The following is a 57,072-nucleotide window of genomic DNA, read 5'->3' as shown; positions in this document are numbered from 1 at the left end:
TCCGCGCTCGGCAGCTTTTGCTCGAACGCGAGCCGCCCGCCCTCGATGATCCGGACGAACTGACGGCACCCCTCGAGCGCCCCCGGCGGCAGATCCCGCACGGCGTGCGCGCGCTGCACCACGGCCCAGAGGCTCATGTCGTGCGCGGTCGCGTGCGCGGTGATCTTGTGGAACGCGACCTCGCCGATGCCACGCGCCGGATAATTCACGACGCGCCGCAGGGACATCTCGTCGTCCGGCGAGAGCACGACCTTGAGGTACGCGATGAGGTCCTTGACCTCCTTGCGCTCGAAGAACTGCTGGCCGCCGATCATGCGGAGCGGAATGCCCCGCTCCTTCAAGGCCTGCTCGATCGGCTGCGCCTGGAGGTTCGAGCGGTAGAGCACGGCGATGTCCTTCGGACGCACGCCCTGCTTCTCGATGAGCTGTTGCGCTTCGGAGGCGACGAAGCTCGCCTCGACCTCGGGATCGGCGCAGACGACGACCTGCGCGATCGGCCCGTCGCCCTGCGTGGCAACGAGGACCTTCTTGTGCCGCTTGCCCGAGTTCTGGCGCGCGAGGACCGCGTTCGCCACGTCGAGGATCGGCTTCTTCGAGCGATAGTTGTGCTCGAGCTTGACGACCTTCGCGCCCGGGAAATGGTCCTCGAACGAGAGGATGTTCTTCACGTCGGCGCCGCGCCACGCGTAGATCGACTGATCGTCGTCGCCGACGACGACCACGTTGCGGTGGCGCGCCGCGAGCTGCCGCACGAGCTCGAGCTGCGCGTGGTTCGTGTCCTGGTACTCGTCGACGATGAGGTACCGGTACCGCATCTGGTACTTTTCGAGGACGTCGGCGCGTTTTCTCCAGAGGCGGACGAGCTCGCAGATGAGGTCGTCGAAGTCGAACGCCTGGAAGGTGCGCAGCGCCGCGAGGTACTTCGGGTAGACGAGCATGCTGATCTCGTCGTACTCGTCCACGCCGCGGCCCTTGCGTTGCTTCTCGAGCCACTCCTCGGGCGTGATGAAGTCGTTCTTCGCGGCGGAGATGCGCGCCAGGATCGCGCCGATGTCGTAGTTCTTCGTGGTGCGCAGCTCGCGCAGGATCTCGCGGATGGCGCTCGTCTGGTCCGCCTGATCGAGGATCGCGAACTTCGAGCCGCGGAAGCCGAGCGCCCGCGTCTCCTGGCCGAGCGTGTCGAGGCCGAAGCGGTGGAACGTGCAGACCTTGAGGTCCTTCGCGACCTTCGGGCCGACGAGCTTCGCGACGCGCTCGTGCATCTCGCCGGCGGCCTTGTTGGTGAAGGTCATCGCGAGGATGCTGGTCGCGGGGACGCCCTTGCCGAGCAGCCGCCCGATGCGCTCGGTGACGACGCGCGTCTTGCCCGAGCCTGCCCCGGCGAGCACGAGCATCGGCCCGAGATCGTGCTCGACCGCCTGCTTCTGAGAGGGGTTGAGATCGATCGCCACGGCCGGGGGGTAGCGCGGCCGCGGCGGGTTGGGTAGTCGGAAAATATCGCGGTGCGTCGGGGCCCAGGATCGGGGCGGATTCCGGGTTCGGATCAGGAGCGCCGTTCGGCGCTCCGCGAGATCGCGGAGCGAGCTCGCCTCGGGGGGTGAATCGGCCGGGCTTCGCCTGGCCGAGAGGGGGACGCGAGGCGTCCCCCTCGGGATCAGGGCGGCGTCGCGAACTGGCCGGGGAACGGATTCGCGTCGTGGCGCTTGTTCACTTCGTCGTTCGTCCAGGGGAACGGGTTCGTCCCGCGCTCGTGGAAGAAGGCGAAGCCGATGACGCCGACGTTGCGCGAATCGCCGCCGGACTTCTTGGCCGCGTACGAGCCGCGCACCGAGCCGAAGCGGAAGGCGGCGACGGCGTCGACGCTCTGGCGGAAGCCGTCGATCTCGAGCTCGCCGTGCGGCTGCACGAGGTAGCCGCGCTTCGAGAAGCTCGCGGCGCGGCCGTCGATGACGTCGAGACCGTCGACGGAGACGACGCACTCGATGCGGTTCGGCGTGCGGTTGCGGATGACGATCGTGTAGCGACGGCCGGCCTCGCCGACGACGTAGTTCTTGTCGCTCGCGACGAACCCGTTCAGGAACGCGCCGTTGTCGTCACGCAGGCCGACGAGCAGCGCGCCGCCCGCGACGGGGGTGACGCCGCCCGCGGTGCGACGGAAGCCCGCGGCGTTCGCCATGGCGCGCGCGCCCTCCTCGTCGTTGTAGAAAAGGCTCGCCATCGAGAACGGGCTCGTGGGTTCGGCGCGCTGGAACGCCACGGTGGTGATCGACGACGAGCGCGTCTCGCCCCACTCGGTGCCGAGGCCGGGGCGGTTCTGGGGCTCGGGCTGCATCACCTCGGCGCGCTTGGTCTCGGCCTCGAATGCGCCGGGGCGCGGAGAGGCGGTCCCTTGCACGGTGGCCGGAGGCGGAGGCGCGGGCGCTGCCTCGTCCGCGGCGGACGCGGGGAAGCCGGCCGAATCGCCGCCGAACTGGCCTGGCGGGACGCTCGCGCCCGTCGCCGTGACTTCGACGCCCCTCGACTCGCTCGGCGTCGACGAGCCACCACCCGTGTAGGTGCTCCCTCCGCAGCCGATGGCGGAGGAAACCAGCGTCGCCAACGAAACAGCCCAAAACCCGCGTCGAATGAGGTCCATCGTCGTTACTCCCCACGGCCCGCGCCGTTCGCCGATGAAAACGGAGGCGTGCACGAAGACCTTACACCGATCGCGACGCGATCGGATCGTTCACGACGCCGCCGAACAAAGAGCGGGGCCCGAGGAGCCGGCCGCCCGCGAGCCCCGCGGCGAGCGCGGCGATGGCAAGAGCAGAGACCACCCTGCGGCGCGTGACGTCCGGCGGCCGGCGAGCAACGTCCGGGGAGAAAGCGGAGGGCGTGGTGATGTCGGCAGCAGACGCGGTGGGGGCATAAAGGGGGGCGACGAGCGCGGGGATCTCGGCGGCCATGGCCTCGGCCGAGGCGAAGCGGTCGTCCGGGTCTTTTTCGAGGGCGCGGAGGATCCAGGCGTCGAGCGCCGCGGGAATGGGCTGGGGCGAAAACCACGACGGAGGCGCGGGAATCCGATCGAGGTGGGCGAAGCGCAGGGCGTCGAGGTCCTTGATGTCGTCGAAAGGGCCACGACCGGCGACGAGCTCGTACAGGACGAGGCCGAGGGCATACAGATCGGTGCGCCCGTCGACGGGTTTTCCCTCGAATTGCTCGGGCGCCATGGTGCGCGGCGTCCCGAGCGAGGCGCCTCGCGCGCCCGGGCCTTCCGAGCCGGCGGCGGGCTCGGCGGCGCCGAGGTCGAGGATCTTGGCGCGACCGTCGTCGCACAGGAAAAGGTTTTCGAGCTTGAGGTCGCGATGCACGAAGCCCGCGCGATGAAGCGCGCCGAGGCCGCGGAGGATCTGCGACGCAATGGCGAGGGTCGTCGGCACGGAAAGAACGCCGATACGGCCGAGCTCGGCCCGGAGGTCACGCCCTTCGAGGAGCTCGAGGACGAGATAGGGGCGGCCGTCGTCCGTGAGCAATCCGAGGTCGAGGACCTCGACGAGGTTGTCATGACGCACCCGAGCGAGGATCCGTCCCTCGTCGGCGATACGCTCGGCGAGCCCGCGGCGCTCGGCATTTGCGGGCAGGAGCGCCTTCAGCGCGGCGCGGCGCCCGAGCAGGGCGTGCTCGACCTCGAAGACCTCGCCGACGCCGCCCTTGCCGAGAGGACGAACGATGATCCACGGGGTGCCCGGCGCGCGCTCGCCGCGACGGAGAGGCGTGGAGCAGACGGGGGAGCCGGTGGAAATGGGGCGAAGGCTCTCGTCGGGGACCGTGGACCGGTCGAGGAGGTCGGTGCGAATAGCAGGGTTTGTCACGACGCCCTCCGCTCGGCACCGGAGAAGGCCTCGGGCGCGACGGCGCCGCGAATCGCAGCGGCAAAGGCGGCGGCCGTGGGATAACGTCGCGCGGGCTTCTTTTCGAGGGCGCGCGCGACGACACGGGCGAGGGCGGGCGGCGCGTCGGCGACGTCGTCGAGGCGGCGCGGGGCGAGGCCGAGGTGAGCGCGCATGAGGGTGAGGAAATCGGATCCGGCGAGGAGATCGAAGGGGCCACGGGCGGCGATGCATTCGAAGAGGACGAGGCCCATGGCATACACGTCGGTGCGGGCATCGACACGCCCGCCGAGGATCTGCTCGGGGGCGAGGTAGCGGGGCGTGCCGAGGACGACCTCTTGCTCCGTGGTGCGAAACGCCGCGGCGCCGGAGACCTTGGCAATGCCGAAGTCGATCATCGCCGGGCGCGGAGGCCCGGCATTCGCGGCGACGAGGAAGATGTTGCCGGGTTTGACGTCGCGATGCACGACGCCCTGCCGGTGCGCGGCGTGCAATCCATCGAGCGCGCCGGCGACGAGGGACGCGGCGAACGACGGCGCGAGGGCGCCTTTTCGGAGGCGGGTTTCACGAAGGGTCTCGCCGGCGAGGCGGGGCATGGCGAGGAAAGGACGACCGTCCCGGGTCATTCCCATTTCGCGCAGGGGGACGAGGTTCGGGTGGCGGAGCGAGGCGAGCAGGCGCCCTTCCTGGAGGAGGCGCGCGGCGGCCTCCTGCGAATCGCGCAATTCGTGGCGGAGCACCTTGATGGCGAAGAGCTCGCCGGAAGGGCCGGCGGCCTCGTACACGTCGGCGGACGAGCCGCCGCCGATCAAACGAACGACACGATAACGGGTCCCCACGAGCGGATCGGTCGGAAGCGCTGCGACGTCGATGAGCATGAGTTCGTCCTCCCAGGGGGTTCGTCCGAGATGACCCCCACGCCCTCATGTCGACCGGAAGGGGGCGGCAGTTGCGTGCCGGGACGAAAAAATCGTAATGGGAGGACGGGCGTTCAGGGTTGCGGCGGGCGCGCTCGGCGGGCGCGCTGGACGGAGATCCAGTGGGGGGTGTCCTTGGGCAAACTCAGTGCCCGTTCGTCGTGGCGAGCCAGGTGGCGAGGTCTTGGGTGGAGAGATCGAGCACCAGGTCCCCGACACGCTCGGCGCCCTGCGTACGGACGCGCTCGGTGAGCCGAGCCCGCTCGGCGTCGGTCAAGGCCCGCGCGAGCCGGCGTTCGAACTGGCGTACGAGCGGCCGCAACTCACCGTCCAGACGCCCCTTCGCGATGCCCTGCTCGATGCCCTGCTCGATGCCCTGCTCGATGCCCTGCTCGAGCCCCTGCTGGAAGTACGTACGCGCGAACTCGCTCTGGTACTCGTAATCCTTGATGCTCATGACAGCCTCCAGGGCGCTTCGTGTTGCCGCGTTCACCGAGATTAGCACGAGATCCATGTAGAGCGCACGGGTCGCCGTGTCCTCGATGCCCACACTCGCCGTCAATGCAGCCACGGCCACCTCGAACGCCGTTTCCGTCCGCCCGTGTGCCATCGCCGACAGAACCGCGAGCTCCGGCCTTCTCTGCGCCTCCGCGATGTCCGCCACGACCGGGACGCCCGCGGGTCCCAGGACAAACGGCGTGATCACGGCCTGGCCAGGGCCGAGCACGATTGGTTCGGCCAGGCGCGCCGCGAGCGCGGCGTCGGGCGTGACGAGGAGCAGGCACGCCGGGCACCTGTAGCGCGCGCGTGCGCCGACCAGGTAGGCAGGCCACGCGAATGACTTTTCCTGCTTGGGATGGTGGAGCTGCGCCTCGACGATGATGGCGAGGACAGGCCTGCCATCGAGCAGGAGCACGAGCAGGTCGGCGCGGAGTTCCCGAGGGATGACGTCGCCGAGATCTGCGGATTCGATGCGCGCTTCGGTAAAACTCGGCAGCGTCACGTCGAACGCTTCGCGCAGGATCTCCGCCGCCAGCACCGGGCGGTTGCGGAACAGCTCGACGAGCGCTTCGTGCGACAGGGAGGGCACCGGCGCGTTCTACGTCGGCGTTTCGAGGTTCGTCAAGGGAAAGGTTTGCCCAAGGACGCACGGTAAAACCTTCCCTCGCGGAGCCGGATTCGATTGACGCGGCCCGGGCGCCCCACCACGCTCCCCCGTTCATGCGTCGCTGGATCTCCTCGCTCGCCGTCGCCCTCGTGTTGCTCGTGTACACGAACCCGAGCTTCGCCGATGGATGGAACGTTTTTGCGGTCGGGCCGATGGGCGGCGTCGTGTTCGGCCCCGAGCAGCCCACGCTCGGGCTCCTCGGTGGCGAAGTCACGTTCGTACATTACCCGAATGCGTCCGGCCGAGGCCTCGGATACGGGGGCTTCGTGCAGGCGAGCGCCGTGGGCTTCGAGCGCGCGCGGGTCTCGTTCGGCCCGCAGATCAATACATCGATCTTCGGCGCCGAAATCGGGGCCACGTTCGAGAGCGCTACCTCCGAGCAGGCCGCGTTCGTCGGCGCGCACATCGCGCCTTTCGTGTCGATTGGCTTCGCCTCGCTCACGTTCCAGCTCGATATCCCGTTCGCGGCCCTCACGGACGGCCCGCTCCCCCGCGTCGAGATGGTCCTCGCCGGCACGCTCAAGCTGCCCATCGACCTCGAATACGGGGTCCTGTCGCCGCTCAAAGCGCTGCCATAAGCGCCGCTCAGTGCACGAGGAACCACCGCACGCCGGGCTTGATCTCCATGTGGAAATGGTCGGCGTGGTCGGTGTTGTAATTCGGCGAGAGCACGTACGTGAAGATGCCCGCGTCCTGCGATTCGCACACGATGGCGCGGAGCTCCTGCGCGACGGGTTGCTCGGGCTTCCGGGCGCCGTCGCCGCAGGTCTTTTCGCCGATCTTGCCGTGGAAATGGTCGAGGACGCTGATCCAGGTGCCGTCCTTCTTGCGCAATCGGCCGACGTCGATCGCGAGCCCCGCAGGATGACGCGTGCCCGGCGGGGCCCAGCGCGGGTGGTGCACGGTCTTCGCCGGCGCCGTGTGCGCCTGCGTCTCGGTCTTCGCGGGAGCCGCTTGCGCCTCCGCCTTCGCCGGCGCCGCTTTGGCCTCGGCCTTCGCCGGCGCATGCTGCGACGCGGCCTTCGGCGCGGGCCGCTGCGCGGTCTTCGGCTTTTCGCTCGCCGGCACCATCTCGCGCGGCTTGGCCTGAACCGCGGCCGGCGCCTTGTGTTTCGTGCCCTTCGCCGCGCCGTCGTGGGAATGCTTGGCCCCGAGCGCGCCCTTGCCGAGGCCCGACGCCTTCGCCGTATTCGCCTGCGGGAGCTTCGAGCCCGCTTTCGGCGCGTCCGTTTTCGGCGCGTCCGCTTTTGGCGCGTCCGCTTTTGGCGCGTCCGCTTTTGGCGCGTCCGCTTTTGGCGCGTCCGTTTTCGGCGCGTCCGCTTTCGGCGCCTCTTTCTTCGCCGTCTCCTTCTTCGGCGCTTCCTTCTTCGCCGACTCCTTTTTCACCGCCACCGGCGCGGGCATCTCGCGGGGCACGTTCGGCCGGTACATCGTGTAGTGGACGAGCTCGTCGATCTCGTGACGTTCGAGGACCGCGGTAAAATCGTCGAGCGCGAGGGCCAGCCGCGCGTCGAGGATCTCGAACATCGACGTCGGCCGTTGCTCCTCCGGCAGCGCCGAATGGATCAACACGCCGTGCAGCCGCCCCGTGAGCCGGATCGGCGCGCGTACGCCGGGCACGGGGTCGATGCGCACGTACGGCAGGCTCCGGCGGTCGAGCTCGGCGAACGCCTCGTCGTCCGTCATGTTCGCGTATCGATACGCCGGGCTCGCCTCGACCACGGAGGCCTCGGGCGTCACGAGGAACGGCGAGACCGCGCTCGCCGGGCGGGCGCAGAGCATGCCCGCGCCGAACGTGAGCGCCGCGAGGCAGGACGGGGCCAGGGAGCGGAGAAGCGAACCGAGCACCACGAGCCGACTGTACCCGCCGTCCCCAGGAAGGCCAGAAAATCGAAGATCTTCCCGGACCACCCCACGACCACGGGCTCGCGCCGCCGACCAGACGAGGCTATCCTCGCCCGCGCGTGCTCCCGGATCGTCCTTCCAATGCTCAGGGTCTACGCTCGGACGAGCCGAGTTACGCCCCCGAACCCCCGGCTCCCCTCGACACCCCCGAGCCGCCCGCCCCGGGCCTCGGCGCCGAGAGCCCCGCGCCCGCCGCGTCCGCCGCGTCCGCCGAGGTCGTTCCCGAGGCGCCGAACGCGCGCCGCCCACTCCTCGTCGCGCTCGCCACGACGATCCTCGTGACCGCGCTCTCCTACTTCGCGCCCAAGGATCACGCGGGCACGGCCGTGGGGCTCGCGTTCCTCGCGGTCACGTGGGCGCTCGTGCTGCGCGGAGACGAGCACGTGATCCGCGCGCACGGGCTCTCGCTCGGGGGCCTGCTCGAGCCGCTGCCGCTCGATCGGCGCAGGCTGCTCCGCGACGCGGCAAAGGCCTCGCTCTGGGTGCTCCTCTTCGCGGCGATCATTTTTCCGCCGTTCTGGTTCGGCTTCAAGCTGTTCTGGCGCGTGAAGATGCCCTTCGTGCTCCGGGGCTTCGAGTCGCCGTGGAACGAGATTTCCGGGCATTTTCTGGCCGTGGCGCTCCCCGAGGAGGCGTTTTTCCGGGGATACCTCCAGACCCGGCTCGACGCGGCGTGGGCGCCCCGGTGGCGCGTGTTCGGCGCGGATCTCGGCCCGGGCGTCATCGTCTCGTCGGCGATCTTCGCGATTGGGCATTTCTTGACCGTGCCGAGCGTGGATCGGCTCGCCGTGTTTTTCCCGTCGCTCGTCTTCGGCTGGCTGCGCGCGCGGACGGGCGGCGTCGGCGCGGGCGTCGTCTTTCACGCGCTCTGCAACATCTTCTCGGCGACGCTCCAGCGCGGCTACGGGTTCTCGCGATGAGCGCGCCGAAGCGCCGCGCGGCGCTCTTCGACATGGATCGCACGCTCGTGCGCAAGGAGACCGCGAGCCTCTACGTGCGGTATCTGCGCGACATCGGGGAAGCGTCGACGTTCGATCTCCTGAAGACGTTTTACTGGGTCGGGCAATACACGCTCGGCTTGCTGAACGCCGAGAGCATGGCCGAGAGGGCGCTCGCGCCGCTCTCGGGTACGCCCGAGAGTCAACTCGTCACGCGCTGCGAAGACTGGTTCGGCAAATACGTGGAGCGGCACATCGCCGATGCGGGGCGGCGCGCGGTGAAGCGGCACAAGGAGGCGGGCGACGTCTGCGCAATCGTCACGGGCGCGACGAAATACGCCGCGTGGCCGCTGGCGCAGCGACTCGAGATCGAGCACGTCGTGGGGACGGAGCTCGAGATCGACGCGCGTGGCCATTTCACGGGTCGCGCGGAGCGGCCGATTTGCCTCGGGACGGGGAAGGTGCGGCGCGCGGAGAAGTTCGCGGAGCGGCTCGGGTTCGTCCTCGAAGACGCGACGTTTTATTCGGACAGCGTGACCGACGTGCCCCTGCTCGAACGGGTCGCGGAGCCTGTCGCCGTGAACCCCGATCCGCGGCTCGAACGCCTCGCCCGGCAGCGCGGATGGCGCATCGAGAGGTGGTGAGGTGGTCGACGTGGACTGCCCGGACAAACCCACGACCGTCGAGGTCCACGAGGAGGGCGATCTGCTCGTCGTGTCGCTGCGCGGCGAATACGACTTGCAGGTCGAGCGGTACATGCAGTTCCTCCGCGGGGACCTGGAAAAACGCCACGGCTACCGGCTCATCCTGATCCACGTGGGGCAGGCCGGCACGATCACCACCGAGGCGCGACGGGAAATGGTCACGTGGAACCGGGGACGAAAAGCGCCGGGCGCGGTCGCCATTCTGGGAGCGAGCTTCACCGCGAGGACGCTCGCGAACATGGTCTTGACGGCCGGCCGTCTGCTCACGAAGCGGCACGTCGATTTTGGTTTTTTCGAATCGGAGGGGGAGGCGCGGGCGTGGCTCGCCGAGCGGCGCAAGGACCTGCGCGCGCTCGTCCCGTGAGGCGCGGAGGGGAATGACGATGGCGGGACCGACGCCGGGAGAGCGGCGGCAATTCGGAAAACAAGTCGCGTGGATCGAGGCGCCGAACATCTTCGCCATGCGCCTCTCGGGGGAGATCGACGGTCCGTCGCTCGAAGCGCTGCTCGCATTCCAGGCGGAATGGTGCGCGGAGAAAGACCACGTGTTCGTGCTCTGTGACCTCTCCACGGTCACCGGGGCGACGATCGAGGCGCGACGGGCGCTGCAGGGGACGCACATCAAGAACGCGATGACCCACCTCTGCGTCGGCGCGAGCTTCACGATCCGGGTCGTGACCGAGATGGTCGTGCGGGCGGCGCGGTTCATGGGGACGGCGTCGCCCGACATGGAGATCCAGTTTTTCGAGACCGAGGCCGAGGCGCGCGCCTACATGAACCGTCCGCGGCTGCCCCGGCGAAGGAAACGAACATGAACACGATTCCGCGGCGGAAGACGGCATTCGTGACGGGCGGGACGGGGTTTCTCGGCTGGGAAATCATCCGGCAGCTCCTCGAAACGGGTCACCACGTGGTCGCGCTGTCGCGGAGCGGGTCGCTCCCGGGAGACCTGCCGCGGGCGGACCTCGAAATCGTGCGCGGGGATCTCGACGACGTGGAGACGCTCACCGAGGCCATGCGCGGCGCGGCGGTCGTGTATCACGTCGCCGCCGACGTGCGGATGTGGCGCGCGAAATGGGCGGAGATCGAGCGGACGAACGTCGCGGGTACGCGGAACATGCTCGCGGCGGCGCGTGGCGCGGGGATCGAACGGTTCGTGTTCACGTCGACGGGCTCGACGATTGGAAAGCCGTATCCACCAACCGAGGCAATCGTCACGGTGGACGAGACGAGCCCGTACAATTTCGCGCCGCTCCAGATGGTCTATCCGCACACGAAATGGCAGGCGGAGCAGGAGGTGGAGCGGGCGGGGCGCGAGGGGCTCTTCGTGGTGATCACGCATCCGGTGGCGGTGTTCGGCCCGGGGGACTGGAAACGAAACGTGCTGCCGCTTTTCTCGGCGACACGGAAGGGCACGACGATCGCCGCGCCAAACGGGATCCGGACGACGTGCGACGTGCGCGACGTGGCCACGGCCCATCTCGCGGCCGCCGAGCGGGGAAGCTCCGGGCGGCATTACATCCTCGGAGGCGAGGCGCTCTCGGTGCGCGCGCTGCTCACGCGGATCGCGGCGGCGGCCGGCGGAAAGGCTCCACGCTTCACGCTGCCGGATCGGGCGGTGATGGGTTTGTCGTTCTTGATGGAACGTGCGTCGCACCTGACGGGCCGGCCGCCGATGCTGAGCCACGAAATGGCGCTGCAAAGCACGCTTCGGGTGCGTTTGTCGTCGGCGCGGGCGGAGCGGGAGCTCGGGTATACGTCGCGGCCGCTCGACGTGTCGCTCGCGGATGCGGTGAGGTTTTACCGGGATCAGGGCTGGCTCTGAGGGCCTGTCCGGTCAGCAGCCTCTCGCCTTGACGGACCGAGGGACGCTCCGCGCAGGCGCGTGGCGTGTCTCCTCCAGAACCAGCCGGGGCGCTTGCGGCAAGGTCGTGGCGTGCGAGAGGAGCTCGGAACGGCTGCGCACGTTGAATCGCTTGTGCAGCGATTTGCAGTAATCGTGGACCGTGGACGGGCTCAAATCGAGGCGCGCCGCGACCTCCTTTTCGCTGCAACCGGCCTGGAGGAGGAGAAGCGTTTGTTCGAGCCGACGGGGCAAGGCTTCCCGGCTTGCTTCGCGCCACATCCGCCCGAGCTCCTGGTGAAAGTGGTGGACGAGCTTGCGCTCGCGCTCCGTGAACGGACGCTCGGAGCGCGCCCGGAAGAGGAAAAAATAATGCGCGACCTCGTACCCGGGGATCTCTCGATGTGAAAGGAGATAATGATCCAATCCGGCTGGCTTGTAATGGTCGTTGAAAATGCCGGACCGGTACCAATCGCGATCCGTGGCGAGCGCCTGGCGGGTGCGCGTGAACGAGCGCGGGCCGAGCGCGGCCACGGCCTTGTCGGAAGGATCGAGGTCCGGCTCGATGCGGCTGCACACGCTCATCCAGGCGATGCGGTCCGATTCCGAGGCCCAGCCGGTGTCGATGGTGCCCACGTGGCTCGACGGGTCGAGGAAACGCCCCGCCGGGGCTTCCCCGGCGACACCCACGTGCGCGCCGACGAGCGCCCCGAGCTCGCGCACCATGTGCCTGCGCCAGGACAAGGTGTCGTGGCGGAGCTGCTTGAGCTCGTCGAGCACGCGGAACACGGCACGAGCATCTCGCCACGTCAAAAACTCCGACATGGAGGTGGAGGGTACCCCCTGTTCAGGGGAATGGTGAAGTTCGAAGCGCCGCCTAGACTCGCCGAAACGACCCAGGAGGTGGACGATGAAGCCTACGGTTTTGGTGATTCTTTGTGCTGCGTTTGCCCTCTCCGGCTGCACGTCGGCCGAGCCCGAGCCCGCCGACGAAGCGGTGGTGATGGCGCCGGACGAACCCATTGCAGGAAAAAGCATCGGCGCCTGGACCGAAGAATGGTGGCGCTGGACGTTCGGCGTGCCGGCTGCGCAAAATCCGGAGCTCGTCCTCGATCAGGATTGCGGCATCGGCCAGGACGGCTCGGTGTTCTTCGTGCCCGCCTACGACGGCGCCAAGACCTACCGGAGGACGTGCGTGATCCCGAAGGGAAAACCCGTGCTCGTCCCGCTATGGGTCATCATCAACGATCATCCCTGTCCCGATCCGACGTTCGAGCCTGCCGCCGGTCAATCCCTCGAAGATTTCCTCCGGCAAGGCGCCATTGATTACAACGACATGGTCACGGGCCTCGAGGTGACGCTGGACGGCGCGAGCGTCGACGTCCACGCGCATCGCCACACGACGGGTCTCTTCGAGTTTCAGGCGGAGCAGAGCCTGGTGGGCGCGCTGCCTGATCCATGCCTGAACGGCATGTCGCAATCGGGCGTGGGCGATGGCTACTGGCTTGCGCTGACGTTGTCCGAAGGCCCGCACGAGGTTCGGGTCACGGGTGTCGATCCCAGCAAGGAGGCATTCGACCACACGTACGTGCTGTCGACGGCGCCGTGATGCGGGAAGGCGCCACGCTTTCCGCTCAGTGCTTGTTTTCGACGTGCACGCGCCGAACATCCTTGAGCCGCTCGAGCCGCTCGATCAGATCGCCCACGCGGAGCTCCGGCGGAAAACCCACTTCGAAGGCGACGGCGATACGCCGCTTCTCGTCGAGGCGGCGCTCGTATTCGATGTTGAATACGACGCCGCGCAGCTCCTTGAGGAGCGCCTCCACGTCGTCGAGCTGCTTCGAATCCTCGGCGAGGACCACCGAGACGCGCCGCCGGACGAGCTGGTTGCCTTTGCCCTCGAGCCGCCGCACGACCGTCTGCACGACGAGCCCGATGGCCGTCACGATCGCGGCTTCGAGCATCATGCCCGCGCCCGCGCAAAGACCAATCGCGGTCACGAGCCACAGGCCCGCTGCGGTCGTGAGCCCCTGAATCGTCAGCCCGGTCCGCAAAATGGCGCCGCCCGCCAGAAAGCCGATGCCCGATACGACGGACGCCGCGATGCGTGAGCCGTCCACCTCGACGAACTCCCCCTCCGTGTACCCTTGAAAGTACACGAAGTGAGCGGACACGACCATGAACGTGGCCGAGGCCGTCGCGACGAGGAGGTGCGTTCGCAGGCCAGCGCGCTTGCCGTGCCGGTCGCGTTCGTACCCGATGATGCCGCCGAGCGCCGTACCCACGGCGATGCGTGTGATCATCTGAACGTGGGAGATCATGGCCTCGACTCCCCGGCGATGGGTCCCGCGCGCCAGACGCTGCGAGCGCAGCCGTGACCGGTGTTGGTGGCGTAAAGCCACACGCATTGTGCACGCGTCAGGCGGCGACGCAAGCCTCGGGTGCCAGGTGTGCCAGCGAGTTGCACCCCCCGTTCGGTGCTGGTAAAACCTCGCGCTCTTCCGATGGAGCCGCTCGATCCAGACTCCTCACGGCGCACGTTTGTCGCGCTCGACGTCGCGCTCGCGTGTATTGCAGTCCTCGGCGTGGCCTGGATCCCCTTCTTCTGCTGGTCCGTCTCGCTGGACAAGGACCGGGCACGCGCGGAGCGGGAGCGCACGGCGGCCGCCCCGTCGGCGATCACGACGACCACGCCGCGCAGCGAGGCGGTCACCCCCGAGCACGAGCCGGAGGGCGCGCTCGCATGGGTGTCGCCGGGGCCATCCGCAGCGCGAGAACCTCTCGACGACGTCTTTCTCGACGAAATCGACGACGCGCTCGGCAGTTGCCTGCCCGACGACGACCATCGCGAAGGCGCCACGATCCGGCTCGTGGCCGACGAAAAAGGGGCCGCCGACGGCGGGCGCGACGCGCACATCCTCGCGCTCGAATACCGGCCGCCCGCCGGCGAGCCGGCTCGGTTCTACGAGTTCGTAGGGCACGAGTCGCAAGGGTATTTCGACGCGTCCGGGACACGCGCCTGCACGACCGGCTGGCGTTCGCCGCTCGCCAAGCTGCGCAGGACGTCCCCATTCAATCCGCGCCGCATGCACCCGATCCTGCGCCGGCCGATGCCGCACCAGGGGACCGATTTCGGCGCCCCCAAAGGGACGCCGGTGTATGCATCGTATCGCGGCACCGTGAGCTTCGTCGGCCCCCACGGGGCGCATGGCAACTGGGTCGCCATTGTGCATCCGGACGGAACCGAGACCGGTTATGCCCACCTCTCCAAGTTCGCACAAGGACTGAAGGTCGGGGATCAGGTGCGCGCCCACCAGCTCATCGGTTATGTCGGAAGCACGGGGCGCTCCACGGGGCCCCACCTGCATTTCAGCGCGCGCACGAATGGTACCTTTTTCGACGCGGAGACCCTCCTCACCCCGCCCGCCGCAGTCGTACCCAAGGCCGAGCGACACGCCTTCCTGAAGGTGAAGGCCGAGCTCGATCAGCGGCTCGATGCCGCGCCGCCCTCGGCCTATTGAATCACGGCAGCGGCGGGTTCTTCGGCGGGGGCGCGGTCTTCGGCGGCGGGGGCACGCTCGCGTCCTTGTCCGCGGGCGGCGCGGTCGCCTCGCGGCGCGGCGGGTGGATCTTCGCGTAGGTGTCGACGGTCCAGACGGCCATGGCCGCGATGACGGGGCCGAGGAAGACGCCGACCGGGCCGAAGAGCTCGAGGCCGCCGAAGATGCCGAGCAGCGCGATGAGCGGGTGCATGCGCGTCGACGAGCTCTGCACCCACGGGCGGACGACGTTGTCCGAGAGGCCAACGACCACGGCCGAGATCCCCATTCCAATCGCGCCGCCGACGTGACCCGTGACGAAGAGGTAAATCGTCGCGCCCACCGTGACCGGCGTCGTGCCGACGAGCGGGATGAACGAGAGGAGCGCGGCGAGGACGCCGAGCAAAAAGGCGTTTGGCACGCCGAACACGTTCAGGGCGAGCAGCGTGAGGCTGCCCTGGACCACGGCCGTCGCGAGGATGCCGAGGATCGCGCCGTTGACGGTCTCGCGGACGGACGCGAAAAGCTCGCGCGTCTGGTTCGGCGGGAACGGCGAGAGTCGGAACATCCAGTGGACGAGCTTGCCGCCGTCGCGCAGGAAGTAATAAAGCGAGACGCCGAAGAGGAAGAGGCTCAGGATGAGCGCCGGCAACGCCGTGGCCATGCCGCCGACGAGCGCAGCCGCGAAGCTCGCCGCGCGCTGACCGATGTTCTGGATGGCCGCCTGGAGCTGCGGGCCGCCGATGTGGATGCTGCGGCCGCGAATGTCGATGCCCTCGATCAAGAACGACTGGAAGCGCTGGATCGTCGGCGTCCAATCGCGGGCCAAAAACTCGTTGATCGACTGGATGGCCTCGAGCGTGACGAAGACGAACGGGATGACGACGAGGATCATCGTCGCGGACGTGAAGAGGAGCGGCGCGAACCGCTCGGCGCGGCCCAGCCGGGGCTTCAGCTTCTCGGCGAGGGGGCTCAGGAGGAGCGCGAAGAGCGCGCCCAGGGCAATCGGGACGAGGATGGTCCGTACCATCCAGAAAAACAGGACGAGCAGCGCCGTCCTCAGCACAACGGAGAGCCAGCGATCTCGTTCCATGGAGCGCACGCCTCGCTGAACCGGAGACGTGGGATGAAAGAGGCGCGGCGTCAACCGGAAGCGGTGAGCCGCCGCGCGACGTCGCGCGTCGCCCGGTCAGAGGCCGTCGCAGACAGGGGTGCCGGTGCCCGGGCTGCAAGCGCCGGCGTCACACAGGCCGCTCGCGCATTCGGCGGAGACCATGCAGGCCGCGCCGTCCGGCTTCGTGGGCGCGCAGGCGCCCGCGCCCGCGGCGTCGTCGCAGAAGCCGCTCGCACATTCGACGCCCGTGACACACGCCGCGCCGTCGCCCTTCTTCGCAGCACAGGTCCCGGCCGCGACGTCACAATAACCGCTCGCGCAGCCTGCGTTGACGGAGCACGCGCCGCCCGCCGCCGCGGGCACGGCGCAGACGCCGGTCTGGAAATCGCAATAACCGCTCTCGCAATCGATGTCGAGGTCGCAGGCGCCGCCGTCGGCCGTGGGGGCGACGCATTTCAGCATGCCCTCGTCGAGGCGGCACGTGAGGCCCGGGCCGCAGAGGCCGTCCTGGCAAGGCTCGCCTTCGCCGGGCGGGGCCTTGCAGGCGCCGAGGTCCGCGCCCGAGGCGCCCGCGCAGGAGGCGCCGGGGTCCTTGCATTCGTCGTCGGCGAGGCAGCCGCCGCCGAGCTCGACCGTGCCCTGGAACGCGGCCTCGCAATCGGGGTCCTCTTCGAAGAAATCGGAGCCGTAGAAATCGGCGCAGCTCGCGGATTCGGCCTTCGTGAAGCAGGCGTCCGAGCGCGCGGCGTCGTATACGATGCGGCCGGCGTCGATGCCCTTGCGGAGGTCGACGACGACGGCGCCGAAGATGCTCTCGTACCGGGCCTCGCATTCGGCCTGGGTCGCGGGGACCGGGTCGAAGAGGAGGACGTCGTCCCGCTCGGCGGCGTCGCAGCAGGCGAAGGCGCGGCCGCACTGGACGCGGGCATAGGTCCTGGGGAGGCCGGCGAGCGGCTCGTCCGTGGTTTGCTCAGGTTCGTCGCTACAGCCGGCCCAGACGAGGCCGCTCACGAGCAGGCCTCCGAGAATCTTCGCAATCGTTCGCACGGCCCCTTTTAGGAGAGCTCCGGCGGAGAAGCAATAGCGCCGTTCGTCAGGGCTTTCAGAACGCGGGGTGCTTGGCGATGAGAGACGCGATCTCGTCGAGCTCCGGGTCGGGCGCGCCGGCCTTCGCTTCTTCGATGAGCGTGAGCGCGTTCTGGAAGGCCTCCTGGCTCGGGTTCTTGAGGGCCTCGGCATACGCGACGATCGCCTTGCCCTTGGCGAGCTGGGGTTTCGGGGCGGCGAGCAGCTCGGCGAGGGTCATGGTGACCTTCACTTCGCGGTCGAGATACGTGAGCGGCGTCTTCCAGCGCGCGACGACGGTGATGCTGTCGTTCGGATCGACGACCGACGGGTCACACGCCTTGACGACCTGGTTGAAGATCATCGCGTCGCTCGGGGCGAGGTGCTGCGGCTCGATCTCCTCGGGGTTCGTCGAGTACTCCTCGCCATAGAACTTGTACATGCGCATGTACCAGGGGAGCGTGATCTCGACCTGCACGCCGCGCGCGGCGACCTCCATGGTCTCGTCGAATCGATCGACGAACATCCGCGTCGCCTCGGCCGGGCTGTCGAGATACACGTACGCGCCGCGGCCTTTGTCCGTGACGGTATCCATGAGCAGGTCGTTGTAATTCTCGCCGGGGCCGGCGCCGACGCCGACGAGGTAGATGCCCTCCTTGTCGGCGTCCTTCGATTGCAAGCCGATGAGGTCCTCGTCGGTGACGCCGACGTTGGCGCCGCCGTCGCTGATCAGGATGACGCGGTTGAGCCGACCCGTGCCGTAATGCTGGCCCGCGAGCTGATAACCGACCGCGAGGCCATTCGAGAGATCGGTGCCCCCGCTCGCCTCGATGGATTGGGCCATCGCGAGCACCTCGGGGTCGTTCGGCCCCGTGACCTTGTGGCCCGAGAGGACGATGTTGTTGCTCGTGTTCCACGTGACGGCATTGACGATGTCGCCCTCGGCGAGGCTCTGCGCGATGGCGGCGACGGTGGCGCGCTCGCGCTCGATGGGCTCGCCGCCCATGGAGCCGGAGGTGTCGAGGACGAACGTGATCGTCATGGGGCGACGGGGCTTGACCGCGTCGTAGGAGCGGACGCCGAGCTGGAGGTCGAGCTCGCCCGCGATCTTGGTCTCGCCGAGGTGCGGGAGGATCGAGAGGTCGCCGGTGGGCGGCGCGGGGTACTGAATGCGGTAGTAGTTGAGGAACTCGTACGTGCGCACGAGGTTCGTGGGCGGGGTGATGCCCTTGTTCAAGAGCTCGCGGATCTGGACCGGAGAGCCCATCGAGTTCGAGTCGTCCGCCGAGAGGTAGAGGATGACAGGGCTGTCCTTGTCGAGGCCGTCGCACGCAAAAGGTGCAGCGGCGTCGGCGCCCGCGTCGGTGCCCTCCGCGGGCGGAGGGGCCGGCGGCGCCGCGACGTCACCACCCGAGGATCCGCCCGGCGGCTGCGGCTGCGCATACCCCGGGTAGTCCGAGCCAGCCTCGTCCGCGCCGCACGCGGCGAGGCCAACGGCGACGATCAACGAGAGGGCGGCCGAGCCTACGATAACGACGTTCTTCATCGAGCACCTCCGAAGCAATGACGCCCGTGCGCCTAGCAACGGACATGCCCCCTCGTGATCAACGCAACGCCAGCATACGCACCGTGCGCGGCTTCATGCGCACCTCGAGCGTGCCCGCGCGGGCCTCGAAGGTGGAATCGTCGATGAGGTCGGTCGCCTTGGTACGCGCCACGCCGGCGCTGACGCGCGCGACGACGTCCCGCTCGGAAGGATTGACGATGAAGAGCACACGCGGCGCGCCCGACGCGTCCTCGTGCACGGTGACGTAGACGCCGCCGGGGTCGCAGGCGTACGCGGGGAGGCCGAGCGTCTCGATCGCATGCGAGACGGCCGCGTCGGCCGCGGCGGGGACGTCGCCCGTGAGGGGGCCATCCTCGCCGAGGCGGCGCAGGTCGAAGGGGATGTCGAGGGGCCGGAAGGCGCCGTCGAAGCGAGGTTCGCGCGGGCCGATCGTGACACGCGCGCCGCGCTCGTGGGCCTCGGCGAGGCGCTCGAAGAGCTCGGGCTTCAAGGCGCCCGAGGTGGCGCAGATGAGCCAGCGCGCGTCGCCGAGCGCGATGTCGCGGTCCTCGCCGCCGACGACGGCGAACGGCACGCCGCGCGCTTCGAGGGCTTGCTCGAAGGCGCGGGCGAAGTTGTCGGCCTCGATGGCGACCGGATACCCGAGGCCGAGGTCGTCCTCGACACAACGCTCGCGCGCGCCGGCCCCGACGATCGAGAAAAACGCGCCGGAGAGCGGGCCGAACGCGTGCATGACCCGCGCGAGCCTACGTTCGGTGCGAGGGATGAGGATGCGGACCGGGGTCTTTCGGCGCAGGTCGTGGAAGCTCGTCTGTTCGAGGGCGGCCGAGAGCTTGCGCCAGAAGACGGCGTAGGGCCGCGCGCGGCCGTGGCGATCGATGGGCGCGCCGATCCATCGGTCACGCTCGACGGCCATGTAGACGTTGTAGCCACGCAGGCCGTACGCGAGGGCGCAGAGGACGGTGAAGGCGCCGTCGCGCTCGTCGAGGGGCGGGAAGAAGGGCGGGAAGCCCGCGCCCATCTCGCAGGCGAACGCAGGGACGGCGAGGGCCTCCGAGCGCGTGGCGAGCTCGGTCGTGCGGCGCGCGATGACGGCGCGGCTCGTGGGATCGGCCGCGTGGTAGTAGTCGAGCCCGACGAGGTCGACGACCTTGGTGACGCGCGCGGCGTTGAGCGGCGTCGCGTCCTGGCCCGGCGGGAGGTTGTGCGTCGTGGGCAGGCCGTCCATGCCCGCCGCGGCGAGCGCGCGGCCGAGGCGCTGGAACGCGGTGGCGAGCAGGTGCTCGTGGAACTCGGACCAGTCGAGGTGGCGCGCGAGGTCACGCGGGCGCTCGGCGTCGAGCTTGCGCGGAGGGTCGACCGAGGAGAAGCGCTTGAGCTCGCCGCGGCGGCTCGACGGGACCTCGCCTTCCGTCGGCTCGATGCCGTAGGACGCGCGCAGGGCGTCGATGGTGCCGTATTTCTCCCGGAGGAACTCGCGGTAGAGGCGGATCGCGTCGGGGTGGTAGTCCTGGTCGTAGGCGCCGTCGCGGAAGTAGAGGGCGCCTTCGTTGTCGATCTGGAAGAGGACGATCGGCCCGTTCGGGTAGAGCAGCGGCGCGAGGACGGGACCGAGGGCCTGGAAATACCGCGCGGCCTCGTCGTGGAAGGCGTCGCTCGCGTAACTCGGGACGGGGAACGCGAACGGGAGCATGGGGAGCATGACCGGGTTCTGGTCGGGCGAACGCGCCTGGCAGGCCGGGTCCCAGACGATGCGCTCGGGGAGGCCGAAGTAGGTGAGCTCGGCGTTGATGTGCGGCCCGGGGCGGGCGATGACGTACAGGCCGAGCTCCTCGGCGATGCGACAGAAGCGGGTGATGTCGCGCTGGGGGTCGGTCGCGCCGAGCTCGAGTTTGCCGGGGGCGACCTCGTGCACGCCCCACGGGATGTAGGTGTCGACGAGGCGGAGGCCCATGGCCTTGACGGCCTCGAGGCAAGCGCGCCACTCGTTCGGGTCGAGTCGCCAGTAGTGAACGGCGCCCGCGCGAAGCGGAACGACCTCGCCGGCGATCTCGAGTCCTCCGGGGACGAGACGCACCTTACGCCCGAGGCCCTCGCCCCCTGCCTTGTCTTCACGTGCGGTCATGACGGCGGAGGCGAGGGTAGCAAAGAAGGGACGAACCCGGTGAGCTTCAAAGGCAGACGAGGCGCCGAGCTCTGGTAATGTACGCCCATGGCGAGCAAGACCCACGTCGACGGCAACAAGGTGACGATCGACGACAGCCTGTACCACGTGACCGCCGCGGGCGGTCAGTACGCCGTGACCGACGAGTTCGGCCTGCGCACGGGCTACTTCTCGGTGCGCGGCCGCGTGGTGACGCCGGAGGACTACGGCGTGGAGGGCGCGCACCCCGTGCTGCAGATCGGCAAGCTGTGGGCCGCGGCGAACCTGTGGAAAGCGAACGAGAAGTCGGCGTCGTCGGTGCCCACGAAAGGCTTCTGCCGGGTGGTGACGCACGAGAAGGCGAGCGAGGCGGACCTGGAGAAGGCGCGCGCCTATCGCGCCTGGATGCGAAAGCAGCCCGGATGCAAAGCAAGTTATTTCGTGACCGATCCGGCGACCGGGAAGGGAATGACGATCAGCATCTGGGAGACGCGCGATCAGATGAATGCGGCCAAGGAGGCGAGGCCGCCGGAAGGGGCCACCCAGCTCAAGTCGCTGGGCGTGGAAGTGTTCCCAATGGTCGAGGAGCCGTGAACGTGAGAATGTGACGGGGCATGCTCTCGACCCACGAAGCTCGGCTCGGCGCGGCGCCGGCCATCTTCGACATGGATATCGGCACGGATCCGGACGATACGTGCGTCGCGGCGCTCCTCGCCGCTCGGCCCTCACGATTCCAGCCGGCCTTGCTCGTCACGAGCGACGAGACCCGCGAAAAGGGCCGCGCGCGTTTCCTTTCGGGCCTGCTTCGCGCCTCGGGTGTCGATCTCCCCGTCGCCGCGGGGCTGCCGAGCCTACGCCGTCGCACCTCGTGCCTCGTGGAGGAGGCCGGGCTGGCGCGCGAAGACGCTCCTTTTTCCCTCGATGCGGTCGGGGAGATCCTCCGTGTCCTCGATGCGCATCCGCGTGTGGATTACGTGGGGCTCGGACCGCTGACGAACCTCGATGCGGTGCTCGGTGTGCGTCCGGAGCTCGCGGCGCGGGTGCGGCTGTTTCAAATGGGGCCGGCGCTTTCGGGGGCTTACCGTCGGGAAGCGGCGCAGTACAATGCCCGGCTCGACCCGGGTGCGTTTGCGCGGGTCCTTTGCCGGGTGGAGAAGCCGCGGCTCCTGTTCAGCCATTCGAGCTGGGGGACCTTCGGCGAGGGGCTACGGCAGAGGCTCGGGGTGTATCCGGACGATCCGCTCGCGTGTGCGCTGAGAAAAGCGCATCCGGCGGCGGGGATCTTGGTGCGGCATCTCGAAGCTTGGGTCGGGACGGGGAAGGATTGTTCGATCATGCACGACCCGCTCACGGTGCTGTCCGCGGCCTTGCCGGGCCTGGTCGATTTCGAGGACGTCTCGCTCCTTTTGCGTGAGGACGGCTGGGTGGGGCTCACGGAGGCGTCGCATGCGGCGCTCGGGGGGGCGTTGCCTTCACGAGGGAGAGCGATTGTGGGGGTTCTGTCCGCTCGGTACGCGGCGAGCGAGGGCCGGACGATCGAGGCGCGCATGTCTCTCGACACGGACGACGAGGCGGCCAGGCGAGCGATCGCCGAAGCGTTGCTCGGCGAGGAGGGCGCGCGGGTGGCGGAGGCTTGGGGGGCGTGGAATCGGGAGAGGGAGGCGGCGTGAGCTGCCCGTATCGTGGCGGAGCAAAACGGCCTGCCGGTCCACGAGGGTAGCGGCGCGATGGGAAGGTCGTCCTCGCTGGCCGCGGATTCTCGCCAAAGACCGGCACGGAATTCGGTCTCGTGCGGATTGCGCCGTAATGCCTGAAGTGGCCGCCCGCTCGTATCGAGGCGCGGAACGGTGCTCTCGTTGGTGAAAACGCCCTGAACATGACAAGCTGACCTCCGCGTGGAGGTCAACGTGCGTCGACATTTCTTCCTTCTTTCATTGGTCCTCGGCGGTCTCTGCTTGCATTGCGGAGGTGACCCGCCGGGTACGGACTCCGCGACCGCGAGCGGCTCCGGCGGCGTGGGCGGCACGGGAGGCGTGGGCGGCGCCGGTGCATCCGGCGGCGGCGACGTGGGCGGCACGGGAGGCGTGGGCGGCGCCGGTGCATCCGGCGGCGGCGACGTGGGCGGCATGGGAGGCGTGGGCGGCGCCGGCGCATCCGGCGGCGGCGCGGGCGGCGGTACGGAATTCGTCTCGCTCGACCCGGGCTTCGGCGCGGAGGGCCTCGCCACGACGGCCAGCGTGCCCAACCGGGACCTCGTTCATGCCTCGGTGCGCCAGCCGGACGGCAAGCTCCTCGTCGTCGGCGGCACGTCCCCCGGTTTGTACGGCGAGGGCTTGCTCTTCCGCGCCAATGCCGACGGCACGCTCGACACCTCCTTCGGCGAAGGCGGCAAGGTGCTCTTGAGCAAGTTCGGCCGGGTCGCCTTCCACGACGTGGTCGTCGCGCCGAATGGGGACATTTTCGCCGCGGGCGCGATCACGAGAGGCCGGCGGCTCCACCGCGTGCTCGTCGCGCGCTTCGACGCGAACGGTAAGCTCGTCTCTTCCTTCGCCGAAGGCGGCCTCGCGCTCGGCGCGAGCGGCAGGGCGTTCGCGATCGCGCTCCAAACCGACGGTACGATCCTCGTCGCCGGCCAGCGCGAGGAGCCTCTGCCGGCCGATCCGCCGCCCCCCTTCCTCGTACAGCGCCTCCTCGCCGACGGAAGCGTGGACGGGAGCTTCGGGCAGCAGGGATTGGCCGAGGTCCCGCTCGAGTTGTTCCCCTCCAGCGTCGCCCTCGCGGACGACGGCAAGATCGTCCTCTGCGCCGGCATCGAATACTCGATGGCCGTCGTGCGGCTTTTGCCGAGCGGGGCGCTCGATCCCAGCTTCGACGACGACGGCATCTTCACGAAGTCGGGCTTCCCGATGTTCTACGAGTCGTCATGGGCGCCGTCCCGCGCGCCCTCGACCTGTCGCATCGCCATGGATGGCAAGATCCTCGTGACCGGCAGGTCCGGCGGCGGCCCGCTCCTCCGGCTCGACACGAGCGGCAAGCCCGACCCGACCTTCGGCGGCGGGGACGGGGTCGCGGCGCTCCCCGCGGGGACCATCGCGGAGTCCGTGCAGCCCTTGCCGAATGGATCGGTGCTGGTGGGAGTCCACACCCCGAGCGGCAAGGCGGTGGCTCGCTTCGGCGCCGACGGGAGCCTCGACACGACGTACGGCTCGGCGGGGGTCGCGCCGCTCCCCGTGGCGTGCTTGCTCCGTGACATCACGGTGGATCCGGGGGGGAGCGTCCTTGCAGCCTGCAGGGGGGAGTTCGCGCCCGAGATCGGCGTCACGCTCGCGCAGCTCACGCCCGACGGCGCGCCGGATGCCGCGTACGGGCAGGGGGGAGGTCTGGCCGTGCTGCAATCGGGCGCGTCGACGGATGCCGCCTTCTCGGTCCGAGCGACGCCGGACGGCAAGATCATCTCGGTGGGCACGACGAGCTACGGCAGCGACTTTGCGAACGCGATGGTGACGAGGCACCTCCCGGATGGCACGCTCGACGCGGGATTCGGCGCGGGGGGCGTCGTCGTGCTCGACACGTTCGCGAATGCCATGGGCGTCGGGGTGCAACCCGACGGCAAGCTGATCGTCGCGGGCGAGACCCCAGACCCGTCCCTCCGCCTCGTGGTGCGGCTCGACACCACGGGCGCGCTCGACGCGAGCTTCGGGCTCGGCGGGATCGTGGGCCTCGACGACCCGCCGCATGGCCGTCCTCGTGCGCTCGCCGTCGACGGCCTCGGGCGCATCGTGATCGGAGGGACGCGCACGGACGTGCTGCCGCTCCATACCCCCTACCTCGCGAGGCTGCTCGGGACGGGCGAGATCGATCCGGCTTTCGGCAACCTCGGGGTGGTGGATTTCGGATCGTACGCCGGCTCGATCGAAGACGTGTTGACGCTCCCCGACGGCAGGATCGTCGGCGCAGGCGCACCGGCGCCGGAGAACAAGAGCACGGTCGTGGTCCGGGTGCTCCCGAGCGGCGCGCTCGACCCCTCCTTCGGCAATGGGGGCCGGGTGGTGCTGAACAACATGTTCTCGGCAGGCCGCATGGTGCAGGAGGTGGACGGAGGGTTATTGCTCGCGGGCCTGATCCCGAGGACGGGCGACTTCCAGGCATTCGACGTCGGCGTCGCGCGGCTCGACACGAACGGCGCGCGGGACATGACGTTCGGCACGGACGGGCTTCTCGAGGTGCAGGTCGAGGGCGTCGTGGTGCACGACGGGATCCCGACGCTCGATGATGGCCCGGCGCTCGTGTCGCTCCCGGACCGCTCGTTCTACGTGGCGACCACGGCACACCTCGACCGCGACACGATCGTCGTCTTCAAGTTCTTGCCGGACGGCAAACCCGACGCGAGCTTCGGTATTGGAGGGCGCGCGGTGGTCCCGGCGGCCGGGGCATGGGGCGCGTACGACGGGTTCTTGCAGCCGGATGGGAAGGTCGTCCTCGCCGGGCGTGGGTTCTCGCCGCAGACCGGGACGGATTTCGGGCTCGTGAGGTTTGCGCCGTAGATCGCGAGAACGCGGCGCCGGGCGTTCGGGGGGGTGACGCCCGGCGCCGCGTCATGCGGGGATTCAAGACTTCGATCGGATCGCGTCGGTATCGGCGCGAGGATGGGTCTACACCATCGTAAACTCGCCCCATGGAGCGTCAAGGCTCTGACGGGGATGTTCTGGGCAAGATAGCAAAATTCCAGCGAGCGTTTACGCGGGAGCGGTGGACGACGGCGTGGGGGTCGGGTCGACGAGGTCTCGGGGTTCGATCTCGTGGTCCTCGGACTCCGTCGACACGCTCCTGGACTCCGTCGACACGCTCCCGGACTCCGTCGACACGCTCCTGGACTCCGTCGACACGCTCCCGGACTTCGTCGACACGCTCCCGGACTTCGTCGACACGCTTCCGGACTTCATCGACGCGCTTTCGGACTTCGTCGACACGCTTCCGGACTTCGTCGACACGCTTCCGGACTTCGTCGACACGCTCCCGGACTCCATCGACACGCTTCCGGACTTCGTCGACACGCTTGCGGACTGCGTCGACACGCTCCCGGACTTCGTCGACACGCTCCCGGACTTCGTCGACACGCTTCCGGACTTCGTCGACACGCTCCCGGACTTCGTCGACACGCTCCCGGACTTCGTCGACAGGGCGCCGAGCGGACGGCGACACGTGGGCTGGGCGCTCTCGCCATGGAAGCACACCGCACGGCTGCTACCAGTAGAAGGCCATGCGCCGTGGCACCCTTCGAAAAGCCGCACGCTTGAACACGGGCGGACTCTTGCGCCTCGCGCGCTTCCTGCACCTACGCGTCGAGGGGATGAGCCCGCGGCAGGTGGCGAACCTGGTGTACTGGCGGATCACGCGGGATCGTTATCGAAGGTAGGCGTGACGCTGTGGAGCTTCACCACCCCGGCCCCTGCCCTCCAATCACGACATGCAACCCCGCATCGTGCCGGAGATCGGACCTGCCCCCCAAAGCTCGCTCCTGGCCATACGCATGCAGCACCACGTGCGGCACGAGCCCGAACGTGACCACGCCCGGCGCTTCGTCCCCCTTTTTCACCGAAAACGCGACCCCCAGGGCCGCGCTCAATCGTGTCTCGTACGAGAAGACGCCGACGAGCTCGCCGCAGGGCTGCCAGGGCGCTTCCCATGGGCAATCGTCGTCGCCCGGTAAATCGTAATAGGCGCTGTTGTACGTCGCTCCGTGGCTCACGTAGAGGTTGAAGAGCGGCGCCACGCTGCCCAGGCGCATGCTCACATCGAAGCCGGCTCGACCCCAGGGGCCGTTGCCGATCGCCGAGTAATACCCGCCGACGCCAAACGCGAGGGAGACGGGATCGCGGTTGTCTTCGTCGAGCAATGCAAAACGCGCCTCGCCGCCCATGCGCTGGAACCCGAGGGAGGCGCCGAGCTCGAACCAGCGCGTCACGCCGTACGAGAAGCCGAAATCGTAGACGCCGAGACCGGCGCTCATGACCCAGGGGAAGGTCCGATCCTCGGGGTAGATGTCCATGCCGCCGGTCGAGACGGACTCGTCCCTGGGGCTGCGCTCGAAGCGGCCCCAGCCGAAGTTCCAGAGCGCGCCATGCACGGACCAGCCGAACTTGCCGGCCGGCGTGGTGTCGCCCGTGCGCGGCGCGATCGCGGGGCTACAGGCGGAGACGGTGAGGAGGACGGGAAGGAAGAAAAGAAGGTGCTGCCTCATGCCTTCAGGATAAGGCGATAGGGCGCGCGATCGTCACGATTTCTTGGATACGTCGAGCGCACCCGAGAGGAGCAAAGGCAGGAGCGCGTCGCGGATGCTCGAAAGCCTTCGGTTTTGCTCCTGGAGCGCGACCATCGCCTCGGGCCGCGTGACGGATTGTTCGAGCGGCAGGCCAAGGAGAGCCGCGAATTGCAGAGCGCTCAGGACCTCGATGATGCGATCCTGGACGGAGAGCGGAGGCACGGCGAGCTCGAATTCGAAAAGGTCGCTCTGGTAAAGCTCCGGGTACGTCGAGCCGTTCGCCACCTTGTCGAGGTACGGCCGGTTCGCGCGTAGCCAATAGGCCAGGTAGAGCGGTCGTAATGCGGGGCCGCAACGGAAATTCAAAAAACCTTGGTTCGTGGCCATCGGGACGGCGTTCACCGCGACGGCCCCGACGGGCGCGCGTTTCGTCAGCATCACGGTCCCCGGCGGTAACAACTTCGCCGAGGAGCTTTCCAGGCCGAGCTGCGTGATCGAGCGCTCCGTGCGCGAGACGAAGAGGCCATCTTGCAGGCTCGTGATTTCTTTCGGGGTGAGCCAGGGCAGGTCGCCGTCCCAGTATTCGTCGACCGACGTGCTCGGCGTGCCGCCGCTGTCGACACGCAGGATCGATTCGCCGTCCGGCTCGAGCGTGCTCCTGCGCCAGCTCTTCGGGCAAAGGAGATACGGCTCAGCCACGGAGCAGCTCCTCGAGGACACGCAAGGCCGCATGCGAGGCCCGATCGATCTCCTGGAATCGCGCGAGGATCTCGGCGAGCTCCGCCTGCAAGGCGCCGTGATCCCAGGTCGCCTGCGGGCGGCTCTCGAATCCCACGTAACGACCCGGGACGAGGACGTACTTGTGGGCGCGCACGTCGGCGAGCGTCGCAGAACGGGCAAACCCGGGCACGTCGGCATACGCCGTGGGTCCACGCTCGCCGCGCCAGGCGTGGTAGGTGTCGGCGATTTTCGTGATGTCTTCCGTGGTGAGCACGCGCTTCACGCGGTCGACCATCGTCCCCATCGTCCGCGCGTCGATGAACAGGACGTTTCCGCGGCGGTCCTTCAGGCGTTTTCCTTGCTCGCCGATCCCGTTTTCCTTGTCGCGCGCGAGGATCCACAAGCAAACCGGAATCTGTGTCGAGTCGAAGAGCTGCCCCGGCAGCGCGACCATACAATCGACGAGATCCGCCTCCACGAGCTTTCGCCGGATCTCCCCTTCCCCCGATTGTTGCGACGACATGCTGCCGTTCGCCAGCACGAACCCGGCGATCCCCGAAGGCGCGAGGTGCTGGAGGAAATGCTGCACCCAGGCGAAGTTCGCATTGCCCACGGGCGGCAAGCCGAACGGAAAACGTGCTTCGTCGCGCAGGCGCGCGCCGCCCCAGTCGGAGTCGTTGAACGGGGGGTTCGCGAGGATGTAATCGCAGAGGAGGCCCTCGTGCAGGTCGCGCTGGAAGCTGTCGGCCCATTCGGCGCCGAGGTCGCCGTCGATCCGACGAATGGCGAGGTTCATCTTGGCGAGCCGCCACGTCGTCGGGTTCGATTCCTGGCCGTACACACGAATGTCGCCGATACGCCCGCCGTGCTCCTCGACGAACTTTTCGCTGTGCACGAACATGCCGCCCGAGCCGCAGCACGGGTCGAAGACGCGGCCCTTGTACGGGGCCAGCATCTCCACGAGCAGCTCGACGATGCATTTGGGCGTGTAGAACTGTCCGCCCCGTTTTCCCTCGGCCGCGGCGAAGTGCCCGAGGAAGTACATGTACACGTCGCCGAGGACGTCACGCCCGCGCCTCGCCTTGTCCTTGAAGCCGATGTCGCCGAAGAGTTTTACCAGCTCGCCGAGGCGCGAATTGTCGAGCGCGGGGCGGGCGTAGTCCTTGGGCAAGACGCCCGCGAGCGCGGGGTTTTCCCGCTCGATGGCGAGCATGGCCGCGTCGATGCGCTTGCCGATGCCGGGCGCGGCGGCGTGATCGGAGAGGAATGACCAGCGCGCCTCCCGCGGGACCCAGAAGACGTTTTCGGCGCGATAGGCGGCCGGGTCCTCGGGATCGGCGCCGGACGCGCCGGCGAGGGCGGCATGTTTCTCCTCGAACGCGTCGGAGATGTATTTGAGGAAAATCAGCCCGAGGACGACGTGTTTGTATTCGGCGGCGTCGAGGCTGCTTCGGAGCTTGTCGGCCGCCGCCCAGAGGGTCGCCCCGTAATCGCCGACCCCTCCGCCGTCGGTGGACTGCTTCGTCGCGCTCGGTTTGGCCGTCCGGGAGGTCATCGTTCAGGCGATCGTGTGGTGCTGCTCCGCCGCGGCAATCTGCAAGAGCCCGGGTCGATCCACGAGCCTGTGCAGCAAAAGGCACGGCTGATCCACCATCCCGAGCAGCGGCCGCGGCGCCACGCCGAGCAGCACGAGCGCGATGGCCAAAGGCAACGCCGCCGCGAGCTCACGCCCGGAAAGCGCGGGGAATTTGCCGCCGAACGGCTCGAGGTACTTGCTCGTTTGCCATTCCTCGCGGGCCTCGCCGAAGAGGAGGTGCCCCATCGCGAAGATATGCACCCCCGCGAGCGCCACGATTCCGATCGCCCCGAACACGCCGATCGCCCGCTCCCGCGCAAACGCTCCCCACAAAGCGAGCATCGGCCCCCAGAATCCCGCGAGCAGCGGCAGTCCGAGCGAGGCGAGCAAACCGAGGCCGAACAGCATCGCGAAGAGAGGCATTTCGCGTGCGAGGCCGCCGAATCGCCCGAGGTCCCGCGTCTCGACCCGCGATTCCAAGGCCGCGACGAGCACGAAGAGCAGGCCGATGATCACGCCGTGCGTCGCCGCCACCACCACGCTCGCCTCGAATCCTTGCGGCGTGAGGGATCCAATCCCGAGCAGCGCAATCCCGCCGTGTGCACCGGCAATCCGCGCGAGAAACCGTTTGAGGTCGTCCTGCGCGATCGCCGCGAGCGCGGAGACGAGGATCCCCGCGGCGCCGAGGATCGAAATCGTCATCGCCGCCCATCGCATGCCGTCCGGCAAGACGCCCACGTTGAGCCGCAAAATGCCGTATACCGCGGTCGAGAGCAGCGCGCCCGAGAGGAGCACGCTCGTCGGCGCGTCGGCCTCGGCATGCATGTCCGAGAGATACCCCGGGAACGGGAACGCGGACATGCGGAGCGCGAAGGCGACGAAAAGCGCGGTCCAGAGGACCTTCACGGCGGAATGGCCACCGAGGGTGAGGCCCTTTTCGACCCACGCCACGCGCGCGAGCTCGGGAATCGCGGCCGCGCGGCGGACGGATTCGCCCGTCGCGAGGTACGTGGGATCCGCGTTTTGCCAGAGGAACCAGGACGCAGCGCAGAGGAGCGCAGCGCCGAGCAAGGAGGAGACGAGGACACGCGCGGCGGCGCGGCGCGGGCCCGGGCCGCCGCGCCGCGCGACGAGCAGGCTCATGGGGAGGATGCCGAGGAGCCAGAAGGCGCAGAACAGGAAGAGGTCGAGCGAGACGAGGACGCCGAGCGAGGCCGTGAGGAAGAGGCCCGCGAGCGCGTGGTAGGTGGCCGCGCGGTCGCGCAAGGTGGCGCTGGCAATCGAGGCGACGAACGCGAGGAGGACGGCCGCCGCGACGAGCGCGAGCGAGATGCCGTCGACGCCGAGGAAGTATTCGACGCCGAGCGACGGGAGGAGGTGGCCGCGTTCGAGAAACTGAAAACCGTCGTTGCCGTCGGCGCGGCTGAAGGCGCGGTCGAAGCGGACGCAGAGCCAGGCGACGAAGACGAGGAGCGTGCCGTGGACGAGGGCGCTCGTCGTGGCGAGGACGCGCGGGTGGTCGCGGCGCGTGACGCGGAGGAGGAGCGCGAGGAGCGTGCCGAGGAGGGGGAAAAAGACGACGACGGAGAGCGGGCTCTTGCCGAGGAAGCCAAGGCCGAGCGGTCGTTCCGCGTGGATGGCGATGGCGAGGGGGCGGCCAGGTTCGGCGCCGTCGCCGCGGCTGTTCGATTCGACGATGACCTGGCCGTAGAGCTCACGCGCGCGGGCGGCCTCGTAACGCCATCGGACGGTGACGCGGCGCTCCTGGCCGGGCGCGATGCGGGTCGCGGCGCGCGGGCCCTCGACGGTGACGGTGATGCCGGGCGGGAGGCGCGGATCGGTGGCGGAGGTGCGGGCGTCGACGCGCGAGAGCTCGAGCGGGCCGGGGCCTTCGTTGCGAAGGAAAAACGCGCCCGTCATGTGCTCGCCGTCGGGCGCGAGGGAGAGCTCGACGTGATCGCCGCCGAACTCGGGGCGAAGGACGGCGCGGCCCGCAGGCTCGTCGGCGAAGGCAGGCGCGGCGAGGCCGAGGATGACGAGCGCGGCGAAGAGGGAGAAGAGGCGCTCGAAGAGGCGCGCCGGGAGGCCGAGGACGAGGTCGTCGATCGCGGAGACGAGCTTCGAGGCGGCACGCGCGATCGAGTTCGCAGCCTCGAAGAGGGCCTCGCCGAGTTTTGCGCCGGGGCCGTCGAGCAGGGCACGCGCGCCGGGGAAGGAGAGTTGTTTCGCGGGTTGCGGCTCGCGTGGCTCGGGCTTGCGCAGGCAAGACGCCGCGCGCACGAGCGCGTGGAGCGAGACGAGGACGACGGCGAAGGCCGGCTCTTCGAAACCAATCGCGACGAAGGCGAGGCCGACGGCGGCGATCGAGACGTACACGAGGCGATGCGGGTGCCGGTGTTCGAGCGCAGCACGAAGCGCCGCGAGCACGGTCGAGAAGGCGCCGAAGACGGTGACGACGCCGGAAGCCGTGGGGCTCAACGTGAAGAGATCGGAGAGGCGAACGAGGAGGAGCGGTCCAGGCGCGAGCGCGAGGCCGAGCACGAGCGCGAGCGCAGGCGGTGAGAGAGACGCCGCGGCGCTCGGGAGCCAGCCGGAGAAAGGAAAGGTCGCACTCGTCGCAGCCGCGCCGAAGAAGAGCAAGAGGCACGCGAGCGTGACGAGGCCGATCGATCCGGCGCCGAGCTTTCCAGCGAGCGCGCGCGTCACGGATTGCTTCCCGTCGGCGTCGCGGATCACGAGCTCGTCGTGGATCTCGCGAAACGCGACCGTGGGGCCGAGCGGCGCGATTCGAACCTCCTCGCCCTCGGGGACGACGAGGCCCTCGATCCACGCGACCTCCAGGCCATCCCCCGTGACGGTGGCGCCGCCGCCCGGCACGATGACGACCGAATGCGTGCCCGCGGCGATGTCCCGGCGCACGAAAGGCGAGACCGCGAAGGGAGCCGGGTTCTGCGCGAGCTGCGCGCGATCCGAGATGCCGAGGTACACACGCGCGCCGGGGTGGCTCGTGAACGTGAGGGATCCGCGCTTCTCCGCGCGCTCGGCGACGATCTTCACGTCGCGCTCGCCACGCATGCGCTCGACGTCCTCGGCAACCATCTCTTCGGCAGGGATGCGACCCTCGGCATAAACGGGGACGAACCGCGCGCGGAAATCCGCGAGGAAGCGGCCCTCGTCGAGCCACGCGCCGCCGAGGCCCCAGAAGAGGAAGACGAGGCCGGAGACGATCCCGACGCCGCCGAGGCCCGCGACGACGCCCATGCGCATGCCCGCGGACGCGGAGGCCTGCGAGCTCTTGCCCCCCGCGACGAGGATGCCCGTCGCGAGGACGACGGCAGCCCAGCCGAAGAGCCACACGATCGCATCCGCCGCGAGCGCGACGAGCGAGAGGCCGGACGCAAAGAGGGACGCCGTCGCGGCGAAACGAATCGCCGCGCGATCGTCCTCGATGAGCTTGCGCGCGGAGACGTGCGTGATCACGACGACGACGAGGGCCGTGAGGAGAAAACCCGCGCCGAGCGGGTCGAGGGCGAACGAGGCATTCGCGTCGAGCGAGCCGATGCGCACGAGGCGGAAGGCGACGTCGAAGAGCACGCGGCGCGCAGGATCGAGCGAGGCGAGGCGCGCCGTGTCGACGAGGGCCATCACGAGCGCGAGCACGGTCGCGCCGAGGCCGAGGTGCGTGGCCCGGCGTCGTCCCATCCGCGCGCCGAAGAGGGCCACGACGATCGCGGCGAGCAGAGGCACGAGCGGCACGAGGCCGAGCGGCACGAGGGGCGCCTCGACGGGCGTGAGCGGACCGGCATACGCGGGCATGGCAGTCCCGGAGAATGTCGCGCAAGCCGCGAGGCGCCAGCCCCGTTCGTCGGGTGCGCCGCGATCGAGCGGGAAAGAGCAGGCCGCCGTCGAGGCGAGAACCGGACGGGCGTGTCACCATGAGCGGATGCCGACGGATACCGGCGTCGCATTTTTGGTCGACGACACGAAAGGAGAGCTCGCCAGGCTGCGTGAGGAAAACCGGCGGCTGCGCGAGGACCAGCGCCGCCTGGCCATGCTCGTGGAGGTCACGAACGACTGGATCTGGGAGGTCGACGCGAAGGGGGTCTACACCTTCGTGAGCCCACGAATCCGCGATTTCCTGGGCTACGAGCCGGAGGAGGCGCTCGGAAAGACGCCGCTCGACTTCATGCCGCCCGAGGAGGCGGCCCGCGTGGGCGCGCTCTTGGGCCCGATCCTCGCGTCGCGCGCGCCGTTCAAGGACCTCGAAAACGTCAACCAGCACAAGGACGGCCGGCACGTGGTGCTGGAGACGAGCGGCGTGCCGCTCTTCGACGAGGCAGGCACCTACTGCGGGTATCGCGGCGTGGACCGCGACGTCACGATGCGCAAGGTCGCCGAGTCGGAGCGCGCGCGGATGCAGGAGGAGATCATCCGCGCGCAGGAGTCGATGCTCGAAGAGCTCGAAACGCCGCTCCTGCCCGTCGCCGAGGGCGTGCTCGTGATGCCGCTCATCGGCTCGGTGGACAAACGCCGCGCTGGGAGGATCGTCGACGCGCTGCTCGCCGCCGTGTCGTCACGCGGGGCGACGTTCGCGATCATCGATCTGACGGGCCTGCGCGCCGCGGATCACGCGGTGATGGAGCTGCTCTGCGAGGCGGTGCGCGGAGCACGGCTGCTCGGCGCGGAGGTGCTCCTGACGGGCGTGCGGCCCGAGGTGGCGCGGACGATGGTGGAGCTCGACGTGGGCGGGATGCGGACGCTGAGCACGCTGGCCCGGGGGATCACGTTCGCGCTGGGGGCGCAGAGGCGGCGCTGAGCCTCTACGTTTCCTTGATGTCGAGCAGATCGTAGAGAAACGCGCGCACGGCCTTGATGCGTGGGATTTCGCAGGAGGGGCCTTCGAGCCAGCGGTTGTCCTGGATGGAGACCTGGACGGCCTTGCCCGGTCGAAGCACGCCCGCGACACAGGCGACGGTCGCCTTGTTACGCCCTGCCGGCTTCGTGAAGTCTGCCATGTCCTGGCGATCGAAGGCCTGATCCTTGGGATCGACGCCTGCCACGAGGGACCGGGCTGCAGAAAGGAGCGATGGGTAGCTGATCGCCGCACACTCGAGAAGAAGGTCCTCGAGCGTGCCCTGCTGCTGATTGTCCGGCAGCACGAACGCACCGGTTCGCGGTGGGCCGGGCGCGATCTCGCCGGGCTCATCGGCGAGGACCACGGGAGCATCCTTCGAGGCTGCGAGCCTCGTCTTCAGCTCCGCAAAACGCTGGCGCGGAAGCGCCTTCTGGTCGGCGTCGAGGAATACGCCGATGGCATCAGGGGATGGGCGCAGTTCGGAAAGCGACTCTTCGATGGTCTCGGCGATGCGTGACTCGCCTGTCGCCGCATGGATGGCGAGAGAGACGTCGGTGTTCTGGAAAAAGAACGGAACCGAGACGCGCCGGAGCAGATCGAGATCGGGCGGCGGTGGGAAGCTCGTGGGGATGAGTCGCTTCCAGTAGGAATCGACTCCCGGTTGCTTCTGAACGCGCTTCAGGCCGAGAGGCTTGAGCAGTCGCGCGACGAGCTCCACGTCGTGCGGGCCCTCGACGACGATGTACGCGTGCCGGACGGTCATCGCACGTCGAGCCCTCGCTCGTAGCGGATGCGCTTGAGCAGGTCCTCTCCGTAACGACGGGCCGTCGTCTGCTCCCCCTCGCGTTCGAGGCGGTAGGCGACGATGTCCTCCTCGGGCGTCGGGTCGACGGCGAGGATCGCGTCGAGCGCTTCGAGGCTGTGCGTGGTGGCGAAGACCTGCACGTCGTGGGTCACGCAGGCGTCGAGGAGCCAGCGGAACACGTGTTCGAGCGCGGAGACATGGATGGCGGTTTCGAGTTCGTCGATGAGGAGGACACCGCCAGCGACGCTCGGAATCGTCAGCGCAAAGTGGAGCGCGCGCCGGATACCATCGCCGTAGGAGCCGAGAGGCAAGAGACCAGCTCGCTCATCCCGCAGATACACGGTCGGCGAGTTGTCACTCGCCCATGGCGGCACAAGGAGTTCCGCGCCGAGAATCGTGGGCTCGATCTTCTTCAGCAACGCGATCGTTTCGTCCCAGTGCCCCGCGAGCTTGGCCTCCGAGAAATCGCGAACGCCGCCCAACCAGTGTGCCGACGGGTTGATGGCGCGGAACGGAACCGCAGGCTCCACCGGCTGAGGCGGTGCCTCGAAGCGCTCTCTTTCCCAGAAGGTGAAGGAGCCTCGCGTCTCCTCTCCGGTAAACAGATCCATCTGCCGCGTCTTCACGGCGACTTCGACACGCGCTCCCCGGCGCTCACCGACAGCCACCTCTCCTACGCGTGCGGAAGGAGCTCCCACGACCTCGGTCCCGCGAAGTTCCTGGTAGCGCGCCACGACTTCGCGCACGGGTGCGCGGCCCACTCCAACGACGGAAAGCATCCCGTCATAGGGCCTGGTGAGCTCCTGCTCTCTCGTCTGTGGAAACAGCCAACGAAAACGCTCCACGACCGTGGAACCACCGAAGGGCTCTCGCCATGAGGCGACCCCCATCCACTTCCACGGATCGAGCGGCGCGCAGAAGACGGACAGCGCTTCCAACACGCTCGTTTTTCCGGAGTTGTTCCGGCCGACGAGCAGGTTGAATCGCCCGAGATCACGGAGCTCCAGATCGCGGATCCCGCGGAACCGCTCCACCGTGAAGCTCTCGAGAGGCAGTCTCATGGGCACGACCGGGGGCATGTCCCGCCTTCGGCAAGCTCTATACCACTGACGCACACGACGCAGGTGGATCGACCGGATTCTCCATCCAAACCCACGTTCACTCGTCCTCGCTGCTCGTCCCCATCCCTTGCATTTCGAGCGGCCCTTCGAGCGCCACGCGCAGCGCCGAGAGAGCGCGCGCCGCGCGGGACTTCACGGTGCCGAGCGGCACGCCGTCACGCTCGGCGATCTCCGGATAACTGAGCCCCTCGAAAAACGCCGTCTCCAGGGTCGCGCGTTGCGCCGCGGGCAAACCGACGAGCGCGGCTCGCACCGCGCGACGTTCGAGGTCGAGCACCGAGCTCGACTCGGGATCGATCACCGGCTCGATCGGCTCGTGCCGCAGCTCCTCGTCCGTGATCTGCGCCCTGCGCGTGCGCCTTCGCGCGCGATCGAGGGCCAGGTTCCGCACCGTCGTGACGAGCCACGCGACCACCGTGCCTCGCTCGGCGCGGTACTGATCGGCGCGCTCGACGATCGCGACGAACGCGTCGTGCACCACGTCCTCGGCTTCGAGCGCGTCCCGCACGATCTTGAGCGCGAGACCGTACGCGACGCTCGCGTGGCGATCGTAGATCTCCGCGATGGCGTCGTCGTCCCCATCACAGATGCGGCGCATGGCGCGCGCGTCCAGCGCGTCCCGCTCCGCCCGGCTCTGGCGCCCACCCGCCGTCATGGCCACCTAACGAAAGGTGCACACAGGCCGAACGTCAACCGATTTACGGTGCGCATCGCCGTACGCTCCCGTGCGGATGGGCATGCGTCCCAAGGACGGGCACGCCGAGCGCACGAGGATCATGACGCTCGCGCCGCGCCGTCAAGCAGGCTCCGGCTCCGCGTTGTTCGGGATGGACGTGGCCTCGGGCGTGCCGAGCGTGACCTTGCGCAAGAGCGCCCATAACTCCGCGCGCCCCTCGGCCGTGACCGAAGAGAAACCGATCACCTTGCGGCCGGTGCTCTTCGCCATCGCCGCTGCCGCGTTGCGGCTCGCCGAACGCCCGTGCTTGTCGATCTTCGTGGCGACGATGACGATCTCGACCGGCCGACGCTGGACGTCCCGCGCCTCCTCCACGAACTGGATGAGCTCTTTGTCGTCCTCCTCGAGGCCGCGACGCACGTCGACCAGGATGACCAGGGCCGCGAGCGTGACGCGGGTGCGCAGATACCCCTCGATGAGGTCCCCCCACGCCGTCCGTTCGGCCTTCGATCGTTTGGCGTAGCCGTAGCCGGGCAGGTCGATGAGGTGGAAGACGGCGCCGTCGCGGGCGCGCGCCTCGAAGAGGTTGATCTGCCGCGTGACGCCGGGCGTCGCGCCCGTGCGCACGAGGCCCTTGCGCTCGACGAGCGTGTTGATGAGGCTCGACTTGCCGACGTTCGATCGCCCCGCGAAGGCGATCTCGGCCATCGTCGGCGCCGGGAGCGACGAGCCCGGCGCGGCCGCGGCGAGGAACTGCGCATGCACGATCTGCTTGGGATCGAGCGCCTTCTTCTTGCCGTCCGCCGGCGCGCCTGCCGGCTTCGACCCGGTGGCGGGCGTCTTCTTCGTGGGCTTCGTTTTTTCGGTCACGGTACCGATCCTGGGCTGAACGTCGGCTTGCACGCGTCGCACTGGCAGAGCGAGCGGAGGTACCGGAACGAGTAGATGCCGGTGTCGTGCTGGTCGCCCCAGGTGAACTGCAGGGCGTAGTTGCCGACCTGCTGGATGTCGCGGAGGCTGAGATCGCCGCCCGGCACGAAATGGATGGTGCCGCCGTGCCCCTGGCAGACCGCGCAAGGGCAGTATCCGCGCAGGATCTCGTGCGGAAGCACGCTCTTGTGCCCGTCGGCCCACTCGATCTCCATGGTCCGCGCGCCATGCGGCGCTTTGACCATCGTGGGCTCGGTCCTCGGATCGCTCATTCCTGCCTGCTCCCTGTGATCTTGGGACTCGCGCGCTAGCATGAAGCTTCGGGCGACGTAAAGCAGCCATTTTCCTGCCGCCCCCGAGGGTGATGCGAAGGTTCTGGACCGTCCTCTTTGCCGTGACGATCGCGCTCCACGTCACGTTCGCCGTGGCGGCCCACGCGATCCTCGCGCGTCTCGGCGTGCCCGCGCCGTGGTTCGTCGCGCTCGCGCTCTGTGCGCTCTCCGCTTATGCGTTTCGCGGGCGCATCCAGCTCGCTTCGGCCGATCGTCCCGTCCCACGCCTGCAGCGGCTGCTCGTCGAGGAGCCGTATTACGCGCACTGGTGCGCGCTCGTCGCCGCGCTGCCGCTCTGGCTCGTGGGCCTGGCGCTCGCGATGATCGCGAGCTTCGTCGCGCCGGCGACGCTCGTGCCGACGTCGGGCTCGGTCGCGATCGTGGCGTACGGGCTCGGGCTCGCGCTCGCCGGCTGGGGCGTGTTCGTGCGGCGTCGCTGGGTCCGCGTGCGCACGATCGACGTGCCGATCCGCGGCCTGCCCGCCGCCTTCCAGGGCTACCGCATCGCGCACCTGTCGGACCTGCACATCGGCGCGCTCTGTCCGCGCGAGCACGCCGATCGCTGGGCGGAGACCGTCCGCGCGCTCGACGTCGACCTCGTCGCGCTCACGGGCGACTACGTCACGACCGGCAACGCGTTCCACGGCGAGATCGCCGAGCTCGCGAGCTCGCTGAAGAGCCGCGACGGGGTCATCGCCGTGATGGGCAACCACGACTACTTCGGCGACGGCGAGGCGCTCGTGGGGAAGCTGCGCGAGGCCGGGATCGGCGTCTTGCGGAACGAGCGCAAGGCCATCGAGCGCGGCGGCGAGCGGCTCATGATCGCAGGCGTCGACGATACTTGGTCGCGCCGCGCGAACGTGCGACGCGCGCTCGACGGCCACGATCACGGCGCGCCGCTCGTGGTGCTGGCCCACGACCCGCAGCTCTTCCCGGATCTGTCCGCGCGGGGCGCGTCGCTCGTGCTGTCGGGGCACACGCACTGGGGCCAGGTCGGCGTGCCATTTCTTACGACGCGGTACAATCTGTCCGCCCGCGTGTATCGCTATCACGCGGACCTCTACCGCGAGGGCGACGCGTGGCTCTACGTGAGCCCGGGGCTCGGCACGACGGGGCCGCCGGTGCGCCTCGGCGCGGCGCCGGAGATCACGATCCTTCGGCTCGAAGCGAAGCCGGCTTGAGGCTCGCCTCGGCGAGCACGCGCTCCGCCTGCCCGAGCGCACGCACGACGACCGCGCCCTCCTCGAACGGCGTGCGCGGCGCGCGGCGCTCCTCCACGCAACGCAGGAAGTGATCGATCTCCGCGGCCATCGGCTCGCGCCACGGGACGCGGATCTCTTCGGCCGGTCCCTCGAAGATCCCGTCACTCCTCGAAGGCGGTCGGGAAAGAAAAATGCGATCCGGCGCGCGCACGTCGTCGAGCATCGCCACGGCAGACGAGCCCACGACCACGATCCGCCGCTCCTTCGTCGCATGCACGCGCGAGAGCTCGATCCGCGCGGCAAACCCCGACACGAGCCGCAAGCCGAGCACGACCGGATCCCCGTCCGGACCACTCGTCGCTTCGAGCGCCTCGATCCGGAGCGGCTCGATCGCATGCACGATCGAGAGATCATGCGGCCCGAGCGACCAGAGCGCCGGCACCGATCGATCTCCACGAATGGAGAGCCGCGACGCCGCGAGGTGCCTCATCGTGCCGAGCGCGCCGTCGTGCACCATCGCGACGAGCCGCTCGACGGCCGGGTGATACCGCAAGAGGTGCCCGACCATCGCCACGCGCCCGAGCGCGGCCGCGCGCAAGGCGCAGCGCTCCGCGTCCGCCGCGGAGACCGCGAGCGGCTTCTCGACGAGCACGTCGAGCCCCGCGTCGAGCGCCGTGAGCACGAGCGACGCATGCGAGCGCGGCGGCGTGGCGATCACCACGGCACGCGCGCCGAGCCCGATCGCTTCTTCCAAGCTCTCGACGATCGCAGTGGACGGCGCCTTCGCGCGCGCGACCTCGCGCCGCGCCGCGCTCGTATCGGCGACCGCGACGAGCTCGGCCCGCGGGCTCTCGCTGAGCACCCGGAGCAAGTTCTCGCCCCACGCGCCGCAGCCGACGAGAGCGACGGGTACGGTCACGGCCGCTCCCAATCGAAACACATCCGCCGCGTATAGCGCCGGCCCGCCGTGCAGGAAAGGTCAGGCGAGGAAAGACCCGAGCGCGCGGAAGCGACGGTACCGATCGTCGACGAGCTCGTCGCCCGAAAGACCGTCGAGCGAGGTGAGCGTCTGCCACAAGGTCTGGTCGAGCATCCGCGCGGCCTCGTCGTGGTCCTGGTGCGCGCCGCCCGTCGGCTCCTCCACGACGAGGTCGACCACGCCGAGCTGCAAGAGCTCCGGCGCCGTGATCTTGAGCTGCGCCGCGGCCTCGTCCGCGCGCGCGCCGTCGTTCCACAGGATCGCCGCGCACCCCTCGGGCGTGATGACCGAGTAGCAACCGAACTCCAGCATGATCACGCGGTTCGCCACGCCGAGCGCGAGCGCGCCGCCCGAGCCGCCCTCGCCGATGATCGTCGCGACGATCGGCACGCGCGCCCTCGCCATGGCCGCGAGCGCCGCGCCGATGGCCTCGCTCTGCCCGCGCTCCTCGGCGCCGATGCCGGGATACGCGCCGGGCGTGTCGATGAACGTGAGCACGGGCAGGCCGAATTTGTCGGCGAGCTCGTACATGCGAATCGCCTTCCGGTAGCCCTCGGGGTGCGGCATGCCGAAGTTGCGCTTCACGTTCTCCTTCGTGCCGCGGCCCTTCTGCTGGCCGACCACGACGACGCTGCGGCCGTGGTACGTCGCGAGCCCCGCGACGATCGCCTGATCGTCGGCGAAGCGCCGATCTCCTTTGAGCTCAACCCATCCGGTGAACAGCCGCTTCACGTAGTCGAGCGTGTAGGGCCGGTTCGCGTGGCGCGAGAGCTGGACCTTCTGGATCGGCGTGAGGTCCGCGAAGATCTCGCGCGCGAGGCGCGACGTCTTCTCTTCGAGGCGCTGGAGCTCGGGTTCGAACCTGCGATCGGAGGCGGCGAGCGCGCGCAGCGCCCTCACCTTCTCGACGAGGTCCGCAATCGGCTTCTCGAACGGCAGCACGAACATGGCGAGAGCTCACTCCGAGATCGTCGGCTCCGCGATGATGTTCGCGGGGACCTGTACCGACGTGGCCGCGCGGATCACGTTGAACACGCGCAGCGGCTTCTCCTTGCCCTTCACCTTCGCCGACGGCAGCTCCTCCGTCTCGAAGCGTCCCGCGAGCCTGTCGTGCGTCATCTCGCTGACCACGATCTGCCCCGCCAGCGCGACCGAGCAGAGCCGCGCCGAGGTGTTCGCCGTGTCGCCGATGACCGTGTACGAGAGCGCCTTGGAGCTCCCGATGTAACCCGCGACGAGCGGGCCCGTGTGGATGCCGATGCCGATCGCGAGCGGCGCGAGGTCGCGCTGCAGGCGCCTGCGGTTGAAGTCGCCGAGCACCTCGCCCATCTCCAGCGCGCATTGCACGCTGCGGATCGCGTCGTCGGGGTGGATCACGGGCGCGCCCCAGATGCCCATGATCCCGTCGCCCATGAATTTGTCGAGCGTGCCCTCGTACTTGAAGATCGTGTCCACCATGAGCTCGAAGTACTCGTTCAGCATGTCGACGAGCTCTTCGGGCGGGGTGTTCTCGCTCATCGCGGTGAAGCCGCGGATGTCGCTGTTGAAGACCGTGCACTCCTCGACGCGCTGACCGCCGAGGCGCACCTCGAGCTGGCCGCTCATCACGCGCTCGGCGATGTTCGGCGAGAGCAGCCGCGAGAAGCGCTCGCGGGCGATGATCTCGTTCTCGATCTTCTTCCCGAGGATGTTGATCTCGATGAACATCGAGGCCTGGTGGGCCACGGCCACCACGAGCTCGAGGTCCTTCGGCTGGAACTGCGCGAGCGTCTCGGAGTCGAGCCAGAGCACGCCGAGCACGTCCTGCGTGTTGTTCGGCGCGACGAGCGGCACGACGATGGCCGAGCTGATCCGGTTCAGGATCATGCTCTTGCCCTTGGAGGCGGCGAAGTCCATGGCCGCGTCGTGCGTGAGGACGGCCGCGCGCTCCTTGACCACGTGGTTCAGGATCGTCGACGAGACGCTGATCGGCGCCGTGGTGCCGTCGCGGCGCTGCGAGGCGCGCGGCATGAGCTCGCCGTTGTCGTCGCGGAGGAAGATCACGCCGCGGTCGGCCTTGATGAACTTGATGATGCTCGCGAGGATCTTGTCGAGCAGCTTCGAGGTGTCGCGCTCGGAGGCGATGTCACGCGCGAGCTCGTGCGAGAGGCGCAGGCGCTCGTAGTCGGCGCGGAGCTGGTTGAGATCGTTCGCGAGGCGGTCGAAGGGCAAGAACCCCTTCTCCACCGCGGCGATCTGCGTGCCGATCTGGCGCGCCTGATCGTTCAGGTCGATGCGCGTGCCCTGCGCGACGTACGAGTGCGGGCCCGTGATGAACGTGTGCGCGCCCGAGCCCTTCCCCCCCATCATCGTCATGTTGGGGTTCGCGTTCGGGATGCCGAGAGCCGGGTTCGGCGCGGGGAGCCCCGGCGACTGCGGCCGCGGCGCGACGTTCGGATGCGCGGGCCCAGCTTGCGGCGGCGGAGGGCGCGGCGGCATCGGCGGGGGCGCGAACGCGCCGGGCGGAGGCCGATTCGCGGGAGCAGCGGGGACGGCGGGCAGGACGTGCGCCGATTGTGCAAGGGGCGAAGGCGCCACGGGCGCGGGCCCGGGCGTCGCGGCCCACGCTTGCGGCTGCGGCGGCGCGGGCGGAACGGGCGGCGGACCACCGGCCGTACCTGCGACCGGCGACGGCGTATCGTCGAAGCGACCACGCGTCGATCCGAGGGCGATCTCGTCGCCGTGCTTCAGGGGAGCCTCGCCGCGGACCCGCTCGTTGTTGATGAACGTCCCGTTCAGGCTGCCCAGATCACGCAGGTAGAACTGCGTTCCGCGGAGCTCGATGATGCAGTGCTCCTTGGAGACGATCTTGTCGAGCAACTGGATCGAGTTGTTGGGGTGGCGCCCCAACGAGTTCACGGGCCGCAGCTCGATGGCCTGCTGCCCTTCGGCGGTCTGCAGGATCAGTCGAGCCATCAGGTGAGCCGTTGCGCTTGCATTCCGAGAACCACGGGAGGCCCTGCCCGCACGAATGCAGACGGCCGCCGAACCGGTACGGGCAGAAGTCTATTCCTTCTCGTGACATTAAGCGAGAGGTTCGACGCGCCGATCGTCCTTCCCCCGGCGCGGCCGCCAGGCTAGGCCCGAAACCATGGCCGCCGACCTTCTGCTCGCGATCGATCAAGGGACGACCGGGACGACCTCGCTCGTGCTCGACACGGCAGGGACGACCCGCGGACGCGCGACGCGCGAATTCCCCCAGCACTTCCCGCGCCCCGGCCTCGTCGAGCACGAGCCCGAGGACATCTGGCAAAGCGTGCTCGAATCGGTGGAGGCCGCGCTCGCCTCGGCCGGCGTGAAAGGTGATCGCATCGCCGCCGTCGGCATCACGAACCAGCGCGAGACCACGCTCGTCTGGCAACGCGCGACCGACAAGCCCATCCACCGCGCGATCGTCTGGCAAGACCGGCGCACCGCGGACGCGTGCGCGCTTTTGCGCGAAGGCGGCCACGAGCCTCTCGTGAAACGCACGACCGGGCTCGTGCTCGATCCGTACTTCAGCGGCACGAAGCTCACGTGGCTGCTCGACAACGTCGAAGGCGCCCGCGAGCGGGCCGAGCGCGGCGAGCTCGCGTTCGGCACGGTCGACAGCTACCTCGTCTGGCGCCTGTCCGGCGGCGCGCTCGGCGGCTCGCCCGTGCACGCGACCGACGTGACGAACGCCTCGCGCACGCTGCTCATGAGCCTCGCGACGCTCGACTGGGACCCGGCGATGCTCGAGCTCTTCCGCGCCCCGCGCAGCGTTCTGCCGAAGATCGTCGACTCGGCCGGGCTCATCGCGAAGACGCTCGGTTTTCCGCACCTGCCCGACGGCGTGCCGATCACGGGCATCGCGGGCGATCAACAAGCCGCGCTCTTCGGCCAGGCCTGCTTCGACACGGGCGACGCGAAAACCACGTACGGCACGGGCGCCTTCGTGCTCGTCAACATCGGCGCGCAGCCGATCGCGAGCCGCTTCGGGCTGCTCACGACCGTGGGCTGGAAGGTCGGCAGCGAAGTCGTCTTCGCGCTCGAAGGCAGCGCGTTCATCGCAGGCGCGGCCGTGCAATGGCTCCGCGACGGCCTCGGCATCATCCGCAGCGCGGCCGAGATCGAGCCGCTCGCCGCGAGCGTCCCGTCGAGCGAAGGCGTGACGTTCGTGCCCGCGCTCTCGGGCCTCGGCGCGCCGTACTGGGATCCGGACGCGCGCGGCATCATCCACGGCATCACGCGCGGCACCACGAAAGCGCACCTCGCGCGCGCCACGCTCGAAGGCATCGCGCTCGAAGTGACGGACCTGCTCCGCGCGATGGGCGACGACCTCGGCAAGCCCCTCGGCCGCATGCGCGTCGACGGCGGCGCCGCGAACAACGACCTGCTCATGCAGTACCAGGCCGACACGGCCGCCCTCACGATCGAGCGCCCGATCGAGCTCGAATCGACCGCCCGCGGCGCCGCCATGCTCGCCGGCGTCGGTGCCGGGCTCTTCAGCGGCGTGCGGGACGCCGCTCGGATGTCCCGGGTCGAACGGACATTCGAGGTCGGCATGTCCGCCGCGGAACGAAACATCCACCTCGCCCGCTGGGCCGACGCCGTCGCCCGCACCCGGTCGTCGCGCGCTTGAGGCTCTGGATCCGCCGCCCGGGACAGATGGACTCCGACCGGACGAGCCCGTCCGTTCGCTTTACGAGCTTTTCCGGCGCGAACCTGCTACCTCGGTGTATTCGGGAACAAAACGTGGGACGCTTGGCAAGCCGGCACACCCGACGCCCGGGACGAACGCGACCTGGCGGCGCCCATCCCACGGAGATGGCCGAGCTTCCGGCCTGGGGAACAGGCACTATGTTGCGAGAGTTCACCCCAAAGCGACCTCACAGAGCGTAAAATTCTATGTCAACGGAGAGCTCCCGTTCTCACTTGGTTCCCCTGCAGAGGCCCGGCCGGCCCGCCACACGTCGGGTCGTGTCGCTCGATGAGGAGGAAATGCCGAAGCCTGAAAATCCTTCCACCTCGGGGGTGGTCTACCGGGACATCCCGATCGATTGGGAGGCGCTGGAGGACGCGTTCGAGAACAACGCGCCCGAGGTCCACTCTTACCTTCACCTCGTGACGGGTGACGTGCTGCGCGTCGTCGACGGAGTCGCGGACCCGCAGATGCACGCGCGCATCGCGGCCGATCCGAACTACCTCCGCATCGATCCGGTGAGCTCTCGCGAGCAGTACCGCTGGATGGAGCGCTTCATCCCGATGGTGGAGGACCCGGAGCTGCAGGGAAAGCTGACGCAAGCGATCGACGGAAAAGGCGCCTTCCGCCGCTTCAAGGACGTGCTGATGAGCTACGGCCCGGAGCGCGAGCGCTGGTTCTCGTTCCGCAGCGAGCGTCTGCGCATCTTCATGGAAGCGTGGCTCAACGCGCACGCGCTGAACCCGATCGCGCGCCCCGTGTGGGTGCCCGAGCAGCCTCCTTCCCGCGCGGAAGGACAGCCCGCGGACACCGCGGCTGCTGCTGCTGCTGCTGCGCCCGTCCCGAGCACGCGCGAGCTCCGCGAAGAACCGCCGCGCGAGCTGCGCCGTGGCAAGAGCGTGGAGACGCTGCGAAAGAACCTTCGCGACATCGCCGACGCGCTCGGCCCGCGCGACCTCGACACACTCACGGCCTTCGCGGAGTTCCTGAAGGCACGTCGCGCCGCGCGCTCGTTCGCCCACCATTACGAGGGCACCCACGCGCACACGGAGGAAGAGCCCGCGCCCGCCTCCCAGGAGATCGTCGGCGGCGAAGCGCGCTCCGCTTCGTCCTGACGCGCGCTAACGCGAGCGAACGATCGTGACCGTCACGCGCGAGCGTGCGGTCTGGAAGTAACTCGCGATCGCCTCGCCGAGCCTCTGCGCCACGACCCACCGACCGAGCGCGACGGAGACCTGTTCGTACGGACGACCCGTGAACGGCGTCGTACCCGTGCGCAAGAGCGCGCGGAGCTCCGGGTCGCTCGGCGCGACCATCGGCGCGACCATACGGTCGAGGTAGATGCTCGCGCGGGCTTGGCGGCGCAGGAGCGCGTCGATCTCGTCCGAGCCGATCCCTTCGGCCTTGGCCGCGGCGATGAGCTTGTCGCGCCCCTTCACGCGTTGCTCGAGCACCGCGCGCGCGGACTCGGCGCGGCTCGCGATCTCGGTCGCGTCGGGCGCAGGCAGGACGGGCAAGCTCGCGAGGAGCGTCTCGGCGATGTGGCGATCGAGCGCCGCGCGTACGTGGCGATCCGCGAACGGCGCAGGATCCGGATCCGGATCGGCCATCGCCTCGAGGCGCGCTTCGAACGCGAGCTCGCGCTCGTACACGAACTGCGGGCGCGTGACGCCGCCCGTCTCGGGCGCATGCCAGCGAACGACCACGCGATCGAGCAGCGCGGGCTTGGCCTCGGTTTCTGCGCCGGCAGGCGCGGCGAACGCGAGCGCGGCGAGGACGAGGAGGACGGCCGGGCGCATCGAGGAGCGGACTATACCGCGCGCGCGCGGCTCCATCGAGCGGGCCAGTACGCTAGCCTCGCTGCATGGCCGAAAGGAGCACTCCTGCCGCATCGAAGCTGACCGTGGTCACGCTCGTCGTCTCGCTCGCGGCCGCGGCGTCGACGCTCCTTCCGGCGCGCGCGGAGGAGCCGCGACCGGAGGGCCCGCACGCGAAGGTGCGCGTGGGCCTCGTGTTCGACGTCGGAGGGCGCGGCGACAAGAGCTTCAACGACGCGGCGTACGAGGGCCTGTCGCGCGCGGCGCGTGAGCTCGGCGTGACGACGGAGGTGCTCGAGCCGAGCGGCGCGGAGGATCGCGAGGCGGCGATGCGCCTCTTCGCGGCGCGTGGCTTCGATCTCGTGATCGGCGTGGGGTTCATCTTCTCGACCGACGTGAACGTGGTGGCGCGTGATTTCCCGAGCACGCGCTTCGCCTGCATCGATTACGCGCCGCCGATGGAGGGCGTGATGCCGCCGAACGTCGCGGGCCTTCGTTTCCGCGAGGAGGAAGGCTCGTTCCTCGTCGGCGCGGTCGCGGGGCTCATGTCGAAGACGGGCCACGTGGGGTTCGTCGGCGGCATGGACATCCCGCTCATCCGCAAGTTCGAGGCGGGCTACCGCGCCGGCGTGCAGGAGGTTTGTCCGCGCTGCGAGGTGCACGCGGCGTTCGCGGGCACGACCCCCGATGCGTTCCGCGATCCGGTGAAGGGCAAGGCGCTCGCGAACAGCGAGATCGCCGCAGGCGCGGACGTCGTCTACCACGCGGCCGGGACGACGGGGCACGGCGTGTTCGAGGCGGCGCGCGACATGGGCGTGAAGGCGATCGGCGTGGACGCCGATCAGCACGACGAGATGCCCGGCACCGTGCTGACGAGCATGATCAAGCGCGGCGACGTCGCCGTCTTCGACACGATCCGCGACGTGGCCGAGGGCCGCTTCCAGGCGGGGCTGCGCACGTTCGGCCTCGCCGAGGGCGCCGTCGGCTACGTCGACGAAGGCCCACACGCCGCGGGCATCCCCGAGGATACGAAGCGGAAGGTCGAAGCGCTCGAGCAGCGCGTGATCCGCGGGGAGATCAAGATCCCCGAGCGCTGACCTTCACCACTTCACGAGCACCTTCGGCGGATCGACCACGACCTTCACGTGCGGCACCTCGAGCAGCACGTCGAGGTACACGCTGCCCGGCTTGCTCATGTCCGCGCCCGAGTTCTTCGGCTCCACGCGCGGCACGAGCGACTCGGGCGAGACCGCGTTCACGTCCTCGTTCGATCCGACGAGGCGCACCTTCACCGTCGGCGGCGACGTCACGGCGCGCGGCAGGCCCACGACCTCCACGCGCAGGTTCGCGAACTCCTTCTTCGCGAGCTCACGCGCGATCTCGACCGTCGCGATCACGCTCTCGACATCGTAGTTCACGAGCTTCGGCGGCTTGTCGAGCGGCAGCGGCCGACGGTAGACGCCCTCGGTCAAACCCGTCACGTCGAACGGCGCCGCGCGCGCGTACTGCATGACGTCCACGATCGAGCGAGGGCCACGCGCCTGCACGGCCTTCGGCTCGGAGCCGATCACGCCCTTCACCGCGAACGTCGGCGCGGGATCACCGGTGCGCGCGATCTGCACCGGGATCTCGCGCTCGACCACGTCGTCCCAGCGCAGCTCGATCGACGGCGGCTGCACCTCTTCGATCTGAACGCCCGTGGGCACGCGGAACATGCTCGGCTTGAGGTCGAGGTTCGTCTCGCGCCCGCTGCGCAGGTTGAGCTGGAGCGTGCCGAGATCGTCGCTGCGCAGATCGTCGAGCTGCGTGCGCGAGCCGCGCAGCGTGACCTTCACCTCGTTCGGGATCTGCGTCATGAGCTGCCGGTTCGCGCTCTCCGGCGGCATGATCGTCACGACGCTGACCGAGAACGTGCGCTGCGCGTTCTCGGCGCCGTGGATGAACGCGTAGATGCCGAGCGCGCAGAGGAGCGACAGGACCTTCAGCCCGATGTTGTCGAGCAACGCCGCGCGGATGTTCTCCCGAAGCCCGTCCTTGGCCGTCATGAGTCGTCACCGTGGCTGGGGCTGCCGGCGCCTTCGCCAGCGCGCGCGGTGGGCTGCGTGCCCGGCGGCGCGCTCGAAGGCGGGCCGGGGGGCGTACTCGGAGGCGTACTCGGAGGCGTGCTCGGCGGCGTGCTCGGCGGCGTCGCGGCTTGCGGCGCCGCAGGGACCACGCCGGGCGGCGGCATCGTGGCCGCGGCCGTGGGCGCGGGGTCCGAGGACGGCGGGGGCGGCGGTACGGTCGCCGAGGGCACGAACGTGTTCGGCCGCAAGGTCGGCGCCGCGACCGAGACCGGCGGCATCTCCGTGGTCGTGGCCGGTCGCATCGGCAGGGCCGCGCTCTGCGGCATGCGCGACGTGGGCGTGCCCGGAGCGCCGGGCATCGGCGTCGCGCCGACCGAGGGAGGTGTCGGGATCGACGCGCGCACGGGCGGCGCCGGCGCCGGGATCGGAGGCGTGCGCACGGGCTGCGGCGGAGCCGGCGTCGACGCGGACGGCGGCTTGCGCGCGGCGGCGGCCTTCTGCTTCTTGCGCGACGATCGCCCGAAGAGGCCGAGCAGCGCATGCCGGAGCGACTGACCGTCGAGGTTCGAGACGATGTTGCCGCTGAAGCAGAAGCTGATCGTCCCGCGCTCCTCGCTCACGACGACGACGACCGCGTCGGTCTCCTCCGTGATGCCGAGCGCGGCGCGGTGGCGCGAACCGAGGCTCGCGTCGAGCACCTTCGTCTCGGGCATCGGGAAGAACACGCCGGCGCGCGCGATCTTCAGATCGCGGATCAAGACCGCGCCGTCGTGCAGCTTGTTCACCGACTCCGGCACGAAGAGGCTGACGAGCAGCTCGCGCGTCACGACCGAGTCGAGGGCGATGCCCTCGCTCTTGCAGAACTCGAGCACGTTCGCGTCCTGCTCGAAGGCGATGATCGCGCCCATGCGATGGCGCGCGAGCTCGGTCGCCGCCGCCACGACCTCGTCGATCACGCGCGACTGCTGCTCGCGCCCGCCGGCGAGCCACGCCTTCGATCCCATGCGGATCAGCGCGCGGCGGATGTCGTTCTGGAAGACGACGACGACGATCAGGATGATCGACGAGAGCAGCCACGAGAGCAGGTGCAGGAGCGTGGCGAGCTCGAACGTCTTCGCCGCGAGGTAGAGCAGAAAGACGATGCAGAGCCCGATGCCCATCTGCATCGCGCGCGTCCCGCGCATCACGAGCAGCGCGCGGTAGATGACGTACGTGACGATGAAGATGTCGACGAGATCCCGCAGGACCTGCAGGAACGGGCGCGGGGCGAAGAGGCGAAGCAGGCCGTCGAGCATGGCTCAGGCGTCCCCTCCCCGGCCCGCGTCGATCGCCGCCGCGACCGCGAGCGCTTGCACCACCTCTTTCACGTCGTGCACCCGCACGATGGCCGCGCCGCGCGCCACGCACGCGAGCACCGCGGCGATCGTCCCGCCGAGCCGCTCTCCCGGCGGCGCGATCACGCTCGCGTCCGGCGTCGCCGCGCGCGCGACGAACGACTTTCGGCTCGGACCCACGAGCACCGGGAAGCCGAGCTTCGCGAGCTCGTCGAGCCGCGCGCAGAGCGCGATCGAGTGCCGCGCGTTCTTCGCGAACCCGAGCCCCGGATCGAGCACGAGGTCCTCGCGCGGCAAGCCCTTCGCGAGCGCCCGCTCGGCCGCTTCGGTCCACTCGCGGGCGACGTCGGCGACGACGTCCCCGTAGGCCGCGTCGTCGTACATCGAGAAGCCGCGCATCTCGGTCATCGATCCGCGGCAATGCATGAGGACGAGCGAAGCGCCGAAGTGTGCACAAAGCGCGCCGAGCTCGGCCGCCGGTTCGAGCGAGACCGTGTTCACGATCCGCGCGCCTTCGCCGAGGGCCCACGCGGCGACGTCGGGCAACGTCGTGTCGATCGAGACCACTACGCCGAGCTCCACGCTCGCGCGGATGAGCCCGCCGATGCGCTGGATCTGCTCGGCCGCGTCGATCGGAGAGGAACCCGGCCGCGTCGACTCGGCGCCGATGTCGAGGATGTGCGCTCCTTCGATCACGAGCCCCCGCACATGCGCAACGGCTGCCGCATCATCCAGGAATCGTCCCCCATCCGAAAAAGAGTCCGGGGTCCGATTACAAACCCCCATGACGAGCGCGCCCCGTCGGCTCGAAAGAAGCGCGCGGAGCGGGGACGACATTGTGTGTGCGTAGCAAGTTCCGAGCCGGCCGGCAATCTTCGACGGTGTGCGGCAAAAACGCCACGATCCATCCGCGAAATCCTTGGACTTTTTCGGGGGCGGGACGAGCGCCGTGCGGGCGCGTCCGGTGGGTTTGCGATCTTCGTCTGGCGCGACACGTGCGATCTCCCTGACGCGCGGCGAAATGCCTGCTACGGTCGGCCGATCCGCGTGTCCGAGGCGTCTCGGGCCGCATTCGGCCGAGGCCACGCCGCGGCCCGAGCGAATGATGCTAGCCACGCGTGTTCGAGCAGGGGCGACGGCCGGCCTCGTGCTGAGCCTGATTTTCGCAGCACTGTTCACGGCCATCGGGACCTTCGAGCTGTACCTGCCCTCCATGGCGCCGCGCCTCGGAGAGACGGCGCCGGTCACGCTCCGTATTCCGTACGGTCCGCGGATCGTCCGCGACGCCCGCACGGGCCGCCTCGCGTACGAGCACGCCCGCGTGATCGTGCCGCGCGGCACCCTCCTCCAGGAGGACAACGACGAGCACCGCGCCGCCTTCGCCTACGAATCGACGCGCAGGCCGCCGGCCACGGCGCGGCTCGTCTCGGTGTTCGTCATCCATTTCATCGTCTGCCTCATGCTCACCGCGTACCTGCGGCGCTTCGGGCAGAACCGCGTGCGGCTCCTGCGCGCGCAGATCGGCCTGCTCAGCCTCATGGCGGGCAGCGTCGCGCTCGCCAAGGGCATGCTCCTCTTCACGGCGTTACCCGAGTTCTGGGTGCCGATGGCGGCGCTGCCGCTCTGGGTCGCGCACGCCTTCGACAGGCGCACGGCCTTCCTCGTCGACCTCGCCGTCGCGTTCGTCGCGGCCTCACTCCTGCGCTTCGACAACCTCCTCCTGTCGGTGCTGCTCGTGCGGGGCGTCGCCGCGACGCTCTTCTTCTTCGATCGCAAGCACGCGCGGCAGATGCTCGTCGCGGGCACGCTCGCGGGCCTCTCGGGCGCGGTCGTGTTCGTCGCGCTCACCGTCGTCTACGAGGGCCGCTTCAACATCCTCGCCGACATCTTCCGCGGCACGAGCTCGAACGTGCTCGGCTGCATCGGCGGCGGCATGCTCGCGGGCATTTTGGCGCGCGCGCTGCGCGACCCGGCCGAGCGCGCGATGGGCCATGTTTCTCGGGAAAAGCTGATCGATCTCACGGACCTCGAACAGCCGCTCCTGCGGAAGATGTCGGCCGAGGCGCCGGGGAGCTGGGAGCACGCGCGCGCGATGGCGAACCTCGCCGAGGCCGCGGCGAGCGCGATCGGCGCGGACGCGCTGCTCACGCGCGTCGGCGCCTACTACCACGACCTCGGCAAGACCGTGCAGCCCAAGTACTTCGTGGAGAACCTCGCGCACGGCGAGAAATCGCCGCACGAGGAGCTCGACCCCGAGGTCTCGGCCGACGCGATCATGGCGCACGTCGTGATGGGCACGAAGATCCTGCGCGACGGCCGCATCCCCGAGCCCGTCGTCGAGTTCGCCTACACGCACCACGGCACGCAGGTCGTCGAGTTCTTCTGGCACAAGTGCAAGGAGCAGGGAAACCCGCGCGGCCTGACGCAGGAGTATTTCCGCTACCCGGGCATGAAGCCGCAGACGAAGGAGACGGCGATCCTCATGCTCGTCGACTCCATCGAGGCCGCGAGCCGCACGATCTGGCCGCCCGAGCAGAAGAAGTTCGAGGAGATGATCCAGCGCGTCATCTTCACGAAGCTCTCGAGCGGGCAGCTCGACGAGTCGGGCCTCACGCTGGAAGATCTGCGCATCATCACGACGCGCATGGCGACGACGCTCGTGAACCTCTACCACGGCCGCATCAAGTACCCGTGGCAACGCGACAGCCAGAAGCAGGAGGCCGAGAAGACGCCCATCGTGCACGGCGCGCCGCCGCCGGCGGCGACGACGACCCCGATCGTGCACTCGCCCGCCGAGCTGCCCGAGCCCAAGAGCTCGAAGGACGGCCCGAAATCGACCGAGCCGAAGATCGAGGGCAAGCCTCCGACGACCGAGGAATCCGCGAGCTAGAGGCGGCGATCCTCGCGGGAAAACTTGCTACAAGGAGCAAGTGCCCCCGCTGATCGAGCAAAGCTTCACGAAGGCGCTCTTCCACGGCGTGATCGCCGAGGACATGATCTTCCCGTACCCGGAGATGACCTCCGAGGAGCGGCAAAGCACGTCGATCATCCTCGACAGCGTGCGCCGGTTCTTCGCGGCGAACGTCGACAGCGCGAAGATCGATCGCGAGCAGGAGATCCCGAAGGAGGTCATGGACGGCCTCCGCTCGCTCGGCCTGTTCGGACTGCAGATCCCGACCGAGTACGGCGGCATCGGCCTCTCCACCGCGGCCTACGTTCGCGTGATGCAGGAGATCGGCGGCATGGATGCGTCGATCGCGGTCACGCTCGGGGCGCACCAGTCGATCGGCTACAAGTCGCTCCTGCTCTTCGGCACGCCCGAGCAGAAGCGGCGGTATTTGCCGAAGCTCGCGACGGGCGAGTCGGTCGCGGCCTTCGCGCTCACCGAGCCCTCCGCGGGCTCCGACGCCGCGGCGATCAAGACACGCGCGGAGGTGGTCGACGGCGGCGCGGCGTACGTGCTGAACGGCTCGAAGATCTGGATCACGAACGGCGGCTTCGCGGACGTGTTCACCGTCTTCGCTCGCACGAGCGCGCTCGAAGAGGGCTCGAAGCCGAAGATCACCGCGTTCATCGTGGAGCGCGGCATGGGCGTCACGAGCGGACCGAACGAGCACAAGCTCGGCATCCGCGGCTCCTCGACGACCGAGATCTTCCTGGAGAACGTGCGCGTGCCCCGCGAGAACGTCGTCGGCGACGTGGGCAAGGGCTTCAAGGTCGCGATGGAGGTCCTGAACTCGGGGCGCCTCGGCCTCGCCTCGGGCTGCGTCGGCGTGTGCAAGACGCTGCTCCGGCTGGCGATCGCGCGCGTCGAGGAGAGGCGCGCCTTCGGCCGCAACATCGGCGACTTCGGCCTCATCAAGGACAAGATCGCGCGCATGCTCGCCGAGACGTACGCGCTCGAATCGATGACGTACCTCACGGCGGGCCTCGTCGACTCGAAGATCGCCGACTACTCGCTGGAGAGCGCGATCTGCAAGGTGAAGGGCTCCGAGACGCTCTGGAGCGTGGTCAACGAGACGCTCCAGATCGCGGCCGGCATCGGCTACATGCAGGAGTACCCGTACGAGCGGATCCTGCGTGACTCGCGGGTGAACCTCATCTTCGAGGGCACGAACGAGATCCTCCGCTGTTTCATCGCGCTCTCGGGCATGGCCGCGCCGGGCAAGGCGCTCGCCGAGGTCGCGAAGGCCATGCGCGAGCCCATCAAGGGCTTCGGCCTGCTCAGCGATTTCGCGCTCCGCAAGGCGCGCGCCGCGCTCGGCAGAGAGCGCATGACGCGCGTGCACCCGCTGCTCGGGCGCGAGGCCGTGATCTTCGAGGAGTACGTCTCCGAGCTCGCCGTGCAGGCCGAGAACGTGCTGCGCAAGCACGGCCGCGACATCGCCGAGATGCAGTTCACGCAGCTCCGCATCGCCGACATGGTGATGGACCTCTTCGCCGTGGCCGCGTGTCTCACGCGCACGACGCGCGCGATCGAGCGGCGCGGCGAGGACGGAGCGCGGCGCGAGATCGATCTCTGCTCGCTCTACCTGAACATGGCCCACAAGCGCCTGCGGCAGAACGTCTCGGACTTCGCGCGCAACGACGACGAGCTGCGCAAGGCCATCGCCGGGCGCGCCTACATCGACGGCGCGTATCCGTTCGACGTGCTCTAGCGCAGCCGATCGGGCGCGTGCTTTGCACCGCGTCCCGCGCGTGACGACTTCACCAGGCTTTCTGATCGAACGCGCCGACGCACGGCATCGCGACTTCGTGCTGCATTTGCTCTCCGAGCACCTGCCCGGGTCGGATGTCGCGCGCAGGTACTCCTGGCTCTACGAGCAGAACCCGCACGGGCGGGCCGTGACCGTGATCGCCCGCGACGAACGGAGCGGCGAGCCGCTCGGGATCACCTCGGTCTTCCCGCGCCGCATGCTCATCGCCGGCCGCATGCGTCTCGGCTCGATCGGCGGCGACGGCTACGTGCGCCCCTCGGCCCGGCGTCGCGGCATCGCCACCGCGATGCACCGCGCCTCGCTCGAAAGGATGCGCGCCGAGGGCGTCGAGATCATGTTCGGCCCGCCCGAACCGCACAACCTCCGCGCCCTCGAGCGCGCCGGCGCGCGCGTCGTTTGTCACGTACGCCGCTTCGCGCGACCGCGCCTCTTGCAGAGCGTCCTCGGCCCTCTCGGCCGCATCGTCGCCCGCGGCGGCCGCCTCGTGCCGATCGAGGGCCGTGATCCTCGCGTCGATCGGATCTTCGAACGCGCCGTCGACGACACCCTCGTCACGCCCGTTCGCGACGCTGCCCATTACGCGTGGCGCTTCGTCGAGTGCCCCTCCCGCGCGCAACGCGCCTTCGTCGTCCTCTCCGGGGACAAACTCCTCGGCCTCTGCGTGCTCGAACACGCGGGCCGGCGCGTCGCCATCGTCGATCTCGTCGCGCATCCGGACGATCTCGGCCACGCGCTCTCGATCGTCGCGTCGAGCTCGGGCGCGGAGGCGCTCGTCACGCAGATCAACGATCGTGGCCCGCACGCGCGGAGCCTCGGGCGCGCCGGGTTTTTCCCGCGCGAGGGCAAACCTTTCCAGGTGCACGCGTGCGAGGGCATGGATCCCGCGGTGTTCGACGCGCGCCGCTGGTACTACGCCTGGGGCGACGGCGACCTCGATCGCGTGATCTGAAAGCTCAGCGCACCGACATCGGTCCGATCACTTCGAGCATCGGACCACTCTCCAGCACGCGCGCGAACGCCGCGAGCGGCACGCGCTTCTGCGAGCCCGAGCTCGACTCGTTCACCCCGACGCGCCCCGACGTGAGCGCCTCACGCAACGTCGCGAGCGCATCGCGATCGCGATGTTGCCCGAGCGGACCTTCGCTCGGATCCAGCGTCGTCTCCGGCTGCACCTTTCGACCCGGCAGCTCCACCTCGAACATGCGACCGCTGCGATTGTCGATGACCCCGTAGACGTACACGCTCACCTCGGGCGCGGGCAGCACGCCGAAGGTCCGCTCGAGCTCGTTCAAGAGCGTCGCGAAACGCGCGCCGTCGATGCCGGTCGGCAAGATCAATCCGTCACGCGAGAGATCGACCATCCGCTCGTGCAAATAACCGAGCAGCATGCTGCGCAGGCGTTCCATGAACACCGGCGACGACGCGCGACCCGACGCTGCGTTCACCGCCTCCTCGACGGCCGTGATCAGATCCTCCGCAGAGAAGATCGACACGTCGATGAGCAGATCTTTGCAGAATGCGTGAACGAACGCGGCTGCGTCTTTCCGGATCCCCTCGTCGAACCCTGCGAGCGCCTTCGTGACCGGCTCGGTGATCATTGCAGGTGGGCCTCCTCGGTCGACGCTCCAGCGTAGCGCCAAAAATGCACCGCAGGTAGGCGCGCGCCCGTCGCCGACCGTGCTCAGATCGCCGCTTCTTGCAGGGCCGCGCTCGCCTCGGCCGTCACGTCCGGCCAGGTCGGATCCGCCGTCGACACGAACTCGGCGATCGAACGCGCGTCCTCGCCCGCCTCGATCGCGCGCCGCGCCTGATCCGATCCCGTGAGCAGATCGAACGCGGGGATCGTGTCGATGTATTCGTACCGCTCGGTGCGGAACGCGAAGCTCTGCGGGTTCTGCCGGCGCGCCAGCGCGACGAGCGCGGTGTACGTGGCGACCGGGCGGAACGACATCCGATCCGCGACGTGGATCTGCACGCCGCCGCAGATCTGTCCCGCGTGCTTCTGGAACGTCGGGCGGAACGTGAGAGGTCGCGCGACGAACCCTTGCAGGCCCGTCGCCCTGAGCCCCTGCGCGAGCTGATGCCCGTCGATCCACGGCGCGCCGATGATCTCGAACGGACGCGTCGTGCCGCGCCCCTCGGAGAGGTTGGTCCCCTCGATCAAGCAGCCGCCCGGGTACACCATCGCCGTGCAGCACGTCGGCA

General features: G+C 69.2%; 51 protein-coding genes (2 of these 51 cut by a window edge). 20 read left to right on the top strand and 31 right to left on the bottom strand.

The genetic code is table 11. From position 1 onward, the window contains the following. From QHF84_RS34830 to QHF84_RS34810, 5 genes are all read right to left on the bottom strand, one after another. Nucleotides 1-1,451, bottom strand: partial view of a UvrD-helicase domain-containing protein gene (locus tag QHF84_RS34830; RefSeq protein WP_281317830.1) — the 5' portion only. It extends 661 nt beyond the left edge of the window; 1,451 of the gene's 2,112 nt are visible here — the first part of the coding sequence; it begins with the start codon at nt 1,449-1,451; its stop codon lies off the left edge, out of view. A gap of 203 nt (nt 1,452-1,654) precedes the next feature. Then, the gene (locus QHF84_RS34825; protein WP_281317829.1) at nt 1,655-2,635 is read right to left on the bottom strand and encodes a hypothetical protein; all 981 of its coding nucleotides are present in this window, start codon (nt 2,633-2,635) and stop codon (nt 1,655-1,657) included. A 61-nt stretch (nt 2,636-2,696) separates the two neighbouring features. After that, on the bottom strand, nt 2,697-3,851 hold the full coding sequence (locus QHF84_RS34820) for a serine/threonine-protein kinase (protein ID WP_281317828.1): 1,155 nt from the start codon (nt 3,849-3,851) through the stop codon (nt 2,697-2,699). After that, the gene (locus QHF84_RS34815; RefSeq protein WP_281317827.1) at nt 3,848-4,747 is read right to left on the bottom strand and encodes a serine/threonine-protein kinase; all 900 of its coding nucleotides are present in this window, start codon (nt 4,745-4,747) and stop codon (nt 3,848-3,850) included. The genes QHF84_RS34820 and QHF84_RS34815 overlap by 4 nt, the downstream gene beginning before the upstream one ends. Before the next feature lie 184 nt (nt 4,748-4,931). Further along, nucleotides 4,932-5,876, bottom strand: a complete 945-nt coding sequence (locus tag QHF84_RS34810; protein WP_281317826.1) for a hypothetical protein — start codon at nt 5,874-5,876, stop codon at nt 4,932-4,934. A gap of 131 nt (nt 5,877-6,007) precedes the next feature. On the opposite strand from QHF84_RS34810, the gene QHF84_RS34805 reads away from it, so the two are divergent. Beyond that, on the top strand, nt 6,008-6,532 hold the full coding sequence (locus tag QHF84_RS34805) for a hypothetical protein (RefSeq protein WP_281317825.1): 525 nt from the start codon (nt 6,008-6,010) through the stop codon (nt 6,530-6,532). Between the two features lie 7 nt (nt 6,533-6,539). On the opposite strand, the gene QHF84_RS34800 is transcribed toward QHF84_RS34805, so the two are convergent. Further along, nucleotides 6,540-7,805 (bottom strand): extensin family protein, encoded by a 1,266-nt coding sequence (locus QHF84_RS34800; protein ID WP_281317824.1) that lies wholly within the window; start codon nt 7,803-7,805, stop codon nt 6,540-6,542. A gap of 113 nt (nt 7,806-7,918) precedes the next feature. Between QHF84_RS34800 and mrtC the strand changes: the two genes are divergently transcribed. Genes mrtC through QHF84_RS34775 form a run of 5 tightly spaced genes read left to right on the top strand, consistent with a single transcriptional unit; the run spans nt 7,919 to nt 11,326 of the window. Then, nucleotides 7,919-8,779 carry a myxosortase MrtC gene (gene mrtC, locus QHF84_RS34795; protein ID WP_281317823.1) on the top strand — a complete coding sequence of 287 codons (861 nt, stop codon included), beginning with the start codon at nt 7,919-7,921 and terminating at the stop codon, nt 8,777-8,779. Beyond that, the gene (locus QHF84_RS34790; protein ID WP_281317822.1) at nt 8,776-9,441 is read left to right on the top strand and encodes an HAD family hydrolase; all 666 of its coding nucleotides are present in this window, start codon (nt 8,776-8,778) and stop codon (nt 9,439-9,441) included. Before mrtC ends, QHF84_RS34790 begins: the two co-directional genes overlap by 4 nt. 1 nt (nt 9,442) lies before the next feature. Continuing rightward, nucleotides 9,443-9,865 carry an STAS/SEC14 domain-containing protein gene (locus tag QHF84_RS34785; protein WP_281317821.1) on the top strand — a complete coding sequence of 141 codons (423 nt, stop codon included), beginning with the start codon at nt 9,443-9,445 and terminating at the stop codon, nt 9,863-9,865. A gap of 19 nt (nt 9,866-9,884) precedes the next feature. Further along, on the top strand, nt 9,885-10,316 hold the full coding sequence (locus QHF84_RS34780) for an STAS/SEC14 domain-containing protein (protein ID WP_281317820.1): 432 nt from the start codon (nt 9,885-9,887) through the stop codon (nt 10,314-10,316). Next, nucleotides 10,313-11,326, top strand: coding sequence for an NAD-dependent epimerase/dehydratase family protein (locus QHF84_RS34775; RefSeq protein WP_281317819.1), 1,014 nt, complete (start codon nt 10,313-10,315; stop codon nt 11,324-11,326). The genes QHF84_RS34780 and QHF84_RS34775 overlap by 4 nt, the downstream gene beginning before the upstream one ends. Before the next feature lie 12 nt (nt 11,327-11,338). Here QHF84_RS34775 and QHF84_RS34770 read toward each other — a convergent pair whose 3' ends face one another. Beyond that, nucleotides 11,339-12,169 (bottom strand): LuxR C-terminal-related transcriptional regulator, encoded by an 831-nt coding sequence (locus tag QHF84_RS34770; RefSeq protein ID WP_281317818.1) that lies wholly within the window; start codon nt 12,167-12,169, stop codon nt 11,339-11,341. Between the two features lie 85 nt (nt 12,170-12,254). On the opposite strand from QHF84_RS34770, the gene QHF84_RS34765 reads away from it, so the two are divergent. Beyond that, on the top strand, nt 12,255-12,953 hold the full coding sequence (locus tag QHF84_RS34765; protein ID WP_281317817.1) for a hypothetical protein: 699 nt from the start codon (nt 12,255-12,257) through the stop codon (nt 12,951-12,953). 25 nt (nt 12,954-12,978) lie between these two features. Here the strand turns inward: QHF84_RS34765 and QHF84_RS34760 are convergent, their stop codons facing one another. Then, nucleotides 12,979-13,665, bottom strand: coding sequence for an MgtC/SapB family protein (locus QHF84_RS34760; RefSeq protein WP_281317816.1), 687 nt, complete (start codon nt 13,663-13,665; stop codon nt 12,979-12,981). 183 nt (nt 13,666-13,848) lie between these two features. Between QHF84_RS34760 and QHF84_RS34755 the strand changes: the two genes are divergently transcribed. Then, entirely contained in the window at nt 13,849-14,865 is a 1,017-nt protein-coding gene (locus QHF84_RS34755; protein ID WP_281317815.1) for a M23 family metallopeptidase, read from the top strand. Nucleotide 14,866: 1 nt separating this feature from the next. On the opposite strand, the gene QHF84_RS34750 is transcribed toward QHF84_RS34755, so the two are convergent. The 4 genes from QHF84_RS34750 to QHF84_RS34735 form a co-directional block, all read right to left on the bottom strand. Further along, nucleotides 14,867-15,976: an AI-2E family transporter gene (locus QHF84_RS34750; protein ID WP_281317814.1), complete on the bottom strand. Its 1,110-nt coding sequence runs from the start codon at nt 15,974-15,976 to the stop codon at nt 14,867-14,869. 96 nt (nt 15,977-16,072) lie between these two features. Then, nucleotides 16,073-17,044 carry a hypothetical protein gene (locus QHF84_RS34745; protein ID WP_281317813.1) on the bottom strand — a complete coding sequence of 324 codons (972 nt, stop codon included), beginning with the start codon at nt 17,042-17,044 and terminating at the stop codon, nt 16,073-16,075. Nucleotides 17,045-17,099: 55 nt separating this feature from the next. Then, a complete protein-coding gene (locus QHF84_RS34740) occupies nt 17,100-18,608 on the bottom strand; it encodes a VWA domain-containing protein (RefSeq protein WP_281317812.1) in 1,509 nt (502 codons plus the stop codon). 58 nt (nt 18,609-18,666) lie between these two features. Further along, nucleotides 18,667-20,754 (bottom strand): beta-galactosidase, encoded by a 2,088-nt coding sequence (locus QHF84_RS34735; protein WP_281317811.1) that lies wholly within the window; start codon nt 20,752-20,754, stop codon nt 18,667-18,669. A gap of 87 nt (nt 20,755-20,841) precedes the next feature. On the opposite strand from QHF84_RS34735, the gene QHF84_RS34730 reads away from it, so the two are divergent. From QHF84_RS34730 to QHF84_RS34720, 3 genes are all read left to right on the top strand, one after another. Beyond that, entirely contained in the window at nt 20,842-21,366 is a 525-nt protein-coding gene (locus tag QHF84_RS34730; RefSeq protein WP_281317810.1) for a hypothetical protein, read from the top strand. 20 nt (nt 21,367-21,386) lie between these two features. Then, nucleotides 21,387-22,442, top strand: a complete 1,056-nt coding sequence (locus QHF84_RS34725) for a nucleoside hydrolase (protein ID WP_281317809.1) — start codon at nt 21,387-21,389, stop codon at nt 22,440-22,442. Nucleotides 22,443-22,679: 237 nt separating this feature from the next. Further along, nucleotides 22,680-25,316: a delta-60 repeat domain-containing protein gene (locus QHF84_RS34720; protein WP_281317808.1), complete on the top strand. Its 2,637-nt coding sequence runs from the start codon at nt 22,680-22,682 to the stop codon at nt 25,314-25,316. A gap of 139 nt (nt 25,317-25,455) precedes the next feature. On the opposite strand, the gene QHF84_RS34715 is transcribed toward QHF84_RS34720, so the two are convergent. Next, nucleotides 25,456-25,974, bottom strand: coding sequence for a hypothetical protein (locus tag QHF84_RS34715; protein ID WP_281317807.1), 519 nt, complete (start codon nt 25,972-25,974; stop codon nt 25,456-25,458). A gap of 58 nt (nt 25,975-26,032) precedes the next feature. On the opposite strand from QHF84_RS34715, the gene QHF84_RS34710 reads away from it, so the two are divergent. Beyond that, nucleotides 26,033-26,188, top strand: coding sequence for a hypothetical protein (locus QHF84_RS34710; protein ID WP_281317806.1), 156 nt, complete (start codon nt 26,033-26,035; stop codon nt 26,186-26,188). 18 nt (nt 26,189-26,206) lie between these two features. Here the strand turns inward: QHF84_RS34710 and QHF84_RS34705 are convergent, their stop codons facing one another. The 4 genes from QHF84_RS34705 to QHF84_RS34690 are packed head-to-tail and all read right to left on the bottom strand — an operon-like array spanning nt 26,207 to nt 33,146. Next, on the bottom strand, nt 26,207-27,013 hold the full coding sequence (locus tag QHF84_RS34705; RefSeq protein WP_281317805.1) for a hypothetical protein: 807 nt from the start codon (nt 27,011-27,013) through the stop codon (nt 26,207-26,209). A 33-nt stretch (nt 27,014-27,046) separates the two neighbouring features. Further along, nucleotides 27,047-27,733: a restriction endonuclease subunit S gene (locus QHF84_RS34700; RefSeq protein WP_281317804.1), complete on the bottom strand. Its 687-nt coding sequence runs from the start codon at nt 27,731-27,733 to the stop codon at nt 27,047-27,049. After that, nucleotides 27,726-29,309, bottom strand: a complete 1,584-nt coding sequence (locus tag QHF84_RS34695; RefSeq protein ID WP_281317803.1) for a class I SAM-dependent DNA methyltransferase — start codon at nt 29,307-29,309, stop codon at nt 27,726-27,728. The genes QHF84_RS34700 and QHF84_RS34695 overlap by 8 nt, the downstream gene beginning before the upstream one ends. A 3-nt stretch (nt 29,310-29,312) precedes the next feature. Then, entirely contained in the window at nt 29,313-33,146 is a 3,834-nt protein-coding gene (locus tag QHF84_RS34690) for an NADH-quinone oxidoreductase subunit M (RefSeq protein ID WP_281317802.1), read from the bottom strand. Nucleotides 33,147-33,273: 127 nt separating this feature from the next. Between QHF84_RS34690 and QHF84_RS34685 the strand changes: the two genes are divergently transcribed. Further along, the gene (locus QHF84_RS34685; RefSeq protein ID WP_281317801.1) at nt 33,274-34,146 is read left to right on the top strand and encodes a PAS domain S-box protein; all 873 of its coding nucleotides are present in this window, start codon (nt 33,274-33,276) and stop codon (nt 34,144-34,146) included. Between the two features lie 4 nt (nt 34,147-34,150). Here QHF84_RS34685 and QHF84_RS34680 read toward each other — a convergent pair whose 3' ends face one another. The 5 genes from QHF84_RS34680 to QHF84_RS34660 form a co-directional block, all read right to left on the bottom strand. After that, nucleotides 34,151-34,948 (bottom strand): DUF3226 domain-containing protein, encoded by a 798-nt coding sequence (locus QHF84_RS34680; RefSeq protein WP_348652908.1) that lies wholly within the window; start codon nt 34,946-34,948, stop codon nt 34,151-34,153. Then, nucleotides 34,945-36,051 carry an ATP-binding protein gene (locus QHF84_RS34675; protein ID WP_281317799.1) on the bottom strand — a complete coding sequence of 369 codons (1,107 nt, stop codon included), beginning with the start codon at nt 36,049-36,051 and terminating at the stop codon, nt 34,945-34,947. The genes QHF84_RS34680 and QHF84_RS34675 overlap by 4 nt, the downstream gene beginning before the upstream one ends. Nucleotides 36,052-36,148: 97 nt before the next feature. Further along, entirely contained in the window at nt 36,149-36,766 is a 618-nt protein-coding gene (locus tag QHF84_RS34670) for a sigma-70 family RNA polymerase sigma factor (RefSeq protein WP_281317798.1), read from the bottom strand. A 141-nt stretch (nt 36,767-36,907) separates the two neighbouring features. Next, nucleotides 36,908-37,657 carry a ribosome biogenesis GTP-binding protein YihA/YsxC gene (gene yihA, locus QHF84_RS34665; protein WP_281317797.1) on the bottom strand — a complete coding sequence of 250 codons (750 nt, stop codon included), beginning with the start codon at nt 37,655-37,657 and terminating at the stop codon, nt 36,908-36,910. Beyond that, the gene (locus QHF84_RS34660; RefSeq protein ID WP_281317796.1) at nt 37,654-37,989 is read right to left on the bottom strand and encodes a DUF971 domain-containing protein; all 336 of its coding nucleotides are present in this window, start codon (nt 37,987-37,989) and stop codon (nt 37,654-37,656) included. The genes yihA and QHF84_RS34660 overlap by 4 nt, the downstream gene beginning before the upstream one ends. A 92-nt stretch (nt 37,990-38,081) precedes the next feature. Here QHF84_RS34660 and QHF84_RS34655 point away from each other — a divergent pair, with 92 nt between their 5' ends. Then, a complete protein-coding gene (locus tag QHF84_RS34655; RefSeq protein WP_281317795.1) occupies nt 38,082-39,230 on the top strand; it encodes a metallophosphoesterase in 1,149 nt (382 codons plus the stop codon). Here QHF84_RS34655 and QHF84_RS34650 read toward each other — a convergent pair. From QHF84_RS34650 to QHF84_RS34640, 3 genes are read right to left on the bottom strand one after another with little or no spacing between them, the layout of a single operon-like run. After that, nucleotides 39,196-40,191, bottom strand: coding sequence for a Gfo/Idh/MocA family oxidoreductase (locus QHF84_RS34650; protein WP_281317794.1), 996 nt, complete (start codon nt 40,189-40,191; stop codon nt 39,196-39,198). The genes QHF84_RS34655 and QHF84_RS34650 overlap by 35 nt on opposite strands. Before the next feature lie 39 nt (nt 40,192-40,230). After that, complete coding sequence (locus QHF84_RS34645) at nt 40,231-41,178, bottom strand: acetyl-CoA carboxylase carboxyltransferase subunit alpha (RefSeq protein ID WP_281317793.1); 948 nt, start codon at nt 41,176-41,178, stop codon at nt 40,231-40,233. A 9-nt stretch (nt 41,179-41,187) separates the two neighbouring features. Next, nucleotides 41,188-43,185 carry an adenylate/guanylate cyclase domain-containing protein gene (locus QHF84_RS34640; protein WP_281317792.1) on the bottom strand — a complete coding sequence of 666 codons (1,998 nt, stop codon included), beginning with the start codon at nt 43,183-43,185 and terminating at the stop codon, nt 41,188-41,190. 175 nt (nt 43,186-43,360) lie between these two features. Between QHF84_RS34640 and glpK the strand changes: the two genes are divergently transcribed. Then, nucleotides 43,361-44,872 (top strand): glycerol kinase GlpK, encoded by a 1,512-nt coding sequence (glpK, locus tag QHF84_RS34635; RefSeq protein WP_281317791.1) that lies wholly within the window; start codon nt 43,361-43,363, stop codon nt 44,870-44,872. A 359-nt stretch (nt 44,873-45,231) separates the two neighbouring features. After that, nucleotides 45,232-46,047 carry a UPF0158 family protein gene (locus QHF84_RS34630; RefSeq protein ID WP_281317790.1) on the top strand — a complete coding sequence of 272 codons (816 nt, stop codon included), beginning with the start codon at nt 45,232-45,234 and terminating at the stop codon, nt 46,045-46,047. 6 nt (nt 46,048-46,053) lie between these two features. Here QHF84_RS34630 and QHF84_RS34625 read toward each other — a convergent pair whose 3' ends face one another. Next, a complete protein-coding gene (locus QHF84_RS34625; RefSeq protein ID WP_281317789.1) occupies nt 46,054-46,731 on the bottom strand; it encodes a hypothetical protein in 678 nt (225 codons plus the stop codon). A 65-nt stretch (nt 46,732-46,796) separates the two neighbouring features. Here QHF84_RS34625 and QHF84_RS34620 point away from each other — a divergent pair, with 65 nt between their 5' ends. After that, complete coding sequence (locus QHF84_RS34620; RefSeq protein ID WP_281317788.1) at nt 46,797-47,846, top strand: BMP family ABC transporter substrate-binding protein; 1,050 nt, start codon at nt 46,797-46,799, stop codon at nt 47,844-47,846. Nucleotides 47,847-47,849: 3 nt separating this feature from the next. Here the strand turns inward: QHF84_RS34620 and QHF84_RS34615 are convergent, their stop codons facing one another. Genes QHF84_RS34615 through folP form a run of 3 tightly spaced genes read right to left on the bottom strand, consistent with a single transcriptional unit; the run spans nt 47,850 to nt 50,935 of the window. Next, on the bottom strand, nt 47,850-48,794 hold the full coding sequence (locus QHF84_RS34615; RefSeq protein ID WP_281317787.1) for a CdaR family protein: 945 nt from the start codon (nt 48,792-48,794) through the stop codon (nt 47,850-47,852). Then, nucleotides 48,791-50,110: a diadenylate cyclase CdaA gene (gene cdaA, locus QHF84_RS34610; RefSeq protein ID WP_281317786.1), complete on the bottom strand. Its 1,320-nt coding sequence runs from the start codon at nt 50,108-50,110 to the stop codon at nt 48,791-48,793. Before cdaA ends, QHF84_RS34615 begins: the two co-directional genes overlap by 4 nt. A 3-nt stretch (nt 50,111-50,113) precedes the next feature. Continuing rightward, entirely contained in the window at nt 50,114-50,935 is an 822-nt protein-coding gene (gene folP / locus QHF84_RS34605) for a dihydropteroate synthase (protein WP_281317862.1), read from the bottom strand. Between the two features lie 361 nt (nt 50,936-51,296). Between folP and QHF84_RS34600 the strand changes: the two genes are divergently transcribed. From QHF84_RS34600 to QHF84_RS34590, 3 genes are read left to right on the top strand one after another with little or no spacing between them, the layout of a single operon-like run. Next, entirely contained in the window at nt 51,297-53,039 is a 1,743-nt protein-coding gene (locus tag QHF84_RS34600) for an HDIG domain-containing metalloprotein (RefSeq protein ID WP_281317785.1), read from the top strand. A 40-nt stretch (nt 53,040-53,079) separates the two neighbouring features. Continuing rightward, complete coding sequence (locus tag QHF84_RS34595; protein WP_281317784.1) at nt 53,080-54,807, top strand: acyl-CoA dehydrogenase family protein; 1,728 nt, start codon at nt 53,080-53,082, stop codon at nt 54,805-54,807. 40 nt (nt 54,808-54,847) lie between these two features. Beyond that, entirely contained in the window at nt 54,848-55,816 is a 969-nt protein-coding gene (locus tag QHF84_RS34590; RefSeq protein ID WP_281317783.1) for a GNAT family N-acetyltransferase, read from the top strand. A gap of 4 nt (nt 55,817-55,820) precedes the next feature. Here QHF84_RS34590 and QHF84_RS34585 read toward each other — a convergent pair whose 3' ends face one another. Continuing rightward, nucleotides 55,821-56,465: a hypothetical protein gene (locus QHF84_RS34585; RefSeq protein WP_281317782.1), complete on the bottom strand. Its 645-nt coding sequence runs from the start codon at nt 56,463-56,465 to the stop codon at nt 55,821-55,823. Between the two features lie 83 nt (nt 56,466-56,548). Continuing rightward, on the bottom strand, nt 56,549-57,072 hold the end of the coding sequence (locus tag QHF84_RS34580) for a DUF1343 domain-containing protein (RefSeq protein ID WP_281317781.1). 679 nt of this gene lie beyond the right edge of the window; 524 of the gene's 1,203 nt are visible here — the last part of the coding sequence; the start codon falls outside the window, past its right edge — the gene reads right to left on this strand; its stop codon occupies nt 56,549-56,551.

This window comes from Polyangium sp. y55x31, assembly GCF_029946505.1.
GTDB lineage: Bacteria > Myxococcota_A > Polyangia > Polyangiales > Polyangiaceae > Polyangium.
The sequence above is the reverse complement of the archived record's forward strand: the minus strand, read 5'-3'. Positions and strand labels throughout refer to the sequence as shown.

Bases quoted from the DNA above. Each gene is read 5' to 3' on its own strand.
- QHF84_RS34825 (WP_281317829.1), bottom strand. From the start codon at position 2,635: ATGGACCTCATTCGACGCGGGTTTTGGGCTGTTTCGTTGGCGACGCTG.
- QHF84_RS34815 (WP_281317827.1), bottom strand. From the start codon at position 4,747: ATGCTCATCGACGTCGCAGCGCTTCCGACCGATCCGCTCGTGGGGACC.
- QHF84_RS34805 (WP_281317825.1), top strand. From the start codon at position 6,008: ATGCGTCGCTGGATCTCCTCGCTCGCCGTCGCCCTCGTGTTGCTCGTG.
- QHF84_RS34790 (WP_281317822.1), top strand. From the start codon at position 8,776: ATGAGCGCGCCGAAGCGCCGCGCGGCGCTCTTCGACATGGATCGCACG.
- QHF84_RS34780 (WP_281317820.1), top strand. From the start codon at position 9,885: ATGGCGGGACCGACGCCGGGAGAGCGGCGGCAATTCGGAAAACAAGTC.
- QHF84_RS34775 (WP_281317819.1), top strand. From the start codon at position 10,313: ATGAACACGATTCCGCGGCGGAAGACGGCATTCGTGACGGGCGGGACG.
- QHF84_RS34770 (WP_281317818.1), bottom strand. From the start codon at position 12,169: ATGTCGGAGTTTTTGACGTGGCGAGATGCTCGTGCCGTGTTCCGCGTG.
- QHF84_RS34765 (WP_281317817.1), top strand. From the start codon at position 12,255: ATGAAGCCTACGGTTTTGGTGATTCTTTGTGCTGCGTTTGCCCTCTCC.
- QHF84_RS34760 (WP_281317816.1), bottom strand. From the start codon at position 13,665: ATGATCTCCCACGTTCAGATGATCACACGCATCGCCGTGGGTACGGCG.
- QHF84_RS34755 (WP_281317815.1), top strand. From the start codon at position 13,849: ATGGAGCCGCTCGATCCAGACTCCTCACGGCGCACGTTTGTCGCGCTC.
- QHF84_RS34750 (WP_281317814.1), bottom strand. From the start codon at position 15,976: ATGGAACGAGATCGCTGGCTCTCCGTTGTGCTGAGGACGGCGCTGCTC.
- QHF84_RS34740 (WP_281317812.1), bottom strand. From the start codon at position 18,608: ATGAAGAACGTCGTTATCGTAGGCTCGGCCGCCCTCTCGTTGATCGTC.
- QHF84_RS34735 (WP_281317811.1), bottom strand. From the start codon at position 20,754: ATGACCGCACGTGAAGACAAGGCAGGGGGCGAGGGCCTCGGGCGTAAG.
- QHF84_RS34730 (WP_281317810.1), top strand. From the start codon at position 20,842: ATGGCGAGCAAGACCCACGTCGACGGCAACAAGGTGACGATCGACGAC.
- QHF84_RS34725 (WP_281317809.1), top strand. From the start codon at position 21,387: ATGCTCTCGACCCACGAAGCTCGGCTCGGCGCGGCGCCGGCCATCTTC.
- QHF84_RS34710 (WP_281317806.1), top strand. From the start codon at position 26,033: ATGCGCCGTGGCACCCTTCGAAAAGCCGCACGCTTGAACACGGGCGGA.
- QHF84_RS34705 (WP_281317805.1), bottom strand. From the start codon at position 27,013: ATGAGGCAGCACCTTCTTTTCTTCCTTCCCGTCCTCCTCACCGTCTCC.
- QHF84_RS34695 (WP_281317803.1), bottom strand. From the start codon at position 29,309: ATGACCTCCCGGACGGCCAAACCGAGCGCGACGAAGCAGTCCACCGAC.
- QHF84_RS34690 (WP_281317802.1), bottom strand. From the start codon at position 33,146: ATGCCCGCGTATGCCGGTCCGCTCACGCCCGTCGAGGCGCCCCTCGTG.
- QHF84_RS34685 (WP_281317801.1), top strand. From the start codon at position 33,274: ATGCCGACGGATACCGGCGTCGCATTTTTGGTCGACGACACGAAAGGA.
- QHF84_RS34680 (WP_348652908.1), bottom strand. From the start codon at position 34,948: ATGACCGTCCGGCACGCGTACATCGTCGTCGAGGGCCCGCACGACGTG.
- QHF84_RS34675 (WP_281317799.1), bottom strand. From the start codon at position 36,051: ATGAGACTGCCTCTCGAGAGCTTCACGGTGGAGCGGTTCCGCGGGATC.
- QHF84_RS34670 (WP_281317798.1), bottom strand. From the start codon at position 36,766: ATGACGGCGGGTGGGCGCCAGAGCCGGGCGGAGCGGGACGCGCTGGAC.
- QHF84_RS34660 (WP_281317796.1), bottom strand. From the start codon at position 37,989: ATGAGCGATCCGAGGACCGAGCCCACGATGGTCAAAGCGCCGCATGGC.
- QHF84_RS34655 (WP_281317795.1), top strand. From the start codon at position 38,082: ATGCGAAGGTTCTGGACCGTCCTCTTTGCCGTGACGATCGCGCTCCAC.
- QHF84_RS34645 (WP_281317793.1), bottom strand. From the start codon at position 41,178: ATGTTCGTGCTGCCGTTCGAGAAGCCGATTGCGGACCTCGTCGAGAAG.
- QHF84_RS34640 (WP_281317792.1), bottom strand. From the start codon at position 43,185: ATGGCTCGACTGATCCTGCAGACCGCCGAAGGGCAGCAGGCCATCGAG.
- glpK (WP_281317791.1), top strand. From the start codon at position 43,361: ATGGCCGCCGACCTTCTGCTCGCGATCGATCAAGGGACGACCGGGACG.
- QHF84_RS34630 (WP_281317790.1), top strand. From the start codon at position 45,232: ATGCCGAAGCCTGAAAATCCTTCCACCTCGGGGGTGGTCTACCGGGAC.
- QHF84_RS34625 (WP_281317789.1), bottom strand. From the start codon at position 46,731: ATGCGCCCGGCCGTCCTCCTCGTCCTCGCCGCGCTCGCGTTCGCCGCG.
- QHF84_RS34620 (WP_281317788.1), top strand. From the start codon at position 46,797: ATGGCCGAAAGGAGCACTCCTGCCGCATCGAAGCTGACCGTGGTCACG.
- QHF84_RS34615 (WP_281317787.1), bottom strand. From the start codon at position 48,794: ATGACGGCCAAGGACGGGCTTCGGGAGAACATCCGCGCGGCGTTGCTC.
- cdaA (WP_281317786.1), bottom strand. From the start codon at position 50,110: ATGCTCGACGGCCTGCTTCGCCTCTTCGCCCCGCGCCCGTTCCTGCAG.
- folP (WP_281317862.1), bottom strand. From the start codon at position 50,935: ATGGGGGTTTGTAATCGGACCCCGGACTCTTTTTCGGATGGGGGACGA.
- QHF84_RS34585 (WP_281317782.1), bottom strand. From the start codon at position 56,465: ATGATCACCGAGCCGGTCACGAAGGCGCTCGCAGGGTTCGACGAGGGG.